The following is a 57,671-nucleotide window of genomic DNA, read 5'->3' as shown; positions in this document are numbered from 1 at the left end:
GACTAAGCGAATCAAGTCAGAGACAATAAAGGGCATCACCCCCTTGAACATATCGGACAGCTTAATATGTGGTGCCATTGCCTTAATCACAAAGATATTCATACCCATAGGCGGTGTAATGAGTCCGAGCTCTACGGTTAATACTGCAATAATACCAAACCAAACCGGATCATAACCTAACGCAACAATGATTGGGAACACTACCGGAATCGTAATCACCAGCATCGCTAGGGCATCCATAAACAAGCCTAACAGAAAGTACATAATCAAAATGCAGATCAATACTATCATTGGGCTAACTGCCAATGTACCAATCCACGTCGCCAAACTATAAGACAAGCGCGATACTGAGATAAAGTAGCCGAGTGCTTCAGCACCAAGTAACATAAAGAAGACCACCGCAGAGAGGGCAAGCGTCTCAATTAATGATTGCTTAAGCCCCGTCATTCGCATGCCTTTGGCAAAAGCATAAGCCCACGATACAAACGCCCCAACTGCAGCGCCTTCTGTCGGGGTAAATAGCCCAAAGAAAATACCCGCGATAATTACGATGAAGATAAAGCTAAAGGGAATAAGACCTGTCAAAGAAATGAGCTTTTGTTTCCAAGAAGTAGGCTCCCCACGTTGTGCTAAATGTGGCTTCCAGCGCACCATGATCATGACAGTGATCGAGTACATCACCATGCCAAGCATACCCGGTAAGAAACCAGCGATAAACATATCACCAACTGACTGCTGGGTTAAGATGGCATAGACCAGCAGTGCAATACTGGGCGGAATCATGATTCCCAAAGTACCACCAGCAGCTAAAATACCGCAGGCAAAACCTGGCTGATAACCGTATTTCTCCATTTGTGGCAATGCTACTTTGGTCATGGTAGACGCTGTCGCCAATGATGACCCTGAAATGGATGCAAAGATACCGGATGAACCAATACCAGCAATACCTAGACTACCCCTAACACCACCAAAGATAGTTCGAGTAGCATCAAATAACTTCCCCGCCATACCAGAATGAGAAGCAAAGACACCCATAAGTATGAACAATGGAATAGCACTAAAATCATATTTCGCTAAAACATCAACAGGTAAGTCTTTGAGCATCTGCACAGCACCAATCGGTGCTGTCACCGCACCAAAGCCAACCAAACCAACACCAAGCATCGCAAGTGCAACAGGAACACGCAGCATGACCATCGCAATCATACATAACAAACCAATGGCACCAATAATTTCTGGACTCATGCGCCTGTCTCCTCAGCGTCAAAGAACTCGCCTGTTTTAAAGATGTTGATTGATTCGATCAATGAGCGAATGGCAAGTAAAATGCTTAAGAAGGCACTAATAGCGTAAATGGGCATCATAGATATTCGAAGGTCTTGGGTGACTTTGCCGTACTCTATTGCATCAAAAGCGCTTTCATAGAGACCCCATGCGAACACGATACCAATGATAAAGAACCCCATCATAAAGGTGCCCATCATGTAACCTTTCAAAGCTTTTGACATCTTTTGTGTGAATACATCGACAATAATTTGTGAGCGTTCAACAAAAGCAGCAAAAGCACCAAGTAAAGCAAAGAGCATGAAGTAAGAGACAATCTCAACACTGCCTTTGACCGTAAATCCAAACTCACCACCGGTGAGCTTAAATACATAGCGGGCAATAACATCTAGCATGGTGGTCAGTACAATGATAATGAGACTGATACCACCAATGAATTGACATAACCTTGAAATGAGGATGCTCAGTTTAACTAAAAATACCATGCGAAACTCCTTTAGGTTAGACCTTACAGGCTGCACTGGCGGCTTTTGCTTTAGCATAAACGCCATCTGCATCTAGACCTAGCGCTTTAACATCAGCAAGATATTTATTGGTACCTTTCTCAAGCGGTCCTTTCCAGTTAGGATCATTCAATGGATCAGGGATTTCAACGATTTCATCACCTTTTTTCCTAGCTGCTTCTATTGCCATATCATCATGTTTATCAAATACTTCACCAACCTTATTGGCAAGCGCCATACCTGAATTTTTATCCAGTACCTTTTTCAAATCATCCGGTAAACTCTCATATTTATCTTTATTCATAGTCACCATAAGCGCTGAACTATAAAAAGGAATATTGGTATGGTATTTGGTAATTTCGTCAATTTTAAAGGCGGTCACAGCTTCCCATGGAAAACTCAAACCATCAACGACGCCACGTTGTAAAGAGGTATACATGTCATTGGCAGGCAAACCTACTGGTGAGGCACCCGCACTTTCAATAATGTCGCCAGCGACGGCAGAAGGACGGCGAATACGCATACCCTTCATATCTTCAGGTGTGCGAATTAATTTGTTCGTTGTATGCAATGCACCCGGTCCAGCACCATACATAAACAACATATGGGTATCTTCATATTCACCCGCTAAAGTACCATCTTCGTATAGAGTTTGGAGCATACAACCCATCTGAGTCGCTGAGTTTGATAAACCGGGAAGCTCAGTAATCTGAGTTAAAGGGAATCGACCATTGGTATAGCCGTGTGCTTGTGAGCCAATATCTATCGTGCCTTTGGCAGTAGATTCATAAGTAACGTCTGCTTTAGCAAGACCTGCTGAAGGATATAACTCTACTTTTAAACGACCATTAGAATCTGCTTCTATTTGCTTAGCCCAAGGTTCAAAGACCTCTGTACTAATAGAGGAGGTTGCTGGCCAAAAATGAGAAAAGCGCAATGTGGTTGTTTCTTGAGAAGTTGCTGCAGAAGCATCAGTACTATCAGAAGCTTGATTAGAACAACCTAGAAAGCTAATAGCTGCTAAGGCACCTATTGAAAAAAGAGGAGCTAACTTCATTATCAATTCCTTTTGATAACCATGGATAGGGTATAAGTCTTTACTAATAAGTTAATTATAAGGTCAATTTCCGTATAGACTCTATAAATGCTTTTAATTAACTAAAGTTGAAATACTCTTTAAAATTAGCAGCTATAACGATATAAGTCAAATCATTTTAAATGAATAACAAGTAATATATTGAATATAAGATATAGCGATTTTCATAACAGAAAAAGCTTATTTGAGCCTTTCAACTGCAAATAAACTCACCCCAACCAAACTCCAGCCAAAAGAAAACCCCCAACGAATTAACGTTGGGGGTTTATCTAGGAATAGAGAGCTGACGATGACCTACTCTCACATGGGCGAACCACACTACCATTGGCGCGACGATGTTTCACTTCTGAGTTCGGGAAGGGATCAGGTGGTTCCATCGTGCTATTGTCGTCAGCAAAGGGGGTTAGATATGAGTCTGTTATTATTGTTTTGACGTCAAGATATTATCTATTGGTCGACCAACTTGTAACCTAACTGAATCAAGGTTAAAGGTGATATCGAAATTATATATATTCTATAGCCTAGGCTATACAAGATAGATTAATTAGAGCTTTCATACAAACCACTTGGGTGTTGTATGGTCAAGCCAAACGAGCAATTAGTACAGGTTAGCTACACACATCGCTGTGCTTCCACACCCTGCCTATCAACGTCGTAGTCTTCAACGGCTCTTTAGGGAAATCTAATCTTGAGGTGGGCTTCTCGCTTAGATGCTTTCAGCGATTATCCCATCCGAACGTAGCTACCGGGCAATGCCACTGGCGTGACAACCCGAACACCAGAGGTTCGTCCACTCTGGTCCTCTCGTACTAGGAGCAGATCCTCTCAAATTTCCAACGCCCACGGTAGATAGGGACCGAACTGTCTCACGACGTTCTAAACCCAGCTCGCGTACCTCTTTAAATGGCGAACAGCCATACCCTTAGGACCTGCTTCAGCCCTAGGATGAGATGAGCCGACATCGAGGTGCCAAACACCGCCGTCGATATGAACTCTTGGGCGGTATCAGCCTGTTATCCCCAGAGTACCTTTTATCCGTTGAGCGATGGCCCTTCCATACAGAACCACCGGATCACTAAGACCTACTTTCGTACCTGCTCGACTTGTGGGTCTCGCAGTTAAGCGCGCTTTTGCCTTTATACTCTACGACCGATTTCCGACCGGTCTGAGCGCACCTTCGTACTCCTCCGTTACTCTTTAGGAGGAGACCGCCCCAGTCAAACTACCCACCATACATTGTCCTCGGTATTGTTATACCTGAGTTAGAACCCCAACATGACCAGGGTGGTATTTCAAGATTGGCTCCACAAACACTAGCGTGTCTGCTTCAAAGCCTCCCACCTATCCTGCACAAGTCAGGTCAAAGTTCAATGTAAAGCTGTAGTAAAGGTTCACGGGGTCTTTCCGTCTAGCCGCGGGTACACAGCATCTTCACTGCGATTTCGATTTCACTGAGTCTCTGCTGGAGACAGCGCTGCCATCATTATGTCATTCGTGCAGGTCGGAACTTACCCGACAAGGAATTTCGCTACCTTAGGACCGTTATAGTTACGGCCGCCGTTTACTGGGGCTTCGATCAAGAGCTTCGCTTACGCTAACCCCATCAATTAACCTTCCAGCACCGGGCAGACATCACACCCTATACGTCCACTTTCGTGTTTGCAGAGTGCTGTGTTTTTAATAAACAGTTGCAGCAGCCTGGTATCTGCGACTGCCAACAGCTCAAGGAGCAAGTCCTATCACCATCGGCAGCGTACCTTCTCCCGAAGTTACGGTACCATTTTGCCTAGTTCCTTCAGCAGAGTTCTCTCAAGCGCCTTGGTATTCTCTACCTGATCACCTGTGTCGGTTTAGGGTACGATTCGTTTATAACTATTGCTTAGAAGCTTTTCCTGGAAGCATGGTATTTGCCACTTCGCTGTACAAGTACAGCTTGCTATCAGATCTCAGCATAATGACAGTCCGGATTTGCCTAAACTGTCTGCCTACATCCTTTCACCTGGACAACCAACGCCAGGCTGACATAACCTACTCCGTCCCTCCATCGCATTATAAACAAGTATCGGAATATTAACCGATTTCCCATCGACTACGCCTTTCGGCCTCGCCTTAGGGGTCGACTCACCCAGCCCCGATTAACGTTGGACTGGAACCCTTGATCTTCCGGCGTGCGAGCTTTTCACTCGCATTATCGTTACTCACGTCAGCATTCGCTCTTGTGATACCTCCAGCATGCCTTACGACACACCTTCACAGGCTTACACAACGCTCCCCTACCACTTGAAAACAAATTCAAATCCGCAGCTTCGGCTCCTAGTTTGAGCCCCGTTACATCTTCCGCGCGGGCCGACTCGACTAGTGAGCTATTACGCTTTCTTTAAAGGATGGCTGCTTCTAAGCCAACCTCCTAGCTGTCTATGCCTTCCCACCTCGTTTCCCACTTAACTAGGAATTTGGGGCCTTAGCTGGCGGTCTGGGTTGTTTCCCTCTCCACAATGGACGTTAGCACCCACTGTGTGTCTCCCGGATATCACTCATCGGTATTCGGAGTTTGCATCGGTTTGGTAAGTCGGTATGACCCCCTAGCCGAAACAGTGCTCTACCCCCAATGGTGTTCGTCCGAGGCGCTACCTAAATAGCTTTCGGGGAGAACCAGCTATCACCGAGTTTGATTAGCCTTTCACCCCTATCCACAAGTCATCCCCTAGCTTTTCAACGATAGTGGGTTCGGTCCTCCGGTGCCTGTTACGGCACTTTCAACCTGCTCATGGATAGATCACTCGGTTTCGGGTCTATGCCCTGCAACTAAACGCCCTATTAAGACTCGGTTTCCCTACGGCTCCCCTAAACGGTTAACCTTGCTACAGAACATAAGTCGCTGACCCATTATACAAAAGGTACGCGGTCACCCTAATAAATTAAGGCTCCCACTGCTTGTACGCACACGGTTTCAGGTTCTATTTCACTCCCCTCACAGGGGTTCTTTTCGCCTTTCCCTCACGGTACTGGTTCACTATCGGTCAGTCAGGAGTATTTAGCCTTGGAGGATGGTCCCCCCATCTTCAAACAGGATTTCTCGTGTCCCGCCCTACTTAATATGTTAACGCTAATGTTTCGAATACAGGACTATCACCTACTACGGTCAGCTTTCCCACGCTGTTCTTCTACATTAGCATTAATCGGCTTCTCCCCGTTCGCTCGCCGCTACTTGGGGAATCTCATTTGATGTCTTTTCCTAAGGGTACTGAGATGTTTCACTTCCCCTCGTTTGCCTCTTGTACAAGTACAAGATACCTACCTTATGGTAGGTGGGTTTCCCCATTCAGAAATCTCCGGATCACAGGATATTGCCGCCTCCCCGAAGCTTATCGCAGGCTGTCACGTCTTTCATCGCCTCTGACTGCCAAGGCATCCACCATGTGCGCTTCATTACTTGACCATACAACCCCAAGTAGTCTCTCGACCGCTAAGTGTTGTAAAGCCTAATTATGATAACGATATCACCTAATTTTATACGCTTGATTCAGTTCTCTTTACTTTTTTAATAACTCACCACTGGGATAACAACTGATGTCGTTAAGTAGTGAGTTATTAAGGTTAGAAACAACGCGTGAACACGTGTTCCTAACCCAGACTCATATCTATGTTTTTAAATAGTCTCTGTGCTCTCGTCGAGTCACAGATTCTGTATAAAACAGAAAGAAGTAATCTTGTCTTTGTTAAGACGAATCACTTGTTTCTATTTGATACCTATTTATTTATTAGCATCTAAAGAATAGTTTATTATGTGGTGGAGCCAAACGGAGTCGAACCGTTGACCTCCTGCGTGCAAGGCAGGCGCTCTACCAACTGAGCTATGGCCCCTAATAATGGTAGGCCTGGGCAGACTTGAACTGCCGACCCCCGCGTTATCAACACGGTGCTCTAACCAGCTGAGCTACAGGCCTGTGCGAGGCATATACCTCTAGCTAATAAACTAGCTTAAACTAAAGAACAACTTGTTGTGAATTCTTGCTGACCGAATGCCATCTATAAGGAGGTGATCCAGCCGCAGGTTCCCCTACGGCTACCTTGTTACGACTTCACCCCAGTCATCAACCACACCGTGGTGAACGCTCCCCCGAAGGTTAAGCTATCCACTTCTGGTGCAATCAACTCCCATGGTGTGACGGGCGGTGTGTACAAGGCCCGGGAACGTATTCACCGCGGCATTCTGATCCGCGATTACTAGCGATTCCTACTTCATGGAGTCGAGTTGCAGACTCCAATCTGGACTACGATAGGCTTTTTGAGATTCGCATCACATCGCTGTGTAGCTGCCCTCTGTACCTACCATTGTAGCACGTGTGTAGCCCTGGTCGTAAGGGCCATGATGACTTGACGTCGTCCCCGCCTTCCTCCAGTTTGTCACTGGCAGTATCCTTAGAGTTCCCGGCTTAACCCGCTGGTAACTAAGGACAAGGGTTGCGCTCGTTGCGGGACTTAACCCAACATCTCACGACACGAGCTGACGACAGCCATGCAGCACCTGTATTCTAATTCCCGAAGGCACTCCCGCATCTCTGCAGGATTCTAGATATGTCAAGACCAGGTAAGGTTCTTCGCGTTGCATCGAATTAAACCACATGCTCCACCGCTTGTGCGGGCCCCCGTCAATTCATTTGAGTTTTAACCTTGCGGCCGTACTCCCCAGGCGGTCTACTTATTGCGTTAGCTGCGTCACTAAGTCCTCAAGGGACCCAACGACTAGTAGACATCGTTTACGGCGTGGACTACCAGGGTATCTAATCCTGTTTGCTACCCACGCTTTCGAGCCTCAGTGTCAGTATTATGCCAGAAGGCTGCCTTCGCCATCGGTATTCCTCCAGATCTCTACGCATTTCACCGCTACACCTGGAATTCTACCTTCCTCTCACATACTCTAGCTCAACAGTATCAGATGCAGTTCCCAGGTTGAGCCCGGGGATTTCACATCTGACTTATCGAGCCACCTACGCTCCCTTTACGCCCAGTAATTCCGATTAACGCTTGCACCCTCTGTATTACCGCGGCTGCTGGCACAGAGTTAGCCGGTGCTTATTCTGCAGCTAATGTCATCGTCCGTGGGTATTAACCACGGAGTCTTCTTCACTGCTTAAAGTGCTTTACAACCAAAAGGCCTTCTTCACACACGCGGCATGGCTGGATCAGGGTTTCCCCCATTGTCCAATATTCCCCACTGCTGCCTCCCGTAGGAGTCCGGGCCGTGTCTCAGTCCCGGTGTGGCTGATCATCCTCTCAGACCAGCTACAGATCGTCGCCATGGTAGGCCTTTACCCCACCATCTAGCTAATCCGACTTAGGCTCATCTAATAGCGAGAGCAGTAAACTGCCCCCTTTCTCCCGTAGGTCGTATGCGGTATTAATACGAGTTTCCCCGTGCTATCCCCCACTACTAGGTAGATTCCTAAGTATTACTCACCCGTCCGCCGCTCGACGCCTGATAGCAAGCTATCATCGTTTCCGCTCGACTTGCATGTGTTAAGCCTGCCGCCAGCGTTCAATCTGAGCCATGATCAAACTCTTCAGTTTAATCTTGCTATGAAGTCCTTTAAAGAGACTTCTAAACTTGGCTCATCTAATCTGGCAAAATCGCTAAAAATTATGTTCGTAATGAATTAACTTTGAGTTTTTTTACTGTCTTAAATGATAATTTTTATAGTTAGAATCCTATCGAAAAGATAGTCAACCAACTTTATTTTTTAGCATTCTGAATCAGCAAAAATCCACACAAGTTGTTCTTTAGTTATGCTTTTAAATAATGTCTCTAACTGTCGTCCAGTAAGAGTATTCTTACTAAATATGCTAAACCAATCTGGCTTATCCTATTTAGCGAGCTGACCATCATATCATGTTTTAATAGTCTGTCAACTTCTTTTCTTAATTTGTTTCTTTAAGTTAACTGGTTAGTTATTGTGTAATCACACAGTAGCTGATTCCGGTTCGTCTTAATGAGGTGCGTATTATAGACGCTTTAATTAGTAAGTCAAGAAGTAAATTATTTTAATTTGAGTTAAGTTAAAAGTAATTTTTTCGGTTGGCTAAATTGTCTAAGCGGTAAACCACTCCAACCCGCCTTCCTCTCCGACTGGGTGGCAGTATACGCTGTTTTAGTAGAGGGTCAAGGGGCTTTGCCCGATATTTTGGCGATTATCTACCCTTATCATCAATACCATCTATTTATCAGTCAGTTAGGGTTGAAAGTGGTTTTACCTTTACCAAAATCAATTCTTGTCCTTAGTTAGTGCTTATATATAGCCTCATAGCTTCTTCTATATATAACACTTTTATAGCTTACTTATCTTTTTGAAGAAGTCTTTATAAGCAGAGACTTTTTTATCTAATGCTAAAGGATAGGCGCGCGAGGTAGAAGGCAGTCTATATAAGGTTAAACTATTAACATCAGCTTTTTTATTATCTTTATCCTGCCACTTATAAGGATAGTCCATACTCTGATTGGTCTTAGGATGCTTTGACTTGGCAGGTGGTTCAGCTAATAAGTTCAGTAAGACCTCTGTTGCCTTACCACCAGTGGTGAATAGTGCCTGTACTTTCGGTACTTGCGGCAAAATTGTGTCTAGATCGACGGTGGTCACGACCGTAAGGTCTTTATCAGACGCATTGCCTGTTTCACGAATCGCTTGTACTACCGTGGGACAAGAGGCTATACCACGCTCAAACATAAAGGCTCGAATACGTTCAGGATCAAATCGTTTTTCGTCCCCTACTCTAAAATAATCCGCATCATCAAAAAATACGCGTCCATAAATGCGCCACATGTCATTTTGAAAATTGGGATAATGGAACCTCATTGCCCATTTATCGGCAGTGGGCGGAAAACTGCCCATCATCATGACAGTGGCATCAGGTGGTAGGACAGGACCAAAAGGATGGGTTTCGATATTTGCGCTATCGGTCTTTAATTTCTGTGTCCACACAAAGTCGTTAGCAGCTTTTTGTGGATGGATAGGATTATTCGGTGAGGTTTTGGTCATAAGATTCTTCATCAGAAAAGCGGTTTTTTTGCTATCATAGCAAGCCTAAACACTACTTCATTTGTTATAGCGCTATATAGTCAAACATAGTCGGCTTAAATAAAACCGATCTTGTTGTAAATGCCTTTGGCTTACTTTTTATTAAAGGATTAAGCTTACTATTGATAGGCTAAATATAGGGTTGAAGTGCAGTAAGTGTTTGTAGCTTTTATACTAATCAAGCATCAGACCAAAAAACCAAGAGAATACTTATGAGCGACTTAAAAATCACTGTTATCGATCACCCGTTAGTCCGTCATAAACTCAGCCTTATGCGCGAAAAAGACTGTAGCACTTATAAATTTCGCACGTTGACCAAAGAGCTTGCACGCTTGATGGCGTATGAAGCTAGCCGCGATTTTGAAATTGAAACCTTTCCGATGGAAGGCTGGTGTGGTGAAATCATTGGAGAGCAGATCATCGGTAAGACGGCAACTATCGTACCGATTTTACGCGCGGGTATTGGTATGCTTGATGGGGTGCTCGATTTGATTCCTACGGCAAAAATCTCTGTCGTTGGTTTACAGCGCGATGAAGAAACCTTACAACCAGTGCCGTTCTTTGAAAAGTTTGTTAGCCATATGGATAAACGCCCAGCCCTTATCATTGACCCAATGTTAGCCACTGGCGGCTCGATGGTTGCAACTATCGAAATGCTTAAGAAAAATGGCTGTACTAATATTAAAGCATTAGTGTTAGTTGCGGCACCTGAAGGGGTCCGTGTAGTCAATGAAGCACATCCTGACGTGACCATTTATACTGCTGCATTAGATAGTCATTTGGATGAGCACGGTTATATCATTCCGGGTCTGGGCGATGCTGGTGATAAAATCTTTGGTAAGCAATTATTTAATAAGTAAGCCAAAGCAGATAAACTAAGACAAGCTGTCGTCTCAAACAACATGACATATGTACAAAACATCAATGATAAGGATATAAGATGAACGTATTGATTACAGGCGCAAGCGCGGGTTTCGGTAAAGCGCTGGCTGAGCGTTTGATTGCCAATGGTCATCGCGTGATTGGCTGTGCCAGACGCTTAGACAAACTCAATGCTTTGGCAGAAAATTTGAGCGAAGCGTTTTTACCTGTGGTCATGGATGTGAGTGATACAGCGTCTATCCCGCAAATCATTGCGGATTTGCCTGCTGATTTTAAACAAATCGATGTCTTGGTCAATAATGCGGGACTGGCGCTTGGTACAGAGCCTGCGCACAAGGCTAGTCTTGATGATTGGATGCGTATGACCGATACCAATATTAAAGGGTTGATGGCGCTGACTCACGCGGTCTTGCCAGCGATGGTCGCACGCGATAGCGGTTATATCATTAATGTCGGCTCAATTGCCGGAAGTTGGCCTTATTTTGGTGGTAACGTTTATGGTGCGACCAAAGCGTTTGTCAAACAGTTTAGCCTAAATCTGCGTGCGGATTTAATCGGTACGCAAGTGCGCGTGACCAACCTTGAACCGGGTAATGTCGCGGGTACTGAGTTTTCAAACGTGCGTTACCACGGCGATGACGATAAAGCCGCCAAGGTTTACGACGGCTTTAAAACCATGACCGGCGATGATATCGGCGATATCTTATTATGGTTGATTGAATCGCCTGCCCATATTAATGTCAATCGCTTGGAAGTCATGCCTGTCGCGCAAACTTATAACGGACTAACGATTGCTAAGCAAGACTCTTAAAATTTTAGCTGACTGTTTGGCCTATTAACGTAATTCATAAGACCGAAGCAATATAGATTCCTCTATGTTGCTTCTTTTTTTGCTACTGACATTCTCTTCATTGACCAAGCGCAACTCTTGAAAATCTAAAATCAGTACTTCATTACGCAAGCGCTCGCTAGTGCGTTTATTGTGCCGTATCGGAAATCCTAAGACTTGCTTACCTTTAATCACTATCTGATTGATAATCGTGGTCGAATTACTGATGGTAGCTTTTTCACTTAGCTTCTGAGCATTAATGGTGGCGGTAACAGGATTAACAGTTGTAATTAACACCTTTGTCTGACGTACACTTTTTGGTAAATCCCCTGCAAAAAACAATACCTGCTCTAATGGTAAATACTGCGCGTGACGCATTAGTTCCTGACGAAACAGCGAAGGCATATCAATATTGAAACTGTCTTCTGTTTGCTGAGAAAACGCCGTAAAATTACGATGTAAATAACGTCCAAACACGCTGCTATTAATCCAGTCTTGATAAATATCATTGGCTAGCAATTGCTTGGTGAAAGCATCGGCGTCTAGTGTGGTATCTGCTGTTAACATCTCCATCAATAATGTCTGTGGACTAGCAAAGTTCTGCTGCTGCCAGATTTGCGGATATAGGCTACTATCAAGCAATGGCAAATTTGACTTGTTCATACCTTAATATCCTTATATTTTACTTGCTGACGTTTGATTCGATTGGTCACAGTCTATGACAAGTCGCTACTTTTACCGCTCAACTGCTTTTAACCCTAAACAGCTTTTATGTTATGTTCAGTTACCTATTTTAATATAGCAGTCTTTTAGAAATGAGATAAAGACTTTTGCTACGATACATTTTGGCTAAATCGACTTGGTAAAACCGCTTAATGAAAACAAGATGCATTGCCTTATGAAGAGAAACTTAATCAAACTTCCTGCTAACTATCAATTGAAGACGATTGATATTGCTTTAACTGACGGTACATTACTACCAGTGTCAGTGATAGGAAATGGTAAACCCATGCTGCTCTTGCATGCCTATGGTATGGATGCGCGTGAGTTTTTGCCGTTTATTTTACCTTTAGTTGGTAAGTATGCGTTTTATCTACCGCATCTGCGAGGGTTTGGAGCGGCAAAAGATATCAAGCTGACCCAGTTTGATTTTGTGCGTCAGTATGCAGATGATATTAGTGTCGTTATTGAGCAAATTTGCTTGGCGCGCAATATAGAATCCTTGCCAGTTGCCGCCATCTCGATGGGTGCGCAAGTGATGTGGGCGTATTTTGAGCGTTATGGTAGCGCAAGAGTCAGCCGCTATTTGAATATTGACCAAAGTCCTGCTATTCATAATCAACCTGATTGGCAAGGTGGCTTGTTTGGCACGCGCCAGCAAGAAGTATTCGATATCTTTCATGAGGTGATTGATAAGACTTTGCCTTATGCTGACATCAAAAGCTTTACCCATCTGCCTTTTGCTCTTAAACGTCGTGCAACGGATGTCGAACGACTGTTTTCGTTATTATCCGTCAATCGCACGCGCTCAAAAGCTTTTATACAAGTGATGACTTATAAAAATGACCCTAAACTTGCGCTTTATGACCACAGTATTTGGCATCATAAAATGCGCTGCTTACAAGCCTATTTGACCTTACCCTATGACTTTCGCGGCGCGATAGAGCGTGTCAATATTCCAGTTGTTAACCTCATCGGTGGTCGCTCCAAACTTTACGATGCTAAGTGGCAGCAAAAAGTCACCCAGATGCTACCCAATGCAACTGAGGTCGTGTTGCCGCGCTCAGGTCATGCAGTACCGATGGATGAACCTGTTGGGTTTTATAAAGTGTTAAAGAGTTGTTTGGAAACTTAAGCATAACATTACGATGTCACTTAAAAACTCTATAATCGACACTATAACTTTACAACACGTCATAGTAATTACTCAAACCTACTTTTATACTAAAAAGCTGACGTTCGCCTTCATTAACCAAAAAACCAAATCAAAAAAGTGCGTCATTATAAAAACTTTATAATAATATAAAAAGGATCTGAACATGCCATATGTAAAAGTTGCAACACAAAACGAGCAACCTGTCGAACTGTATTACGAAATCCAAGGTACCGGCAAACCTGTCGTGTTAATTCATGGTTGGCCATTAAGCGGACGGGCATGGGAGTCACAACTTCCTGCGCTGGTTGAGGCTGGTTATCAAGTGATTACGTATGATAGACGTGGTTTCGGGAAATCCTCCCAGCCATGGAATGGTTATGATTACGATACTTTGGCACAAGATTTAAAAGCCTTGATGGATGAGCTAGATTTAACAAATGCTACTATCGTCGGCTTCTCTATGGGCGGCGGCGAAGTGGCGCGTTATCTTGGGAAATATGGTTCTGAACGTGTCAGTAAAGCAGTGTTAGCCTCTGCTGTGCCGCCTTATTTATATAAAACAGATGACAATCCTGAAGGTGGTCTAGAAAAGCAAGATATTCAGCAATTCTTAGATGGTGTCAGCGGTGACCGTATTGCCTTCCTAAATGATTTTACTAAGCAGTTTTTTACCCCAAAAGACGGCACGTTATTAGTTAGTAAACCATTACGCTTATATAACCGTGATATTGCTGCATTTGCCTCCGCCAAAGCTAGCTATGATTGTGTCAAAGCTTTTAGCTATACCGATTTCCGTGATGACCTAAAAGCATTTGATGTACCAACTTTGGTCATTCATGGCGATGCAGATCAAATCGTACCGTTAGAGGTCAGTGGTCAGCGTTCGCACGAAATGATTGCAGATAGTCAACTTCATATCGTTGAAGGCGGCCCGCACGGTATCAATGTGACGCATGCTAAAGAATTTAATGAAGCTTTAATTGCTTTTTTAAACAGCTAATGAATTTTGTATATAAACAAGAAAGCGACCTTGAATGGTCGCTTTTTTTGATTATAAGTTATCAGAAAATTCTTAGGTTTAATCAGCCAATTCTTTTATAAGCTCAAATCGAGGTAACTGCTTACCATCTACCGTGACAGTTTCAGAAAACATCGCTAACGGTCTTACCCAAACGCCATACTCACCGTAGAGACAGCGATAAACCACCAGCAACTCTTCCGTTTCTGAATGCTGCGCGGTATGCAAAACTTGGTAAAGGCTGCCCTTGTAATGGCGGTAGATACCTTGGGGGATAGGTTTTGTCATGATTGAACCCTAATTTTTATTATAAATGCACGAATTAAATACTTTCTCATTATATTTACATCGCAAAAATAGATAAGGTAGACCATCATGTCGACCTTATTCTTACTCTCAATAGCTTATCTCAATAAATTATTAAGCTACTGTCACTTTCGCATAGGCCTTTTTGCCTGCTTGGATAACGACTGTCTGACCAGACGTTAAGCTAAAGCCCGCGTCGACGACTTCGCCATCTACTTTCACCGCGCCGCGTTTAATCATGTCTTTAGCAGATGAGCTGTTTTTAGCTAGTCCAGCTTGGTTCAGTACTTGAGTAATAAATAACGCTTCAGCACCTTCTAAATCTAAGGTCACTTCTGGTAAATCGACTGGCAATTCGCCATCAGCAAGCACGTTACCCGCTGACTTGTGTGCATTGGCAGCAGCGTCAGCATCATGGAAACGCTCAATCAATTCTTCAGCAAGAATGCGTTTGATTTCTTGTGGATTGCGACCGTTTTCCATCTCTGCCATTAACCCTTCGACTTCTTCCATCGGCTTAAAGCTTAAAAATTCAAAGTAGCGACGGATTAAGGTATCAGGCATCGAAAGCAGTTTTTGGTACATGGTGCCCGGCGCATCATAAATACCGACATAGTTGCCAAGTGACTTGGACATTTTATTAACGCCGTCTAGCCCTTCTAAGATTGGCACGGTGATACACACTTGTGGCTCTTGACCATAACGACCTTGCAGGGTACGTCCCATTAGGATGTTAAAGGTTTGGTCAGTACCGCCCAGCTCGACATCGGCTTTTAGTGCGATAGAATCATAACCTTGCACCAATGGGTATAAAAACTCATGGATGGCAATTGGCGTTTGCGCCGCGTAGCGTTTAGAGAAATCATCGCGCTCAAGCATACGTGAGACAGTCAATTGGCTAGAAAGCTGAATCATATCGCCTGCTGACATATCCTTGAACCATTCAGAGTTAAAGACAATGCGGGTTTTTTCTTTATCTAGAATTTTAAATACTTGCTCAGCATAAGTCTGCGCGTTGACTTTGATTTGCTCATCGGTCAATGGCGGACGCGTGCTGTTTTTGCCAGAAGGATCACCTATCTTGGCGGTATAATCACCGATTAAAAAGTAAATCTCATGACCCAAATCTTGAAAATGCTTCAGCTTATTAATCAATACGGTATGACCCAAATGTAGGTCAGGCGCGGTGGGATCAAAGCCTGCTTTGATACGTAGCGGGCGATTCAGTTTCAACTTCTTAACCAAATCCTCTTCAGATAGGATTTCCTGTGTACCGCGTTGGATTATTGCTAGTTGTTCTTCTAGGGTATAAGTTTGGGTGGTCATGATGCTCTCTTTATTGTCTTTATTTAAAGGGTAAAGCGTTTGGGCTATTTAGAATCTCGTAGCCATCAAAAAATGTTAGAATTTGACAGATATACTAGCGTTTTTTAAGGTAAATTGCCATGACCAACCCTGCATCGATTGCTGATAGTCAGCATAATAATTTTTCAAATCTGAGTTTAGATGATGATTTTGATAGCCGTCTAGATAATATGGACGATTTAAACTATGCCACCTTGACCGATGCGCTCGAACAAACGGTGTTTGAAAACTTCGATGATGGCTTATATATAGGTATGATGTCGGGCACTAGCTTAGATGGTATGGACGCGGTTCTTTGTCAATTCAGTGAGAAAGATAATACCCAACAACCGATGCACGTGTTAGCGACTCATAGCCAAGATTTCCCACCGCGTCTGCGTGAAGTGCTACTAGCATTGTGTCAGCCTAATGGGATTCAAGCATTAACGCCATCCGATGATGAACCAAATAGCGAACTAGACTGGTTTGGCTGGGCAAGTAAAGAATATGCAGAATTTTCAAGCGACGTGGTTAATACATTATTGCAGCAATCAAATACTGATAGTGAATCTGTACTAGCGATTGGCTGTCATGGTCAAACGGTACGCCATCGTCCGCAACTGGGCTTTAGCTTGCAATTGGTCGATGCCAATATCATTGCTGAACGTACGGGTATTAGCGTCGTCAGTGATTTCCGTCGCCGTGATATGGCAGTTGGTGGTCAAGGTGCGCCTTTGGTTCCAGCTTTTCATCAAGCATTGTTTGCGGTGCCTGATAGCACGCGTGTATTATTAAACTTGGGCGGTATTGCTAATATCGCTGTCTTGCCAGCGATTTCTAATGACCTTGTAGATTCTAATGAACACTCAGAAAATCAGCCATCTGATAGCGTGGTTGGTTATGATACCGGTCCTGCCAATCTATTATTGGATGCGTGGACAACATTGCACACGGACAAGGATTATGATGCGGGCGGTACATGGGCACAGTCAGGTCAAGTCGTTGAGCCTTTACTGAATCAGCTATTAGAGCATCCATTTTTTAAGAAAAACTACCCAAAAAGTACGGGGCGTGAAGATTTTAACTTAGCATGGCTACAAGATGAGTTACAAAAATTCGACCAGGCTTCTGCTGATGTTCGCTACTCATCCGCCGATGTACAAGCAACGCTTACTGAGCTGACCGCCATCAGTGCCAGTGCGCAAATCAATCTATTTATCAATGCTAGTAGCAATAATGCTGTTTATGTCTGCGGCGGCGGGGCGTTAAATAATTATTTAATGACTCGCTTACAAGTACATCTGCCACGATGCAAAGTAGAAACGACAGCCGGCTTGGGACTTGAGCCAACTTGGGTAGAAGCCGTTGCCTTTGCTTGGTTAGCAAGACAAACGCTTATGGGTGAAACCGGTAACTTGCCTGCCGTGACAGGCGCAAGTAAAGGCGTGGTATTGGGACAAGTATGTTTTGCCTGAGCGGTCAAATTTTAGTTTACATGCGTACACCTATGTGTTTTATAATGGCTTTAGAAATACACTCCTCTTAGGATCTGTCAGTATAGGATATAGCGAATGAGCCAGCACAGCAGTTTACCGAACGACTCACTTATCGACCAAGCTACGAATAGTACTGTTAATAACCCTATTGCCATCGCTCAGACAAAAAAACGTCATAAGCCGCCACATTTTGAACGCACTGATGAGATGCGCGTTGTCGTGACAGGTATGGGCGCGGTCACGCCATTGGGATTAGATGTCGAAAGCTCGTGGGCAAAACTACTCAAAGGTGAAAGCGGCATCACCGCTATTAGTCATTTTGACGCATCGGGTTATCGTGCGCAAATCGCAGGCGTGGTCAAAGACTTCGATCCAAAGCAATATATGAATGCTAAAGACGCACGCCGTTATGATGATTTTATGCATTATGCGGTTGCTGCTTCCTCTATGGCGCTACAGCAAGCAGGTTTTATCAATGAAGTAAGCGCTGCTGACGCTCCGGTACAAGGTGTTGATCAAGAGCGCTTTGGTGTCATTATAGGCTCAGGTATCGGAGGTATTCAAAACATCGAAAATAGCCGTGATACTTTACGTGAAAAAGGTGCCAGTAAAGTCTCTCCCTTTATCATTCCAGGCTCTATCGTCAATATGGCAGCAGGGCTGGTGGCGATCAAACATACTTTAAAAGGTCCAAACCTTGCAACGTCCACTGCTTGTACTACAGCAACTCATGCAATTGGTCTGGCAGCGCGCTTGATTGCTTATGGCGACGCCGATGTAATCCTAGCAGGCGGTAGTGAAAAAGGCTCAAGCCCACTTGGTATCTCAGGTTTTGGTGCCATGCACGCCCTTTCAACTCGCAATGACGAGCCAACTCGAGCTTCACGCCCATTTGATAAAGACCGCGATGGTTTTGTACTTGGTGATGGCGCAGGGGTCATGGTACTAGAAAGTCTTGCTCACGCAAAAGCACGCGGTGCGACGATACTGGCTGAATTGGTTGGTTTTGGTATGAGTGATGATGCCAGTCACATTACCGCACCGCCAGAAGACGGTAGTGGTGCAGCACGAGCGATGCGTAATGCTTTAAATGATGCCGGCATTGAGCCGTCAGTCGTTGGTTACGTTAATGCCCATGGCACTAGCACGCCTGCCGGTGATGTCGCTGAGTCCATCGCCATTGAAACGGTATTTGCACCGGTGAAAGATAGCATCTTGGTCAGCTCCACCAAATCAATGACCGGTCATCTACTTGGCGCTGCGGGCGGCGTTGAAGCCATCTTTACTGTTCTTGCTTTGCAACATCAACAAGTACCGCCAACGATTAATTTGGACAATGTTGAGGATAACTGTAATCTGGATTATGTTGCCAACCAATCGCGCAAAGTTGAAAACTTACAGTATGCCGTATCCAATAGCTTTGGTTTTGGTGGCACCAATGGTTCATTAATATTTTCTCGCTGGCCACTCAATCATTAAGGCGTCAAGCTTATGAGTGAGACCTTGTAACCTTTGTGGCAGATTTACTACGATTGTCTACTTGCAGCCCCTTATCATCCTTGCGTATGATAAGGGGTAATTTTTGCAACATTTATGGACGATACCATGTCAAGCTATTCATTTTCTCATCAGTTTTATCAGCGCTGGACGTGTGCACCAGAGCCTATCCGTGCCTCAATCATCCAAGAACTCACCGATATCACAACTTTATTGAAAGCTGAAACGCCATTTGAAACTTTTGTTTTTAGCACCCATGACCTAGATGCACACCTTGATGATCTCTATGAGAATCACGAAGCTGAGCAAGCTATCGCCAAGGCAATCGCTGATAAACAAGCGGCAGAACAGCTAATTTTTGAACAACAGCGTTTAGAAGAAGAACAAAAAATCAAAGCAGCAGAAGAGATTAAACGTCAAGAAGAAGCTCACTTAACAAAGGAAAGTAGGTTAAAAGAACAAGCTTTAGAAGAAAAAAACAAGCATAAAGAAGCTGAAAATACTCAAATAGAAGCAGAAAAAGAGACACTGTTTGCTGATGATAAAAATCATTTAGAAGCAGCTATAAAACTAAAAACAGCTGATGCAGATGAAACAGAAATCGACGATAAAGTTGATACTATCATCAATGATGAGTCTGATAATGAGAAACATATTGTTAGTAGTAAAACCATTAGCGAACATGCTAATGCAACTGATGATGACAGCATCAAAAATGATAGCACTATTAACGCCATCAACAATAAAGCCAGTTTAGCGATCAGCTTAGCCGTTAAAGATGCCAAACTCAGCGTCACTCATAAAGACTTAATTCATGAGCTTGAAATGCAGATTGACGATTATTTGAGCGATCAGATGATGCTGATGTCTGAAAACCTAAAATCTTGGCTACGTGCTGAGATGACTCAACATTTAAGCGAGCAAGACAAAACTCTTTCTAACGGTAATCCTCCAAAAAACTAAACGCATTCTCTGAACAGAAAAAGCCCCATAAATATTTACGGGGCTTTTTTATATTTACCTAAAAACGAGCTACTTCCTCTTATATGGCTTGCGTACGCTCCGTTAGCCAGTCAAGTGCTGCGCCATCGACGCGATTTTTTAGCTCTGCATATACTTGGCGATGATAGTCATTCAGCCAATCGACCTCTACTTGACTTAATAATGATGGCTCAATCAAACGCGTATCAATTGGGCAGTAAGTAACAGTCTCAAAATTAAGGAAATTACCAAATTCCGTCTCTACTGGCTGAGCAATACGTTTATTAACCATCAAGTTTTCGATACGAATACCCCATTTGCCTTCGCGGTATAGACCCGGCTCATTACTAGATATCATACCTTCCTTCATCGCACGCTCTTTCGGTATGCTGGCACTATAAGCAATAACTTGTGGACCTTCATGGACATTGAGGAAGTAACCAACGCCATGACCCGTACCGTGACCATAATCCATTTGAGCTTGCCATAGTGGCGCACGGCAAATCGCATCAATCAGTGGTGAGGCAATACCATCAGGAAAATGTGCTTTTGCTAAAGCAATATGTGCTTTAAGTACGGTGGTAAAGTCGCGTTTGTGTTCCGTGCTTACTTGACCGATGCCAACTACGCGCGTGATATCTGTGGTGCCGTTTTGATATTGAGCACCTGAATCAATCAGTAGCAGTCCGCCTTCGCCTTCATTTACCTCTAAATAGCTGAATTTTTCTGGTGTTGCGCGGTAATGCGGCAAAGCACCATTTTCATTGAAACCTGCGATAGTCGGGAAACTTGGCGACACATAATGTGGCTGCTGACTACGTACCTCAATCAGCATACTATCAACATCCAGCTCGCTTAAACGCTCACCGTCTGCTAAACGCTGCTCAAAGGTGGCAAAAAACTCACATAATGCTGCGCCATCTTGACGCATCGCTTCACGTACATGATCGATGTCAGCGTCAGATTTAACCGATTTTAGCAAAGTACTTGGCGCCATTTGCTCAATAAAACCTACGCCATCGGCCATTTTAGATAGCGTACCCACTGCCACTTTACTTGGGTCTAATAGCAATAAGTCATTGGCTGTGAGCGTACCCAATGCGTCTTGCACTGCCTCATAATCAGCAATTGCGATACCGCTATCTTTCAAGCTTTGTGCTATCTCGCTACTGACTTTATTATTATCAATAAACAATGTCGCGTTGTTTTCGCCAATGAGCATATGTGCCAAAAACACAGGATTATAATCAACATCAGCGCCGCGTAAGTTGGTCAGCCAAGCAATATCATCTAAGCTCGAGAGCAAATGATGCGTCGCCCCTGCCTCTGCCATACCCGCACGGACTGCGGCAAGTTTGTCGATAGCAGACTGCGCTAAAAACTGTGCATCATGTACATATAAACTGGCTGCTGGCAATGCTGGACGGTCAGTCCATACTTCCGTCAATAGATCACGCTCAGTAATTAAGGTAATATCATTGGCTTCAAAGGCATCAAGCAAGCGATCTTGCTCAGCGATAGACAGTACATTGCCATCGACTGCCACGCTATCACCTTCCGCCAGGTGCGCAGCGAGCCAATCGATATGGTTTGGCTGGCCCGGTGCTAGCTTCTCTAAAGTAATACCCGTGCCATCCAACTGCTCAGCTGCATGTACCCAGTAGCGGCTGTCGGTCCACAGACCAGCAAAGTCAGCGGTAACGACCAATGTACCGACCGAACCGGTAAATCCTGACAACCAAAGCCTCGCCTGCCAATATTCTGGTAAATACTCAGACAGATGCGGATCAGCAGAAGGGACAATAATCGCTGTCAGGTCTTGTGCTGCTAGGGTTTGACGTAAGCTCTCGATACGATCATGAATGGCTTGTTTATTCATTAGGTAATTCCTTATGAGTGTTTAAAAATTAGTATTTAAAACAGTTTTTAAAAAATAACGTGAGGCGACTATGGATAGCCGTCTTATTTGAGAAATTGCTTTGGTTCTTCATGTGAATTAAAAAATAACAAAGATTAGGTAAATGATATTAGGCAAAGTCATTTTGCATAGTAATCAGACAAGGTTGATGAAGCGTAAGAGTAAAAACAATACCCTTAGATGTTTGGGCAGACAGTCAGCTTTCAATGGCCTTAGGTAAATATCTTACCAAATTAAAAAATAAGACGTGCTACCCATAATGGTAATACGTCTTATCATCAGTCACTGACTTGGACCACTCCTCTAATCAATAACTGGTTATCTAGCTTGCTTGATCCGCATGCTCGCTTTGTTTGAGCATATTATTGATAGGTTTTGCCAATAATAGCAAGATAACTGCCGTTACTACCAAAAAGACAGTCATAGTGGTAAACAATCCGGGTAATCCTTCAATCTTATCTGCTGATACATGACCACCAAAGAATGCCGCAACTAAGTTGCCAAGTGCAACAGAAGCAAAGAACAGTCCCATCATCTGCCCTTGCATACCTTTTGGCGCAAGCTTCGTCATAGCAGACAACCCAACAGGGCTCAGTGCCAACTCACCAAGCGTCAGTAGTAATAAACTACCAACCAACCATAAAGGTGATGCCAAGCCGCCATCAGCGGTTAAGATGCTTTTTGATGCAAATATCATCAAGGCAAAACCGGCCGCCGCAAGTAACATACCAAGCGCAAACTTCGTCATACTACTTGGCTCAAGACCTCGATTGCCAAGCTTGACCCATAAAATACTAGCTATAGGCGCTAATATTAAGATAAACAACGGATTCAATGATTGAAACCAGATACTGGGTACTTCAAACCCTAAAACATTTAGATCTGTATAGCGATCGGCGAACAAGTTAAAAGACGTTGGTTGCTGCTCAAAACTTGACCAAAATAGCGTCGAGCCAATAATCAAAATAAAGCAAATCAACAAGCGCAGCTTATCTGTTTTATCCAGTCTTGGTGAAATAGCCATTACTGCAAAATATAAGATGACCACTGCAGCAATGACATAAGTCATATATTCTGCGACCATTTCAGGGTTAAATGGCATGATACCAGTGGATACTAAAATCACAATGGCAACTAGCAAAGCTAAGAATCCTGCAACCCACTGACCGACGTTTTTAAACAGTCCTGTCGATTGCTCCCATTCAGGGGTGATGTTTTTGGCACTGGCATAACGATTTAACGTCTTTTTAGCAGAAAAGCGGTAAATGATTAGCGAAGCCAACATACCAAGTCCACCAACGCCAAAACCTATATGCCACATCCCTTTTTCTTTAAATACACCCACAATCAGTGCTGCCAATAGCGCGCCAATATTGATACCCATATAAAATAAAGTAAATCCACCATCGCGGCGCGAATCGCCCTTAGGGTATAAGGCACCAACCATCACTGAGATACAGGTTTTAAACAAGCCTGAACCCAAGACGATACAGATGAGACCCATAAAGAACAGCGTCATACCGAACATAGCAGAAAGCGCGATACACAAATGACCCAAGGCAATAATAATACTGCCCCACCATAGCGCACGCTCTTGACCCAGCCAATTGTCAGCCAGCCAACCGCCCGGTACAGCTGCTAAATACAACGAACCGGCAAAAATACCATAAATGGCAGAGGCAGTCACTTCATCAAAGCCAAAACCCCCACTACCGACAGTCGCTACCATAAACAATACCAGTAGCGGACGGATACTATAGTAAGAAAAACGCTCCCACATTTCAGTGAAAAATAACGGGCGTAGCGGCTTAGGATGTCCCATAAAGCCGTTTTCTAGCGATGCCAATTCGGCAGCACTCACCTCTGATTTTGATTCTATATTCATAAATCTATTCCCTTAAATTCCACTTAGATAATGCCCCAATTCCTAATTCTTTTAGTCAGTGGTTTTATAGGCGCAATATTGTTTCACCTGCTCGGAAGCAAGTAAAGAGAGAATTGGTCAATAATTACACAAACAACCATAAAAAAACCCCGCTCTCCATGATTGAGATGAACCGACCCCCATAAGTTGGACACACCTTATGGGGGTATTTTTATGCGTTACGATCTAGACTTTAAGATGCAAGTCATCGCATACTATCGGCAAGGACATACCGGACTTGCCACAAGTGAGAAGTTTAAAGTAGATTCGAAACTTGTACAAAAATGGGTTAAGCAATATCAAAGCGGTGGTATAGACGCGATCAAGCCAAAGACAAGTAAGGCCAAATACAGCAGTGGGTTTAAATACAAAGTGATTACGACCATGCTGACGCAAGGATTAAGTCAATCCGAGGTCGCTTTAACATTTAATATCAGCTCACCTGCTTTAATTAGCCACTGGCACAAAGCATATCGACAACAAGGCATGTCTGGACTAATAACCAAACCCAAAGGTAGAACCGCCATGAGTAAACCCTTTATCACAGACAAACCAGATGATGAGAAAACCTTAGCAGAGCTTAAGCGTGAGAATGAGTACCTACGTGCAGAGAACGCCTACCTAAAAAAGCTCGATGCCTTGCTCAAAGCGGAGGAACAAGCAGGCAAAAAGCAAGGCTCATCGAAGCACTAAGACAAGCGCACCCTTTATCTGCTTTGCTAAACATCGCTAAGATGGCTAAGAGTGTCTTTTACTACCATAGGTGCCAGTTTGACGTTAAAGACAAATATGCAGACTTAAAACAGCGTATTGCTAAGCTGTATCATAAGCACAAAGGCAGGTATGGCTATCGCAGAATAACGGCCGCGCTAAAGCAGTTAGATTGTCATCATAACCATAAGCTCATCGCTAAGCTTATGCATGACATGACCCTTAGCGCAAAGATAAGACGTCAGAAGTATCGCTCCTATAAAGGACAACAAGGTAAGATTGCGAAGAACTATTTAAAACGCCAGTTTCATGCAGATAGACCGAACAAGCGCTGGCTCACCGATATTACCGAGTTTAAGGTCGGTGATGATAAGCTGTATTTGTCGCCCATACTAGATTGTTATAACAATGAGATTGTCAGTTATACACTCTCAAAGAGACCGACTTATGACTTAGTTGGCAAGATGCTAGAGGATGCTTTGGCAAAGACGAAAGCGTGTCGTGATAAGACGCTCATGCTACATTCTGATCAAGGATGGCATTATCAAATGAGACTGTTTGGACAGGTGCTGAAACAGCATGGGATTAAGCAAAGTATGAGCAGAAAAGGCAACTGTTTGGATAATGCGCTCATGGAGGGGTTCTTCGGTACCCTAAAGTGTGAGACGATTTATATTGAAAAGCCTAATTCGATTGAAGGTTTAGAGAAACAGATTCATGAGTATATTCACTACTATAATCATGAAAGAATTCAACTCAAACTAAAAGGACTGAGTCCTGTTAAGTACAGAACTCAGTCCTTGATATAAACTAAACCGTCCAACATTTGGGGGTCAGTTCAAGAACGGGGTTTTTATGGTTGTGCTGAGTCGTAATCATAGCAGCAATGGCAGTGTCACTAAGTAGAGACTGAACGCTACATTGAGAGACTTAATTATAGACAACTTGCTCATCGCTATATTTATGCTATCACTCTAAAACAGCAAAATTACTGTGCAGTAGGCGCTTTTTCAGTAGTTTCCGCTGCTACTCCATCAGCAGGTTCTGCTGTTAAATCAGCATCGGCAACTGCCGCTTGACTTACCGTACCTTCAGCAGTAGCTGTACCTGCTTCTGCGCTAACAACGGCACTATCAGTGTCAGTTGCTGGGGTCACTGTCGCATCTGCGGGAGTAGCAGTCGCCACTGCGGTATTATCTGCTGCTGGTGCAGTAGCAGTTGCTGCCTCTTCGGTTGCGGTTGCAGGGGCTTCTGCTTCAACTGCTGGCATAGTTTCAGCAGTGATATGCTCTCCCGCTGGGCGCAAGAAACCAGAAATACCAATCAATAAGACGATACCTAAAAATAAGGCGACACCGCCTAAAGTCAACAATAGCTCTTTTTTAGGGTTGTTTTCGACAATATGTTCTGACATACCTTATCCACCTTGCACAAAATATTTAAAATATTGGGCTATTATATCGCAATTTATGTCGATTTGTTAAAACCCTCAACTAATTAAAGGTTTTATTATCGAAAAACACGATAGCCACCATATATTTACAGTGTAATTACTCAATCGTACGTGTTTGAGGCGTCGATCGTTTGCCAAGATAGCTCAATAACAATAGCAGCGCAATCACGATTAAAATAGGATAATTACCAAAGCGCATAAAAGGGGTATTACCGACACGCGCCTGAACATCGCCACGTAATACGGTACGCTCAAACTGCGGGGCACGTTTAACGATACGCCCTTTGTGGTCAATAATAGCGGTCACACCCGTATTGGTCGCACGCATAAACCAGCGTCCGTTCTCTAATGCGCGCATCTGTACCATTTGTAGATGTTGCAGCGGACCCGCTGAAGTGCCAAACCAGGCATCGTTTGAGATGGTCAATAAAAAGTCAGTATCGATAGCGTTTTTGCGCGTGGTATCAGGATAAGCGACTTCATAGCATACTGCCGCGCCCAAATTATGCCCACGAACACGCAGTGGTGATTGGCTATCACTACCACGACTATAGCTCATGATATCTTGGCTACCGGCAAGATTTGGCAAGATATCTAGCATACCCTCAAAAGGAATATATTCACCAAATGGGACCAAACGCTGCTTTTTATACATCCCTTCCGCATCACTACCAAGCGCAATCACACTATTATAAAACGGCGGGTACTTATCCATTTTTGGATCAAAGTCTGCTTGATCTCGATAAGGAATACCTGTGACCCATGTGGTATCGGTTTCTTTTGCCATCTTTACCATTTCATTGATGAAACCAACCGCTTCATCTTGAAACATAGGAATAGAAGATTCTGGCCATACGACAATATCACGTTCCCATTCTGTACTGGTCAAAGTTGCATATATTTTTAGCGTCTCTACTTGGTATTCAGTCAGCCACTTTAAGTCTTGGGGGATATTGCCCTGAATTAACGACACCGACAAATCAGGTGTGCCCTTTGGCTTCGTCCATTGTGGATTGATGAGCCACAAAGAAGTACTAATGATTAATAGCGCAAACGTGGCAATCAGATAACCACCACGACGGCGAAATTGCTCCACGATACTGGCTGCTAATAATACTGCCACAAACGATACAGCAAACACGCCCGCGACCGGTGCCAATGACGACAGCCAATACTGCTCAGTAAACGCATAACCGACAAACAGCCACGGAAAGCCTGTAAACAGCCAAGTCTTCATCCACTCTTGCAATATCCATAGCGCAGCAAATGATAACGGCTGCTTGCCAACCAGCCGATTAAAAGTCAGCGCCAAAAAGCCATGGAATAACCCCATGCCCAGACCCATTAGCGCAATCATAATCAGCGCAAGCCATACTGGCGTATCACCATACACATGAATGGACGTATATAACCAAAATGCCCCCACACACCAAAGCCCTGTGCCATAAGCCTGACCAATAAAAAATGCTCGCTTACCACTCATCTGTGGCAATAATAAAGCGTATAAAATCGCCGGAGAGACCAGAGCCACAGGCCAAAAGCCATAAGGCGCGAGTGCAAAGATAAATATTGCGCCTGCCAGCCACGCAATCAATATCGTCAGCACCAGAGGTAAGCCCTTTGGCTTCTCAGGGTTTAGACGTTTTTGCAAATCAACAGTAGACAGACGCATAGCAGTTATCCAAAACTTTATTATTCAGTAATTTCAAATCTTGATGATTCAATCGACGTTTCATATAAAAACAGGCATATTATGCTCAATACAGCCGTCAAAAATCAAACTTGCTCATAATACCAGCCTGTCCAAAATAATGGGTAAATTTGCGTGTTTTATCGACCAAAGAGTGATTACAAATGCTAAAAAACAAAAAACACGATCGCAATCGTGTTTTTTGTATGGTTATGACCTTTATTAAGCGTATCTTTAATAGCTCTAATCAATAGGCTTAACTTATTCAACAAAGTGTTTAATGGCTGCCAATCAATATCTGTTGTTCAGGATTAATTTTAGTCAGCTCAAGATTTTGAATAAAACGCCCTTCGACATCAGTGATAGTGATTTGCCAATCGTCTATGACCACACTCTCACCTTCTAAATCTCCGACATGACCAAGGGTCTGCATGACCAAGCCACCCATGGTATCGACATCAGTATCATCAAAATGACAGCCAAGCTCATCATTACAGTCTTCAATCACGGTAGAAGCTTGCACACGCCAAGTATTGGGCTTTTCAGGGTCAGCGACGATATTATTAATGTCACTGTCTTCATCAAAATCATCATGCTCATCGACGATGTCACCGACGATTTCCTCAAGCAAATCCTCCATCGTGACCACACCACCAAAATTGCCAAATTCATCGACAACAATCGCCATATGAACTTGGGTACGCTGTAATGAGCGCAGCAAAGTATCAGAGCGTGCACTTTCACTGATATAGAGTGGCTGACGCACCAAATCTCTTAAGCGCTTGCTACTGATTTTCTCTTCTTCATCGCGCACCATGTGCACCAACAGAGGAATCAAATCTTTTGCCAACAGAATACCAATGACCGCATCGTCATCTTGGCTATCAAAAACTGGATAGCGCGAATGGGTGGTTTCAAGGATGATGTCCATGACTTCAGCAAGGCTGGCGCTTTCGTGTAGCCCAACCACCTGCGGGCGCGGCGTCATGATTTCACGCACTTGTGTTGCAGGCAAATCAAGCACACCTTCTAACATATCCACGGTGTCAGGTTCTAGAAATTGGCGCGAGTCTTGCACCAAACGTATCAGTTCATCTCGGGTTTCGGGGGCGGTCGATAGCCAGCGTTTTAAGCCGCGCATCGACCAACTACTCGGGCTTGGAGCATCTTCAGACATGATGGTGTGAGTTAACCTCTTTAATTAATGTAATGGCAATTAGAATCATAAAAATGATAGATGGGGATAAAAAGGCTAAATAAAACAGTCAGCTTATCATTAAGAGGATATTAAAGCACAAATCATCCATCTTAATCAGGTTTACTTTATCGCAAGGCTTGGCGACATTCAACGTCAAATTCACTCAAATTGTATTGTCAGTGTGTTGCAATTTTTGCTATGGTCAAAGCCTGTTTCTTTCTTAATAAAAGCCAACACAAAGGCAAAATAAACCTTATGTCGCTACGTGCCTTTTTTTCTCGCCTATTTTCGTCGCACTCAACTGGTCATCGTTCAGACAATGGCTTAGGCAATCATCAGTTAAATAATGACAAGGCAAATAGCACATTGAATAAACCATCAAATCGCAAGCCACTAAAAACTAAGCCGACCAAACCCAAGTGGCGATATTATTTGCTGCAATTTTTTATTGCGCTAACGCTGTTACTGTCAGCGGTTTGGCTATTGCTAGCGATTTGGTATCAATTCGGTGGTCAATCAGTTATCACGTGGTTCACAACCATTACTGTCATTGGGCTGCTGGCAGCACTGCTTGCTATTCGCTTGCGGACAAGCATGGCGGAAAAACTAATGAGCAGGCTCACTGGCACAAGGAAAGTGAATAGTAAACGTATTTCTGCAAAGACTGTTGTTAAAAGCCTTATAGCCGCTTATACGGCATTTTGGCTAATCGGTCTTGGCTGGTTTTTCTCTATTGAAGCAGAGCAATCACGTGACTGGATGCCAGAAGTCTCTGAAAGAGTCACTTATAGGCGCGATCCTAGCAATCCTGATCTGATTACACTCACCAATGTACGAAATTTTGATTGGCATACCGACACAGAAGCGACAGAGCGCTGGGAGACGCGCACGATTGATATGTCTAAACTATCGGGTATCGATGTGAGTAATTCGTATTGGATGGGACCACTGATTGCTCATACTTTGGTGAGCTTTCGGTTCGAAGATGAGCGACCGCTTGCCTTTTCATTTGAGATTCGTAAAGAGAATGGCGAATCGTTTTCGGCATTGGCAGGATTTTTTAGACGTTTTGAATTGAGCCTGATTGCCGCTGAAGAGCGCGATATTATCTACACACGTACTAACGCACGCGGCGAGCAAGTCTATTTATTCCCCATTAGCCATCTACAGCAGCATGAAGTCAAAGCATTGTTTGAGTCGTATTTGACAGCCGCTGATGAGCTTAATGCCAAGCCTGCGTGGTACAACACTTTAACCAGCAACTGTACCAATATTATCTTTTATATGGCGCGTCTGGTCAGTGATGATCGTCTGCCATGGGACTACAGGATTTGGGTCTCTGGTTGGTTGCCCAATTATCTTTATGATGCTGGTATGCTAGATACCAATCCCGAAAATAGAGGACAACCTTGGTCGATGGATACCTGGTATGAACGTACCCATATCAATCCAAAGGTTAAAGGATTTCAGAATAGTAGTGATATTCATGGCAGCGAATTTTCACGGCAAATTCGACAAAGCATTCCTATTCCGCCATTGGCTGACTCGCAAAATATTGCCGAAGCAAATGCTAAATCTGCCGCTCAGGCTTCACATTGATATCACTGCTACAAGAGATTAAAGATTTCAACAATAAAAAGATCAGAGCTTATTAAGGCTTTACCCAATTTACCACGCGCGTTTCCATCTCTTCATCATCCATACCGATCTCAGTCACGCAGCGCCCTGCTACGCCGACATTGGCAGCGCGCATTTGTTGCTTGGTTGCCACTGCATCTTGGGTCAATAATAAATGCCAATTTGGCAAGCTTTGCCCTTTATATAAGCGTTTATAAGCACAGTGCGACGGTAGCCACATCATATTCGGTAGATTATCAATCGTCAGCTGAATGCAATCTGGCACATGCTCTTGGCGTGTCGCATAATGCCTGCAATATCCAGTCGCACAGTCCATTAGCTGGCAAGTTACATCAGTATATTCGACAAAATCTTCATCAACATTACCCTGCTCGTCCTCATCAATATATTTAATCAAGCAGCAACTGCCGCAGCCATCACACAAGGCTTCCCATTCGCTAGGGTTTAATTCTGCTAGCGTATAGCGTGACCAAAACTGCGGGCGCAGTGATTCAGTCGAGCCACCTTCAAATAATAAAGGCGTGTCCGTAGCAGCTCTTAAGTGGGATTTATCGTTATTTAACAAATTTAGGGTCATAAAACTGCCGTATCATTTTGACAAAGAGCGTTACAGTATTATAGCTGTTTTTGACTAAGTTGGGCGTTATGGTAGTAAAGGTCAGCAAATAGATCACTCAAAAAATACAGATATCTGATACTTATAACGTAAATTTCATTACCTAAAAAAGGACAACACTATGTCAATTAAGACGTTTGAATTAATCAGTACCACTGAAAATGGTATTCAATTGATTAGCTATGTCGCATTGCCAGAAAATGCGACAGATGATAATCCTGTCACTGGCATTTTGGTCGCACCAGAGTGGTGGGGCGTAGTCGAGCATCCAAAGAATGTCACTGAACGCTTAGCAAAAGCAGGCTACGCCGCGGTCGCTATGGACGTATACGGTGAAGGTAAGCTAACCTCAGATGCTGCACAAGCAAATATGTGGATGGAGCAAGTATTAGCCGATCAAGATATGCTAATGGCACGCTGCCGGTTGATTCTCAATGACTTTAGTGATCAGCTAGCCGTTGATAGCGACAACTTAGGTGCGATTGGCTATTGCTTTGGTGGCAAAATCGTCCTTGATATGGCGCGCGAAGGTATGCCCTTAAAAGCAGTCGCTACCTTCCACGGCAATCCATCACCGAAGCAGCCTGCCGATGAGCAGTTCACTGCTAAAGTATTGGTTGCTCATGGTCGTGATGACTCTATGGTATCTATGGATGCGATAGAAGGTCTCAAATCAGAGCTAGATGCGGCGAACGTTGATTACACTATTGATGTTTATGATGGTGCTAAGCATGGCTTTACCAACCCACATGCCGATGAGCGTGCAGCGAAAAATGAAGTAGATCTTGGTTACAACGAGACGGCGGCCAAACAGAGCTGGGACAATATGCTAAAGTTTATGAAAGACAATTTGGCATAATAGCTTTTTATACTACTTTGACATTCAATAAGCTTATTTAAGCCCTTTAAATTTCTTTGAATAAGCTCAGTTGTGGCGTGTTGGGTACGTCACTCTTGTGCTTATAATCAAATAGCGTCATTATCACTCAATGACAGACAGATTGAGTGGGAATGATGCTATATTTTTTGATGGGTTCTTTAGGCTGGCTGGTTGTAATTACTTTAATAGTAATTATGATTGCCCTTTATATTAGGCTGCATCAGCAATTGGCACAACTGCGTCAAGACATGGCGCAGCTAAAGAGCGAGCTTGAGCAGCAAAAGAATACTACCACTGCTATAGAAGATGCTGCTGTAAAAAGTATATTTGACATCGAATTACCTAGTGATAATGCATTGTCATCAACAGAAAAATCAATGCCGCCCCCGTTACCACTTAGTGCTTTATCCTCTAATCCTCTATCAAATAACTTTGTATCAACATCTGCAAAACAATCATCAGTTTCCAATAGTCAGCCTTTGACCGATAAATCCGCTAATGCGCCGATAGAACCTGACGAGCGCTCATTTCCTATTGTTACCTCACTTCTTTATTCGATTCAAAACTGGTTTTTGGGTGGCAACCTAGTAGTGCGTGTTGGAGTATTGGTTTTACTAATCGGCGTGGTTTTACTTCTGCGCTTACTAAGTGACTTAATCCAATTGCCTATTAGCGTCAAGCTAACAACCATTATTATCATAGGATTAGGGCTGGCAGGATTAGGCTTAAAGCTGGCGGCAAAACGCTTTGCGTATGGTATAAGCTTACAAGGTACTGGCTTAGCCATCGCTTATCTGACCACATTTTTTGCCTATAGCGTCTATCAGGTGATTGGTAGTCTGCCAAGCTTTATAGCGCTTGGCATATTATCAGCAGTCACGGTCGCTTTAGCCGTGCGTCAAAACGCCTTTCCTTTGGCATTATTAGCATTATCCGGTGGATTTTTTGCACCGATTTTGACCAGTCAAGATACTGGCAGCTTAACAATACTCTTTAGCTATTACTTGTTATTAAATATCACCATTGCCATTATTGCCCATTATCGCCCATGGAAAGTGCTCAATTTATTTGGCGCGAGTGTGACATTTGGTCTGGCATACTACTGGGGATTGACTGAAAATTTAGCGATAGTTATAGAAAATCAACGCTGGGCATTGGTATTACTCGTCGCGCTACATGTACTGCTGTATCTATTCGTCGTCATTCGCTATGCACAGCAAATCATTGCTTACAATGATACTATTTCTCATGACGATAGTGACGCCGCTACCGTTATGGCTACTGATACCGACCAGACTGATAATATTAAGAGTCAGCATGCCAGCTATGTGTTTCCTATTGATATTGGGCTACTGTTCTCTGTACCGCTAATGGCGTTTGGTTTATTTTCAGCGTTACTGTACGATATCAATCACGCTTTAACCCTCACTAGCGCAGTTTTAGCAGTAATTTATTTGGGGCTTGGCTGGACGTTTATTCAGCGCAGTCAGCGTTATGCATTGATTACGGAAGGGATGCTGGCATTAGGTTTTGGCTTTTTGGCATTAGTGATTCCGCTGGCATTAAATGCAGAATGGATTGCCTTCGGTTGGTCGGTGCAGGGCTTAGCGCTGGTATGGTTTGGCAGGCGTTCTCTTCGTGCATGGTCAGTATTATTGGGTTTAGGATTGCAGCTAATTAGCATTGGCATGTTATCAAATACCTTTGTCATTACCCTTGATTACTATCCAACACTCGCATTAACGATTTCTGCCATCAGTGCAATTGCCAGCGTCTTTATCTTACGTGTCAGCAATTCGCCTATTTCATTACCTATTTCATCGCCTATGACAGCGACGCAAGGCTCAATGCCATCTGTCCACGATTCTAAAAATCAGCTTAACGCCAATAATACGCTGTCCGAATACGGCAAAGCGTTAGGCCTTAGCGAGACAGCAACTCAGCAATGGTTTGACAGTATCAATAGCCAAAGTATGGCGTTTAAAATCATTTGGCAACGTCCAGCGTTAATACGCTTGTTGACGCTCACCGCGATGAGCTGGCTGCTCTATGTATTAGTACTCGATTTTGATCAATGGTTTGCCAGCTGGGAGTTGGCAACATCGACACTTATTGCCTTAGCAAGTGTCGTTAGCATGATTGTTTATTATGTCATCAATCAATATCGTCCGTGGCGAGCAATCAGACAATTTAGCCATGGTTTGCTGCTGTTATTTTATGCCATGCTGATATTACAATTGCCACAAAAGTATGAATTTGACTATCAATGGACAGCCTTTGATTGGTCGATATTTATAACATTGTTCATCGGCTGGCTAGTGTTTGGGCAGTTATGGTTAAAAACCTGGCATGACAATACCAATATCAATAAAGACCATCATAACAATGCAGAGTTACAGGGCTACGATAGCGCCAGCTGGCTTGGTACTGGCATCATCATTTTGGCAGAAGCAGTACATTATGGTGTGCCCGATTCAAAAGGCGTGATGACTATCCTTGTTCCGGTTGCCCTTATACTGGCTGGACTCTGGTTGACGCATCGTCAGCAGAATAATAATCAGACGAAAAATTCATCTTCACCGCTCTCTATGTATTGGTTTGACTGGCAACGTGCACTGTTAGGTTGCGCCAAAATATTCGTGCCATTAACACTATGCTGGGTCATTTTTACCAATTTCACCTATGATGGCGTGATTTGGGGACTGCCCTATTTTCCACTACTTAACTTGTATGATGTGACGTTGTGGCTAGTGCTGCTTTACGGATTGGGCGTTTATTTATTGCGTCAACGTGGCGCGCACTCGCAAAATTTATTTAGCGCCATTCGTAAGAGTGACACGTTGTTGATCGTACTAGCGCTGATTAGCTTTTGGATACTCTCTAGTATGCTGGTTAGAACGCTGCACGCCTTTATTCATACGCCGCTATGGATAGCTGACTCATACGATCATACTGGCGGCGCATGGCGTAGCGAGCAAGTACAGACAGGACTGACGATTTTATGGACGCTACTGGCATTGGTCGCCACCATTATTGCCAGTCGCTATTGGCAGCGCGCGCTATGGTTTATGGGCATTGGCTTATTGGGTATTGTGGTCTTAAAATTGGTCTTAGTTGATTTGTCACAGACTGAGGCAATTTGGCGAGTCATTTCTTTCATTGGTGCGGGTAGCCTGATTTTATTGATTGGTTATTTGGCACCGTTGCCGCCGGCGCGTGATGGAACAGCAGAACAGGTCGAATCATAGTTTCTTATTAGAGTAAATTGAAATTATAGCGTGAGCACTATTAGCATTATTACTTTTTAGCATCCGTACGTGGCTTATGTAGTAAACTGAACACCATGAAAAGTAAATGACGATCGTCTTACTTTGAGCATTTTTTATAAAAGGTTATGAAAGCAGATGGATAAGAGAGTAAGTATTCAGTGGTTCCCTGGACACATGAACAAAGCCCGCAATGAAATCAAAGAAATTATGCCGCAGATGGATGTGGTTATCGAAGTGATTGATGCACGTATTCCTTATAGCAGCGAAAACCCAATGGTCGCTGCATTACGCGGTGAAAAACCAGTCATCAAAATCTTAAATAAAGCTGATCTTGCTGATCCTGAGCTGACCCAAGCATGGATGAACTATCTTGAGCAGCAAAATGGTGTTAAAGCCATTGCTTGTGATACCGATAAAGCCAATGATGTCAAACGTATCATTGCTATCTGTAAACAACTCGTCCCCAATAAAGTTGGTACGGGTCGCCAAATCAAAGCCATGATTATGGGTATTCCAAACGTCGGTAAATCGACTTTGATTAATACTTTGGCTGGGCGCGCCGTGGCTAGAACAGGTGATGAGCCGGCTGTTACCAAGTCTCAGCAATTGATTAAACTTGATGACGATATTATGCTTTATGACACGCCTGGTATGCTGTGGCCAAAAGTCGAAAACGAAAACTCTGGCTATCGCTTGGCAGCAACAGGCGGCATTCGTGATACGGCGTTTGATTTTGCAGATGTTGCCAGTTATACCGCTGAGTATTTATTAACCGCCTATCCTGAGCTGCTAAAAACCCGCTATAAAATTGAAGAACTGCCTAAGACCGATTGGGAGTTCTTTGAAATAGCTGGTCGCAATCGCGGCTGCGTGCGCGCGGGTAATAAAGTCGATACGTACCGGATGTCTGAAATCCTAGTGAATGAGCTGCGTAGCGGTAAGATTGGGCGTATCACTTTGGAGACGCCTGCTATGACTGAGGCTGAAGAAGTTGTCGTCGCTGAACAACGTATCGCGTCAGAAGAAAAAAGAATCGCTAAAGAAGAAGAGAAACGCTTGCGTCGCCTTAAAACGCGGAAGAATCGTAAATAAACGCTCACTAATATAGCTCGTAGGGTGCGCCTAGCGCACCTGTTTTATCTTTATAATTCACCTTTAACTTATCTGAAAATCCTCACAATCTCACTTTGCAAACAATACAGTTAATTGCCATTTTATTCAATGATCCTCACAACTAAGCTCACCTACTGTTGTCTTGTATCAATCGTATTACACCCCATAAATAACTGTAATCCCAAATTTTATATATCCCTGTTAAATTTACAAGGAATACTCTTGCATACTCAATTTTCTCACTCATTAACTTCTTTAGACTCATTTGCCCCACGCCTACTAGATTGGTTCACCGAAAACGGTCGCCATGACCTGCCTTGGCAACAACACCAAACCGATACGCCCAATCCTTATATCGTTTGGTTATCTGAAGTCATGCTGCAACAGACGCAAGTAACGACAGTGCTACCCTACTTTGCCCGTTTTATGGACTCCTTTCCGACCGTGCAAGATTTAGCAGCAGCAGAATGGGACACCATCGCGGAGCATTGGGCGGGGCTAGGTTACTATGCGCGTGCACGTAATTTGCATAAAGGTGCGAAGCAATTGGTCGCTGTGATTGATGAATCTGGCGACTTTCCGCAAACCTTGGCAGGTTGGGAAGCGATATCAGGTGTTGGTCCTTCGACCGCTGGGGCGATTATGTCAATGGGCTTGCATCGTTATGGCGTCATTTGTGACGGTAATGTCAAACGGGTACTGACACGCTGGGCAGCAATTGATGGTGACATCACTAAGTCCGCGACGACTAAAGAGCTGTGGGTATTGGCAGAGCGTTTAACGCCTAGAGAACAATCAGGATTGTTTGCGCAAGCGATGATGGATATGGGTGCAACTTTATGCACGCGTAGTAAGCCTGCTTGTCTACTATGTCCACTACAGGACGACTGTTTGGCACATGCGCAAGGTCGTGAGACGGACTATCCAGTCAAGGCTAAGAAACAGCCTAAACCGAGTAAATTTAGTAATGCACTGCTTATTGAAAACGAAAATGGCGAAATACTTTGGTTACAGCGCCCTGATAATGGCATTTGGGGAGGACTGTGGAGTTTACCGCTAGCATTTATAGAAAAAATTAGTGGAAAAGCTGCTGTGAAGGATGCTGACAAGAATAAAAATAAGAAACCAATTGCAGCTGATGATAATCAGCTTTTAGAAGTAGCTAGTAATGAAAAAATATACGAGTCAGAATTTACTACTGCTGAGCAAATTATTAATGAGTGGTTAGATAAGAATCAATTGGTCACAAAATCAATCAGCAACACATTACTCGATGATTCGCCTATCAAACATTCATTGACCCATTTTCATTGGTATTTAACCCCGCAATCAGTAACTTTAAACAATAAACAGGTGACTGAGATAACCAAGGCATTACAAGCAGCTGAAATTAATATTAACTGGTTAAACGCTGATGATGCACAGGCAACGCTAGGATTGCCAAGAGCGATGGTGAAAATTTTAGAATAGGATTACATATATAATCACTAAAAAATCCGCTTAAAATAACGATTGTATACGCCATAAAAAAGCGACTCAGAATAATTCTAAGTCGCTTTTTTTATTTATAGCAATATAAAAACTTAAGACTTTGGCACTCGCAAACGCATCAAGCCTTCTTGCTGTACGGTCGCCACCAGCTTACCATCTTGCCAAAATTGACCGTGATTGAGTCCCATCGCATTAGATGTCGTATCACTCCACATGTCATATAGCAGCCAATCATTTAGGTCAAAGTGACGATGAAAATGCATTGAATGATCGATACTAGCAGCTTGCAAGCCGCTGGTCATAAAGCTAATACCATGTGACATCAGCCCCGTGCCAACCAAATAAAAATCAGAGGAAAATGCCAATAATGCTTGCTGAATCGCGACGGGTTGATTGCCAAGCTCGCGGATACGCAGCCAGTTCGCTTGCTTAGGTTTCATTGGTTCCGGATGGATCGGGTCACGCGGTTTCACTGGTTTAATCTCGATATGACGACGGCGCATAAAACGAGATTTTAATGCCTCTGGGACTTTACCAACATAGTCTTCTTTTAGATCCTGCTCCGCAAGTAAGTCTTCAGGCGGTGGATAGACAGGCATATCTTCTTGATACTCTAAGCCCTCTTCCATCGGTGAAAAAGAGGCAATCATAGAAAATATCACTTGCTCAACCGGCGGCTTACCACGTACTTGCTTATACTGAATCGCCGTTACTTCGCGCGCGGACAAACTACGCCCATCACGTAAGCGGCGCACTTGATAAATCACCGGCTGGTTGATATCACCGCCGCGCAAAAAATACCCATGCAAGGAGTGACAAGGCTTGTCTTCATCAAGCGTATGCGCTGCTGCCATGATCGCTTGTGCGAGCACTTGCCCACCAAAGATACGGGCACCGACATAGTCATGGCTTTTACCTTCAAATACATCAGGGCTGACTTCGATGAGCGCGACGGTAGCCAATAGCTCATCTATTAGTTGTGAATAATCAGACATGACGATTACTTTCCTTATTTTTATCAATAACGCCAAGCATCTAGATATAAGCGCCAAAGAATATCAAGACGATATGGCTTGAGCCGATATGGCGTTTTAATTTAAATAATATGAAATCAATAGCAGTAATATACAAGATAAATCTTTAGATGAGCAATAAATGGATTATCGAAAACTCATGATAAAAAGTCATAAATAAAAACGAGATGCTTAAATACACCTCGTTTTTACTATTGTATTAAATTTATGGTTTTACTGCCACCAATACACGGATAGAATCTGGCACCAATGACAAGCCCGCCAATGCTTGCTCGCCTTGTAATTTTAGCTGCTCTAAACGCTCAATCTCTGCTGGACGTACGTTTGGATTGATAGTTTGTAGATGCTTAAGACGTTTGATCTCACGCGACCACTGCTGGCTAAAGCGGGCACTTGCTTGTTCACCAATCTCAGTCAACTGCTGACGAGCAATATCTTCCGCTTCATAATAACGCTGCTCGATGACATCGCCGCGTACTTTAATCACTTGGCGGGCACGGTTTTTATCTAGGCGCTCAATGTGCGGCATGATCATATCGGCACTGATACGCGCTGACAAATCGCTGCCCTGCTCACTGATAAAGACGCGGATATTTTGCGTGCTCAAGGTTGCAGGCAAGTTAAGCAGTTTTGGCGCAATGGCTTCAACGCGGAAATTCACTTCTAACATCACCATGCCCTGTGGTACCGCAGCACTTTTTAGCATTGCAACCGTGGTATTACCAAAGGTGCTGGTACTTGCTAGCTCATAAATCGCCTGCATCAATGGATGTTCATGCGTAATAAAGGCAATATCCTCACGTTGCAGCGCTTGCTCACGCTCAAAAGTCAACGTCATACCATCTTCATCACCGAGTGGCAAACCATCGATATAATCACTAATCTCAGTGCTGTCAATCGGTGAAATCACCCACGAGCCATCGCGTTGGATATTGTGCTCGATATTGGCTGAGGCAAAAAAGCGCTCGATAAACTGCGGCAATAGATTGTGCCCATCAAAATCGCGCATGGCATCAGCGATACGTCCAGCGACGCGCGGACGGCATGAGTTGTATTCTAATAGACGATCACGACCAGCTTGCAATTGTGTTTCAAGTCCCTGTCGTGTCTGCGCTGCTTCTGCGATAATATCTGCCAATATTGCACGATTGACGTCGTTATCGGCACCCTCAAGCATCGGTTTTAGCTCTTGGATATACTGCTCTTGTACGCTCTGCGCTGTTGGTGAGATCTGATTGAACATATTTAGCGCATTGTTATACCACTGATACAGACGCTCTTGCGCGGTACCTTGCACATAAGGTACATGTAGCATGATTTGCTGCGTCTGCCCGATACGATCTAGGCGACCGATACGCTGCTCCAAGGTATCTGGATTGGCAGGTAAATCCCATAATATCAGCTGGCTTGCAAACTGGAAGTTACGTCCTTCCGAGCCAATCTCTGAGCATAATAATATTTGTGCGCCTTCACTATCAGCAAAGAACGCCGCGGCTTGGTCACGCTCAAGCAAGGTCATCTGCTCGGTAAAGATAGCAGTCTTAATACCCGCATGTAGACGCAATACCGCTTCCAAGCTCTCAACGGTCGCACCACTACGGGCAATTAACAGTACTTTTTTGTGCTTAAGCTCACCCTTTAAGATATCAATCAGCCAAGGCACACGTGGGTCGTCTTCCAACCAGCCACCATCAGGTTGATTTTCTTCGCTCCATAGCTGTTCACGCAATTTACCATTGGTTTGATAGCTGTCGACCCATGCTTCAGGTAATGGCAGTGGATAAGGCTGGCTACTACGACCATAAAAACCTTTTACACTCTCACGGGTATTACGGAATAAAATACGTCCCGTACCATGGCGATCTAGCAATTCATTTAGGGCGTAAGTACGGAGTTTTTCGTCTTCGTTAATCGTTGCTAATTCATCGATACTAATCGTCAGTAAACTGCTCAGTGCGGCAATTTGACCATCACTTAAAGGTTTATCTTCTATTAATAGGCTGGCGACGGCTGCCGTTTCTGCAAAGGCATCTTGACCATCGATAAACTCATCCAAATCATCAAAGCGATCTGGGTCTAATAGACGCAAACGGGCAAAGTGACTTTGCGCCCCAAGCTGCTCAGGTGTCGCCGTCAGTAGCATGACTCCTGCCGTCTCTTCAGCAAAATCTGCAATGAGGTCGTACTTATCATTGCCGCCTTGAGCTTCATCCCAATGCAGGTGATGCGCTTCATCGACGACCAATAAATCAAACCCTGCTTCCATCGCCTGATCATACAAGTCAGGATGGTCAAGGAGTAAGTCCATACCAGCGATGACACATTGCTCAGTCATAAAGACATTTTGCTCAGGGTCATGCTCTTTAATCGCTGCGGTACGCACCAAATCAAACAAGGCAAAGTTGAGATTAAAGCGGCGGCGCAGCTCAATCATCCACTGGTATTGCAGACTGTCTGGTACAAGAATCAATACCCGCTCAGCTTTGCCAGTCAGTAGCTGCTGATGAATAATCAAACCTGCCTCAATGGTTTTACCCAAACCGACTTCATCAGCCAGCAAAACTCGCGGCGCAATACGTTTGCCGACTTCATGAGCGATATATAACTGATGCTCAATGATATCAACGCGCGCCCCCATTAAGCCCTTGAGCGGGTGACCTGCAAGCGCTGATTGCATACGCAAAATATCTTGACGCAAATCGTACCAATCACTGCGCTCAATACGACCTGCTAGCAAACGCTCAAGTGGTTTCGCCAAAGTAATATTAGCAGCCAGACGAGTTTCCATGATGGCTTTCTCGTGCTCATTTACACTGTACTTGAGCACGCCCATTACTTCTTCAACAGCATTTACTGTATAGCTCTTACCTGCCTGATCAGAGATACTATCGCCGACTTTAAACACCACACGAGATAAAGGCGCAGAGTTTTTTGCATAAACGCGCGTCTCTTCACTTTGCGGAAATAAAATGTGCACACATCGGTCGTCTACATCGATGACCACACCTAAGCCCAGCTCGGACTCCGTATCAGATAAATAGCGTTGACCAACGGCGAATTCGGTGCTGTGCAATGAAGCGATAGAGATAGTCATAGGGCGATGTCTTTTTGTACTCAGATGATAAGAAAATAGGTAGTTTACGATGCAAGCCATGCTTGCTGGCTCAGTCAAATGGACGAACTGATAATTATTGGATATACGTTTATTCAATATACGGTCATTCAGTATATTGTCACGAGATATATCAGGCACATCAGCTTGTAAGCCAAATCCGTCGATAAAACAGATCATTATATAACGTTAGCGCTTAGATGAGTGCGTTAAGTTCACTTTTCAAGAGCAGATTTCTGCAAGATAAAGTCAAGGCTAAGCATAAGTTGGGCTTATAAACCAATAAGATAACGACTCGCAAGTAAACAAAAAATATTGTTATCGTAAAATTGTTACTGTATTGTTAAAAAATGCAATAGAACATCTCTCTTAATACCAAAGCTATTCAATTTAACTAAGTCATTAGACTTTTAGCTAACTACTACTTATATAAAAAATAGCATAGACCTCATAACCGTTATCGATGCTTTATCAGCGATTATGAGTATGCTATTGTCCGTAATAGTCCATTAAGTTATAAGTTAAGTTTATTATCATAATTTTAAGTTATGTTAACACTATTTTCAGTTGACGTTTATGACTAGTGTTAACAAGCTATTTTGATGAAAATTAACCATATATTTCGTTGTAGCCAATCCATCCCATTGGCAATTCTTTTTGTGCTCCCTACTCCCAAGGACAAATCCCGTCATGAGTGCCTCTAAAAAAGTTGGCTTTTTTAATCAAGTCAGTACCCAAGTTACCACTATTTTGTTCATTGCTTTTGCGGTCGTACTTGCGGTCGTTGTCTATGTCGTTGATAAAGAAGGCCATGATAAAATCCGTCTTGAGTCAGCAAAGCTGGTCGCTGAACGTGGTAATACCGCGGTTAATAGTATCTCAGCCGACATCAATCGTGTCATGCGTAGTGCCTTGCTGTTACAGCAAAGCGCGCAAACGCTGCCACCGCAAGAGAATATTTTGCAAGTCAGTACCGCCAATGCATTCGATAAACGCGACTATAACTTATTGGGTAGTGGCGGCATTTGGCCAGAAAAAGGCGCTCTTGGTGCCAATACTGCAACCCATCCGTTTTTGATGGTACGCCAAAACGGTGATTATCAAGCGGTACTAAGCGATCCAAACCCAACCAATCCTTATTATCAAGAAGATTGGTTTAGCGTCTTAAAACTACTCAAACCTGACAGCTGTATCTGGAACCATGTTCGCGCCAGCCAAACCAAAGGCGAGCTTGCCATGAGCTGCGGTGTCGCAATTGAGCGTGACAATCAGTTTTGGGGTGCCAGTACGGTCAACTTTACCCTAAACCAGTTGCAAGAGAACATCGTCAAGTTGAGTGAGAGCTCTGGTTCAGGCTACATTTTATTATTAGATAACAGTGATAAGGTAATCGCCTCATCTAACCCTGAACGCTTAAGCTATATTGATGAAGCAACCGGTACACCACTTGATATCAAACAAGTTATCAACTCTGACCCTGCTTGGAATCCAGTATTAAACTTCTTGGAAGCTCAGCGTAACGAGATTATCGAGCAAGTTGCAGCTAGCGTGTCACCGCAAGTTCAGCAAGTATTGAATACAATTGATAAAGCAGAAACAGGTGATTCCAAAGGTTATTATTTGGTCAACTATGCTGCTTACCTAAATAACGGTGAAAACAAGCAAAATGCTATGGATAGTCGCTTGCTACAAAGCTTTGAGCTGACCAATGATGACTTTTATAACGGCAGTCAAGCCTATGTCTTTGAGATTCCTGAAACCTATTGGAAACTTATCGTTGTCCAACCTGATGCTGAGATTAACGCCATTGCCGACAATTTAAGTGAAAACTTGATTAACTGGATTGCATTAGCGCTCCTTATCACCGCTGGTATTATCTACTTTATGCTAACTTTCTTAGCATTCAAGCCATTGAAAGAAACCACTGATAAAATTTCTTTGGCAGAAAACATCATTAATAACAAGCAGTACAACAAGCTAAGCTCAGTTAAATTCAAGACAGGTCGCAACGAGATTGGACTGGTAAACGGCTCTATTAACGACCTATTAGATCGTATCCAATCTAACGAAGGTAAGCTTGCCAATATTAACCAACAGCTAGAGATTAAAGTAGAAGAACGTACTGCTGAGCTGCAAGACACACTAAAAGAGCTGAAAAGCTCGCAGCTACAATTGATCCGTTCAGAAAAAATGGCAACGTTGGGGCAAATGGTTGCTGGTGTTGCCCATGAAGTAAACACGCCATTATCTTATGTACAGAATAACCTCGAGATTATCGGTCAGTTGACTGAGCAATACGAAGAGCTGATTGAACTGGTACAAGGTTTAAAAGGCGTTAAAACTGACGCGGCTTCCGATGGCAAAATTGATAAGTTATTAGCAGATATCGTCCGTGCTTCCGATGAAATTCAAGAAGATGATTTGTCCGCTGAGCTAAAAGAGCTGATTAAAGACTCGCTATTTGGCGTCGAGCAAATCACTGAGATGGTATTAAACCTACGTAACTTTGCCCGTCTTGATGAGTCAAAAGTGAAGACCATTGATGTGCGCGAATGTATCGAAGCCTCGCTGAAAATCGCCGGTAACTCTATCAGACATCAAGAGATTGTCACTGATTTTGCGCCGACACCTGAAATTAAATGCTCACCGTCACAGATTAACCAAGTCTTGGTCAATCTGCTCAATAACGCCGCGCAAGCCATGGGCGAAAAATCTGATGGCAAAATCGAAGTGCGTACCCGTGCCGATGACAGCAATGTTTATGTTGATGTCATTGATAACGGTAAAGGCATGAGCTCAGAAGTGCTCAGTCAGATATTTGAGCCGTTCTTTACCACTAAAGGCGCAGGCGAAGGTACTGGTCTTGGTATGGCAATCAGTCAGCAGATTATGGAGCAGCATAATGGCGACATTAAAGCCGTATCGACTGTAGGCGTTGGCACCACCTTTACCTTAACGCTACCCATTAATAATGATCTGACAGAAAAAAGCCTAGCGGCATAATCGCTAGGTTCTGCTGTTATTTTAATGATTATATAAAGCTATATCACTGTTATTCATCATAAGGATACCATCATGAATGAATTAGAAAATGACACCAACAATAACATAAGTACCGCCGAGTTAGGGGTTGAAGCGAAACCGAAGCTGGCTTTTATTGACGATGAACAACGCATTTTACGTTCTATGAAGCTGTTATTTCGTAAAACGCATGACGTTTTTATTACCACTGACCCGACTGAATACATCGACTATATCAAAAACAACCATGTACACGTTGCAGTCAGTGACCAACGTATGCCTGAGCGGGTTGGCGTTGATATCTTGCGCGAAGTAAAAGACGTATCACCTTCTACCATGCGTATATTATTAACTGGCTATGCCGATTTGAACGCGATTATTGGCTCTATTAATGATGGTGAAATTTACCGTTATTTAACCAAGCCATGTAAATCTGAAGAACTGCTCGCTGTCGTCGGACGCGCCACTGAAATCGCTTTGACTTATAACCCAGACGAAGACGCCGAGCAATTCGACAGTTCAGGCAATAAGCAGACTTTATTGGTCATTGATGAGACCAATGAGTTGATTGAGCAAATACGTAAGCAATTCTCTAATAACTATAAAGTGCTGCACGCCCAAGGTTTAGAGGAAGCTTACGATTATTTGGCGAACGAAGATATCGGTGTTTGTATTACCGACATCAATGTCAGCGGCGAGAATATTGCGCCGATTATCTTTACCCTAAAGCAAGATGCGCCGCATTTAGTCGTATTGGTACAGACCGAATTCCAAGATGCAGGACTGCTGATTGATTTGATTAATAAAGGTCAGGTCTATCGCTGCCTACCGAAGCCAATGCGCGCAAGCCTCCTTGAAATTAGTGTCAATCGTGCATTCCAGCACCATGCAAAACTAAAAGCCAGCCCTGAATTGGTCAAACGTTATGAAGTCGAGCACGATCCTGAAAACGATGTGCGCATTGACTTGAGCAGTCGTGTGCGTAGTCTGATCGGTAAATTGCGTAAGCGTTTTTCTTTATAAGCGCAAAAAAATAAGTAAGCGCAAGAAACTGGTGTCTCAATAAATAAAACCTCTATTTCAGCTCGAAGTAGAGGTTTTTTGCTTTGTGCTTTTTGACATGTTTTTTGACTAAATGCCGCAACGTGCTACATTAAGCTGATAATAAACCAAACCCATTTACGATAACAACGAGATAAGGAATCATCATGCAAGCGGTTTTTTTAGATAAAGGGACTTTTTCTGATAACGTCGACTTGCCAGCACCCGCTGGCGTTACTGATTATATTACTTACGATGATACGCCTCAAACACTGATCATTGAGCGCTGCAAAGACGCCGATATTATTTTTACTAATAAAGTGCAAATCAATGCCGAAGCGATTGCTAAGTTGCCAAAGCTAAAACTTATTCAACTGACCGCTACGGGTATGAATAACGTTGACCAAGATGCTTGTACTGAGCGTAATATCGCGCTCTATAACGTCGCCGGTTACGCAGTCAAAAGCGTGCCTGAGCATACCTTTATGCTGATGCTAAATGCCATGCGTGCCGGTCTGCATTATCATAATAAAGTCACCGATGGCACGTGGGCAGATAATGGGAATTTTTGCCTACTTGATATCCCGCTTATAGATTTGGAAAATAAAACGCTGGGTATTATTGGCATTGGTACCATTGGCAAACGCGTCACTGATATTGCGCGCGCTTTTGGCATGACGGTATTGTGGGCGGAGCATCAAGGGCGTATGCCACGTAATGATGACTATACAGCGTTTGACGAAGTACTTGCTCGTGCTGATGTAATTAGCTTACATTGCCCGTTAAATGAGAAAACTCAGCACCTTATCAATGCAGACACCTTGGCCAAAATGACTAAAAAACCTCTACTTGTCAACGTCGCTCGTGGTGGTATTGTGGATAGCCAAGCGCTTGCTGATGCCATTAACAATGAGCAAATTTTAGGGTATGGCAGCGACGTTTTTGAGCAAGAACCTATAGCTGCCAATGATCCCTTACTGGCTCTTGGCGAGCATCCACGCGTGATATTTAGTCCGCACAATGCTTGGGGCAGCAAAAGCGCGCAAGAAACCTTGTGGCAAATGCTTAGTAAACAAGTCAGTGATTTTATCAATCAAGCTCAGTAATATTAATAATTAGCAAATTCTAACGACTAAACTGTAGCCACTCATCTTTGATTTTACGGTATTTGAGCATGATGCGATCGGTGACATAGTTATTGTTCACCCGCCAAGGATAGCGATCACCTTGTTTTGGCAGCTCATCCTTGGCACGGCTGACATACCCTGCCGATAGTGCCCCAAGTACCGTATCTGCCTGCATTTTCACTTGTTCGTGCTCAGTCTCAGCCTGCGCACATACTGTTTTGTATCCTTCTTTATTCATATAACTCAGTAAACGCAGCACATAATGACAAGCCAAATCAATCTTCAATGTCCAAGACGCGTTGGTATAGCCGAACATGATTGCCATATTTGGTACATTCTCAAGCATCACTGCTTTGTAGGTCATTCGTGCGCCCACATCGATCGGCTCCCCGTCGACATATAAAGCTGCACCGCCTAGCATCTGTAATTTTAGACCCGTCGCAGTAATGATGATATCTGCGTCCAAATGCTTGCCTGATGCTAATGCAATACCAGTTGAGGTAAACTGGCTGATGCTATCGGTTACCACTTCAGCGCGCTTGCTATGCAAAGCTTGAAACAAATCGCTATCAGGTACCGCACACAAACGCTCTTCCCAAGGATTATAAGCCGGCTTAAAATGGGCAACATCCACGCCACTACCTTTGAGCTCTTTTCTGACTTTATGGTTTAATAGCGCTTTCATCACCTTTGGCGCATAAATCGCCACCCGATAAACACCTTGTTGAAACATCACATTGCGCGTACGCAACAAGGTGTACGCCTGTGATTTTGATAAAGGTGAGAATTTACCTGATAGCAAGTCAAGCGCATGATCATCGCCCGGTACGCTTGCAACATACGTCGGTGAGCGTTGCAGCATGGTGACATGACGGGCACATTGTTTACTACTTTCATCGACCAATGCCGGTATCAGTGTCATCGCCGTCGCGCCACTACCAATGACGACGACCTTTTTATCGTCGTATTGTGTATTTTGCCAATGCTGCGGGTGGACTATTTCACCTTTGAAATTTTCTTCATTTTTAAAATGTGGTCTATAACCAGTTTCATAGTCATAATAACCGGTCGCTCCAACGACAAAGTTTGCCGTTAAGCTCAATACTTCACCGGTAGCATGATTTTTAATCATCGCCGTCCATTGCTGACTGTCGCTTGACCATGATAACTGCTGTACTTCATGCTGATAGCGAATATGCTCTACCACCTTAAACTCGCGTGCTGTATCAGCAATATAGCTTTTAATGTCTGCACCTTTTGCAAGCATCTTATGATCCAACCACGGACGGAAACTATAGCCAAAAGTCAGCGCATCCGAGTCAGAACGAATACCGGGATAGGTAAACAAATCCCACGTACCGCCCAAATCCTCACGTTTTTCTACGATTAAAAATCGTTGGCTATTAAGTTTGAGGCGTTTTTTCTGCTTAATGCTTTTACTATCAAAAAGACTTTTTTGCGAGCTCTGCTGCTGCAAATGGCAAGCCATGCTGATGCCTGCGATACCCGCACCAATAATCAGCACCTCATAATCTGCAGGAACATCTGATGAATAAGGTTTAGCTTTTAAGCGCTTTTTAAACGCCTGCTTGGCAGTAGTCATATTAAGCATAATACAATCCTTGTTTTTGCAAATTGGCTGACCTATCAGAGCGCAGGATGCCCTACTAATTTTCCATAGCAGCTTTACCTAGTAACTTTATCTAGTAATTTGCAACAATGCTAGATTTTAGTTTGTTTTAAAAACACTAAAAAGGCGTTGGACTTTCCCAGTCCATCCACGCTCCAAGCGTTGGATGTTTTAGGCGCAGTTGCTGCGCATGTAGATTTAGTCTTGGCGCAATATCTAATGCAATACCTTCTGCATAAATCGGGTCACCAATCATCACATGTCCGATATGTACCATATGGACGCGCAGCTGATGACTACGACCAGTGACTGGTTTTAATAGGACGCGAGTTACTATTTGACCATCACATTCTTCATGCGCCAATATTTCATATAAAGTCAGCGCATGTTTTGTCCAGTTAGGATCGACGATATGACGCGGTTTGGTTGCAGGCTCATAGCGTACTGGTACCGATATCTTGCCAGTAGCGCCAACGCTGTCCCATTGACCAAACACTCGTGCTTGATAATTTTTTTGCGGTAGTCGGTCGATGAACTGCTTACTAATATTGGTTTGTGCCGCTGCATTTTTGGCGAAAATAAGCAGGCCAGAGGTATCCATATCGAGGCGATGAATCAGTTTGACGGCAGGATTGGCACGTTCAAGGCGAGCTAGCAAGCTTACTTTTAAGCTCTTACCGTCGACACTCAATAGTCCTGCTGGCTTATCGACTACCCAGATATCTTCATCTTCATAGACGGTAACTTTTTTTGCAAATGTTTGAAAAAACTCAGGCGAACGGGTTTTTTCTTCAGCATTAAGGGCATCGATTTTTTCATCTGTAAAGGGCATAAATGTGGGCTACTTATATGAATGGACTTATATTAATCAGTTCGGATATAAAAATCAGAATCCGTTATAGAATCAAAATGCAAGTAATCTTAACGAGCAGTTAAAAGCAGAAATAAATACAGTAGGTAACAGATAAAAGCCAACCCTGTATCCTTATGTGTCGATTTATTGTGCTAATCGTAATTGTTAAACAATTTAACCAGTCTACGTCTGTCAACTTTAGGCAAACATGTTAATATAATGGCAGATTTATACACATTCTTAACATTCTTTAGCTGGTCATCATTTTGGTATAACATTTATTGTTTTATCGATAAATGGTGACACATATAATAAAACAAGAGAGAAAAATTATGTCAGACCTTATTGTTAATACCACTGATGCCAACTTTGACCAAGACGTCTTACAATCTGACGTGCCAGTATTAGTGGATTTTTGGGCAACATGGTGTGGTCCTTGTAAAGCCATCGCACCTATTTTAGAAGATTTAGCAACTGAGTACCAAGGTAAAGTTAAAATCGTTAAAGTTGACGTTGATAACAACCCACAAGCGGCAAGCCGTTTTGGTATCCGCAACATTCCTACCCTATTCGTATTTAAAGGTGGCGAAAAAGTGGATTCAGTCATGGGCTTACAGCCAAAAGCTGAATTGGCAAAAGTATTAGATAAGCATCTATAAATTAACGCATGCTTGCTTTGGTCATTCTTAGTAAAAGCGCTGAAAACATCGTAAACATCAAAGCCATTATCTGATACAGATAGTGGCTTTTTTGTTGATTTTATGAGCAAAAAGCTAGATTACTTTACTTTTTTGGCAAAAATTATTGACAATACTATCTTTAAGGCCGTATAGTCTGCTGATAAGAGAACACTAATGGCTCTCCTAAATATCTTGTCGCTATTCTCCTCGTGTTTATCAACAAAAACACCATCGTCATTATTAAATACCACTACTGACTGAATGACTAAACACAATGACTGATATTGAGTTTTTGGCGCAGACTCTTATGTAGACTTTTTTATTTTCACCTTTTATAACTTGTCTGCCTCTCTTGCGACAAGCTCGTAAACTGACACATAAAATCAAAACTACATAAATTTTAACTCTGTATATACACCCTCTATCGCCCTAATAACATTATTTTAATCACTGTCGTGATTTGTGAATAATGGCATCTCTCATCTTATCAACTGCTAACGACCTATCTATGAATCTTACTGAATTAAAGAAAAAATCAATCGCTGAGCTACTGGCCATCGCTAAAGAGATGGGTCTTGATAATATGGCACGTAGCCGTAAGCAAGACATTATCTTTGCCATTCTAAAAACTCATGCCCGTAACGGTGAGGCCATCTATGGTGATGGTGTACTTGAAGTGCTCCCTGACGGTTTTGGTTTTTTGCGCTCATCTGAAGGCTCTTATTTAGCAGGTCCTGATGATATCTATGTCAGCCCAAGCCAAATTCGCCGTTTTAGTCTAAAAACTGGTGACAGTATCGCAGGCACGATTCGTCCACCAAAAGACTCTGAGCGTTATTTTGCACTGTTAAAAGTCGGTGAAATCAACTTTGATACGCCAGACCGCTCACGTCATAAGCTTATCTTTGAAAACTTAACGCCATTATTTCCAACTGAGCAGCTAAAGCTTGAGCTAGGTAACGGTACGACTGAAGATTTGACTGGTCGTATTATCGACCTGATTGCACCGATTGGTAAAGGTCAGCGCTCTATTATTGTGGCACCGCCCAAAGCGGGTAAAACGATGCTGCTACAGTCAATAGCACAATCGATCACTCGTAATAATCCTGAATGCTACCTCATTGTACTGCTGATTGATGAGCGTCCAGAAGAAGTCACCGAGATGGAACGTACTGTACGCGGTGAAGTAGTTGCATCAACTTTCGATGAGCCGCCACAACGCCATGTACAAGTGGCTGAGATGGTCATTGAAAAAGCCAAGCGCTTGGTTGAGCACAAGCAAGATGTGGTCATTTTGCTTGACTCGATTACCCGTCTTGCCCGCGCCTATAACACCGTTATTCCTTCATCAGGTAAAGTGTTGACCGGTGGTTTGGATGCCAATGCGTTAGAGCGCCCAAAACGCTTCTTTGGTGCTGCTCGTAATATTGAAGAAGGCGGCAGCTTGACCATTATCGCCAGTGCCCTTATTGATACTGGTAGTAAAATGGACAGCGTTATCTTCGAAGAATTCAAAGGTACCGGTAACCAAGAGATTACCCTCGAGCGTGATTTGGCAGAAAAGCGTGTCTTCCCTGCCATTAATATCAAAAAATCGGGTACACGCCGTGAAGAACGTTTGCTTGATGAAGATAAGCTGCGTAAAGTTTGGATCCTGCGTAAATTGCTACAGCCGATGGATGGTGTACAAGCAACTGAGTTCTTATTGGACCGCTTAAAAGAAGCCAAAACCAATGATGAATTTTTTGAGCAAATGAAGCGTAAATCACAAAATTGATTTTAAATCTTTTACGACAATAAAGTTATATAAATAATTGACGTTTTACTCATAAAGGCTGCCTATAAGGCGGTCTTTTGTTTTTATTACTATTGGCTCTCTCATTAGAAATAATTCGCGTCGAAAACAGTTAGCTTACTATCAGGATAAATACAATAACCCTAAGCAAAGGCACTACCAATGACACAGTGAGGCAACATAATTTACAGCTTACTTGCAAAGCTTAGCGTTTTTACTACGACCAGATTTATATATAAGGGCTACTATAAGGGTTAAGAACATACTGAAATATATACTGTATACTTAGTATTTTAAACTTGACGATTTAATAGGTGATATTATGAAACTTGCTAAAACTATCGCAATGACGGCTCTAACTAGTTCTGCTCTTATCATGGGTGGCTGTGCTACTAACGGATATAGCACTGGTCTAAGTAATACAGCTAAAGCTGCCACTGCTGGCGCTGCTGCCGGTGCACTGATTAAAAGTAAAGGCGATAGCAAAGATATCGCTCGTGGTGCAATCGCTGGTGCTGCTATTGGCGGCGCTGGTGGTTATATCTATGATCAAACCAGATAATCAGTTTTAAGCAGCTCTTTTGGCGCATATATTTTAATGAAAGATATTACCTAGCCAACTAGCTGACAAAAAAAGCCTGCAATTGATTGCAGGCTTTTTTGTGTCTAACCATTACTATAGTCAGGGAAAAGTAATATCAATACATCAAGTGCTGCTGATATTAATTTTTCTTGCTTGCTGTGCCTATGCAGACAGAGGCTGCAAAAAATTTATACCAGCAGCACTGTAACGTTTTTGAGATATTTTAACTATACCAATCAATATAACTGGTTTTATAATAGTCAGTGCTATAAAGCACCGCTAAACGTATCACAAGTTTGCACATTACCGCTCTCTAGACCGCGCGTAAACCACTCTACACGCTGTTGGCTAGTACCATGAGTAAAGTTATCAGGTACTACCGCCCCGCCTCCTGCACGCGCTAAGCGATCATCACCAATCTGACCAGCAGCATTGATAGCTTCATCGATATCACCTGCTTCTAAAAACTGTACGCGCTCTTGATTGCGCTGCGCCCAAACACCAGCAAAGCAATCAGCTTGTAGCTCTTGTAGTACAGACAATTTATTTGCTTGTGCCCGAGTCACTTGACGGCTGGCTTCATTTACTTGCTGAGTAATACCAAGCAAAGTCTGTACATGGTGACCTACTTCATGGGAGATCACATAGGCTTGGGCAAAATCGCCCGCTTTGTTCTGATTGTCACTATCCCCTGAGTTTTGGATATCACCAGAGATACCAAGCTTTTGACGCATCTCTACGAAAAACGACGTATCTAAATAGACCGTTTGATCACCTGGGCAATAAAAAGGACCAGTCGCTGAGCTGGCACTACCACAAGCAGAACTGACTTGCCCATTAAACAAAATCAGTGACGGCTCTTTATATGTACTACCACCCTCATTGAATATTTGATGCCAAACCTCTTCAGTGTCCGCCAAGACAACTTTGACAAACTGTGTATCCCGATCGTCACTGGTAGCTGGTTCAGTAGATGTATTACCACCGCCTGCGACCTCTTGACCTGTTTGCAATGCGGTCATGGGATTTACCCCAAATACTAGCCATAAAATACCAGCAATAATGATACCGCCGATACCGCCGCCCATTAGCTTACCGCTACCACTACTAGTACGCACATTAGTACTGCCACGTCTGCCTTGCCATTTCATAATCCTTCTCCCAAAAAATACGATATCTTATGCCACTCATATCGATCATGATTCATGTTATATAGTTTTTAGCTCAATCCTTTGATGTCATGTCATATCTTGATAACCTTTGCTAATTTCATCTGCCACAGACTACAAACTGCTTTAAAACACTTAGCACTTTTTTATATTTACAGCCAGTTGTTATGACTACCATTGAGCATTACTTATGTATCCGCTATCTTCTTTATTATGCTGTCATAAATAGCGCAAACAGATACAAAGTACCAGACATAAGAAATTTCTCTGCAATAAGCAGATGTCGTTGATTATACGTCGATTAATTTGACTTTTTGTATGGATAATTATGTAAAATAAGTAAAATAAAACCCTATTTACAATTTTATTGTAACTTAATTGTACAACCTCTTTCTATGCAGAAAGAAATCATATAGAATGCGTGAAAGCTGAGTAGCTGTGACTAAGACTAGTTGAATATCTGAGACATCTCGGATGTTCAACCTTTTTTGCTGCTACTGCTCATTTAATTATCCCGGAGAAAACCTTATGAACTTAAAATTACTTGCTCTAGCTGGTATCATGACTGCAACTATGGGCTTAACTGCCTGTGATAGCAACAAAGAAAACGCTGCTGAAGATTTATCTGACGCTCAAGAAGAAGTAACTGATGCTTCTGAGCAATTAGACGAAGCTGCTGCTGCTGGCGAAGCTGTTCCTGCTGAAGCAGAAGCTGCTGTTGCTGGCGCTGAAGCTGATATCGCTGATGCACAACTTGCTACTGCTACTGACGAAATTGATGCTGAAGTACCTGTAGACGGTACTACTACTAGCGTTGACGTAGCTAGCGAAACTCCAGCTGTAGACGCAGCTGACGAAGTTGTAGTTGAGCAACCAGCTCAGTAATTTTTATTTTTATAAATAAAAATACTGTACTAAAAAAAAGAGAGCTTATGCTCTCTTTTTTTATGCCTGCAATTTATGTTTTATATAACTGAGACAATGTCGCATAAAAAAATGATGGCTATAACAGTCGATTTAATAGACAACTGCGAACCATCACTTTTAATCTTACTCACTACTATTATTGGTCAAATAGGCGCTCATCGACCTGTTGACGGAATTTTTGTCCTGTTTTAAAGGTCACAACGCGGCGCGCTGATACGGCGACGGGCTCCCCTGTCTTAGGGTTGCGTCCTGGGCGACTATTTTTGTCTTTAAGCTCAAAGTTGCCAAAGCCTGAAAGCTTGACCTCTTTGCCATCAATCAAACTCTCTGACAGTTCGTCAAAAAAATTCTCTACCAAACAGCGACCTTCTTGGCGCGTTAGGTTTAGATGATTCATCAAATGCTCGATCATGTCAGATTTGGTTAAGGTGCTCACAGTACGACTCCTATGCTATGTCGTGATGTCGAATATCATGGTTTAGCGGTATGAGAATTAGTGTTAGCTATTATAAAGGTTTTTGTGCGTCTTTTTAATAAAGTCTGCATTAAAATCCTTTATTAATAACTACTTAACTTACTCTATGAATAAAATCTTCTATTATTTAATAATTTTTATAAATAGCAAAAATCCATAGCCTCATTTATATTGAGGCTATAGATTATTTGTCTTTTTCGATTAGAGGTTAGCTGTCACGTAGCTGTGCTGAATGCTCAACCGTTAATGCTTGTACCACTTTATCAGTGGCCGTTTTTACAGCGTCATCCGATAAGGTTTGCATTTTATCTTGCCATATCAGCGCAAAAGCTAATGAGCGTTGACCCGCTGGCACTTTATCACCTTGATACACATCAAATAGCCACATATCTGTCAATAGCTCACCGGCTGCCGCGCGTATCGTCGCCTCTAACGTCTGTAAGCTAATATCGCTATCGACTAAGATGGCAATATCACGGCGTACTTGCGGGAATTTGCTTGGCGTGGTGATGGCATGCTGTTCACGAGCAAGCGTTAGTAACGGTGCCAATGACAACTGCGCAACCCAAGTAGCAGACAGGTCCAGTTGCTTAGATGTATTCGGATGTAATTGCCCCAACCAACCGACATACTGATCATCGATATAAAGCTTGGCACTTTGACCCGGATGCAAGAAAGCTAGCTCACTACGCTCATAGCGGATACGCGCACCATCCACTTGCGCAGGTAATAATTGCTCAATATCATGCTTAAGATCATAAAAGTCTAACGCACGGTTTTGATACGCTTGCTCGTCCCAAACATCTCCGACTGCTACTAATGCAATACTTGGCGTTTGTACTAACTCGCTAATACTTTGACCAACAAAGCTAAGCCCAGTTTCAAAGAACCGAACGCGCGGCTGCTGACGATTGAGATTGTACTGCACGCAAGGCAATAAGCTTGATAGCAAAGTACGGCGCATCACGGCTAAGTCACTAGAGATAGGATTGGCCAGTGCCAGTACTTCTCCTAGGGCTTTATCATCGAGCAAGGCTTCTATTTTTGCGTCACTAAAGCTAAAGCTGATCGCTTCCATATAGCCATTATCGACTAGCGAAAGCTTCATCTCGTGTGTCAAATCTGCCGTATCGTCATAATCCATACTGACTTGCAGGTGTGGCAAGACGCTTGGAATATTGTCATAGCCATAGATACGAGCAATCTCTTCGATCAAATCTTCTTTAATGCTCATATCAAAGCGATATGATGGCGGCGTACAAATTAGGCTATCTACTTGCTGCTCTACCTTAAAGCCCAATTGGGTTAAGATACGCACCATGACTGCAGGGTCAATCTCAATACCAATGACATCACGAACTTTAGCAATTGGTAAAGTGATCGGTGCGCGTGCTGGTAAATGCTTACTGCTTTCCGCTTTTACTATTTGTCCGGCTTGCCCACCAGTAACGCTAGTAATCAAATCAACAGCGCGCGCTAAAGCAAGCACTGGCAATTCAAAATCAACACCACGCTCAAAGCGCTGTGAGGCATCAGTATGCAGGCCAAAACGGCGTGCACGTGCAGCGATAGCCAATGGATTAAAGAAGGCACTCTCTAACACAATATTGGTGGTACTATCAGTCACACTACTGCGTTGACCGCCCATGATTCCAGCAAGTGCAAGTGCGCCTTTATCATCAGCAATGACCAATTCATCACCGGTTAAGGTAATGGTTTGCTCATTTAGTAAGGTAATGGTTTCTTCAGGCTGTGCCAAACGCACAACGATATCGCCCTCGATAGTATCGGCATCAAAAGCATGTAGCGGCTGACCCAATTCCATCAAGACATAGTTGGTCACATCAACCAAAAAGTTGTGCGAGCGTAGTCCTGACTGAACCAGCGCATCTTGCATCCACTTTGGCGTATCGATACTACGATCGATATTGCTTATCGACTGTAAAAGGTAGCGTGGACAAGCTTCTACAGCACTGACTGTTACAGCTGGCATCACTTCGTTTTGAGTGAAATCGATATTATCAGGGATATTTGGCATTTGTAACGGCAAATCGTTAATCACTGATATCTCGCGCGCAATACCACGTACGCTAAAGCAATCACCGCGATTTGGCGTAATAGAGATATCTAGGATTTGA

41 protein-coding genes, 2 tRNA genes and 3 rRNA genes (2 of these 46 only partly in view) are annotated in these 57,671 nt (G+C 43.3%); 21 read left to right on the top strand and 25 right to left on the bottom strand.

Annotation, left to right across the window (positions count from 1 at the left end):
• The 9 genes from OEG80_RS01245 to OEG80_RS01205 form a co-directional block, all read right to left on the bottom strand.
• Positions 1-1,245, bottom strand: the 5' portion of a protein-coding gene (locus tag OEG80_RS01245) for a TRAP transporter large permease (protein WP_133104870.1). The gene continues 45 nt to the left of window position 1, outside the view; only the first 1,245 of its 1,290 coding nucleotides appear in the window; it begins with the start codon at positions 1,243-1,245; its stop codon lies off the left edge, out of view.
• A complete protein-coding gene (locus OEG80_RS01240; RefSeq protein ID WP_149409958.1) occupies positions 1,242-1,769 on the bottom strand; it encodes a TRAP transporter small permease in 528 nt (175 codons plus the stop codon). The genes OEG80_RS01245 and OEG80_RS01240 overlap by 4 nt, the downstream gene beginning before the upstream one ends.
• A gap of 16 nt (positions 1,770-1,785) precedes the next feature.
• Entirely contained in the window at positions 1,786-2,844 is a 1,059-nt protein-coding gene (locus tag OEG80_RS01235) for a TRAP transporter substrate-binding protein (protein ID WP_263241365.1), read from the bottom strand.
• Positions 2,845-3,164: 320 nt separating this feature from the next.
• Positions 3,165-3,278 (bottom strand): 5S ribosomal RNA (gene rrf / locus OEG80_RS01230).
• A 182-nt stretch (positions 3,279-3,460) separates the two neighbouring features.
• Positions 3,461-6,322, bottom strand: a 23S ribosomal RNA gene (locus OEG80_RS01225).
• 349 nt (positions 6,323-6,671) lie between these two features.
• Positions 6,672-6,747, bottom strand: a tRNA-Ala gene (locus OEG80_RS01220).
• A gap of 6 nt (positions 6,748-6,753) precedes the next feature.
• Positions 6,754-6,830: transfer RNA gene (locus tag OEG80_RS01215), tRNA-Ile, on the bottom strand.
• Between the two features lie 85 nt (positions 6,831-6,915).
• Positions 6,916-8,454, bottom strand: a 16S ribosomal RNA gene (locus OEG80_RS01210).
• The 16S, 23S and 5S rRNA genes sit together here with 2 tRNA genes alongside, the layout of an rRNA operon.
• A gap of 755 nt (positions 8,455-9,209) precedes the next feature.
• Positions 9,210-9,917: a DNA glycosylase gene (locus OEG80_RS01205; RefSeq protein ID WP_263241363.1), complete on the bottom strand. Its 708-nt coding sequence runs from the start codon at positions 9,915-9,917 to the stop codon at positions 9,210-9,212.
• Between the two features lie 251 nt (positions 9,918-10,168).
• On the opposite strand from OEG80_RS01205, the gene upp reads away from it, so the two are divergent.
• Complete coding sequence (upp, locus tag OEG80_RS01200; RefSeq protein ID WP_011281223.1) at positions 10,169-10,816, top strand: uracil phosphoribosyltransferase; 648 nt, start codon at positions 10,169-10,171, stop codon at positions 10,814-10,816.
• Between the two features lie 80 nt (positions 10,817-10,896).
• Complete coding sequence (locus OEG80_RS01195; RefSeq protein WP_263241361.1) at positions 10,897-11,649, top strand: SDR family NAD(P)-dependent oxidoreductase; 753 nt, start codon at positions 10,897-10,899, stop codon at positions 11,647-11,649.
• A 24-nt stretch (positions 11,650-11,673) separates the two neighbouring features.
• On the opposite strand, the gene OEG80_RS01190 is transcribed toward OEG80_RS01195, so the two are convergent.
• The gene (locus tag OEG80_RS01190) at positions 11,674-12,330 is read right to left on the bottom strand and encodes a hypothetical protein (protein ID WP_263241360.1); all 657 of its coding nucleotides are present in this window, start codon (positions 12,328-12,330) and stop codon (positions 11,674-11,676) included.
• 235 nt (positions 12,331-12,565) lie between these two features.
• Here OEG80_RS01190 and OEG80_RS01185 point away from each other — a divergent pair, with 235 nt between their 5' ends.
• Together OEG80_RS01185 and OEG80_RS01180 are read left to right on the top strand one after the other, a co-directional pair.
• On the top strand, positions 12,566-13,522 hold the full coding sequence (locus OEG80_RS01185) for an alpha/beta fold hydrolase (RefSeq protein ID WP_263241359.1): 957 nt from the start codon (positions 12,566-12,568) through the stop codon (positions 13,520-13,522).
• Positions 13,523-13,706: 184 nt separating this feature from the next.
• Positions 13,707-14,543: an alpha/beta fold hydrolase gene (locus OEG80_RS01180; protein ID WP_263241358.1), complete on the top strand. Its 837-nt coding sequence runs from the start codon at positions 13,707-13,709 to the stop codon at positions 14,541-14,543.
• A gap of 78 nt (positions 14,544-14,621) precedes the next feature.
• On the opposite strand, the gene OEG80_RS01175 is transcribed toward OEG80_RS01180, so the two are convergent.
• A complete protein-coding gene (locus OEG80_RS01175) occupies positions 14,622-14,849 on the bottom strand; it encodes a DUF1653 domain-containing protein (protein ID WP_263241357.1) in 228 nt (75 codons plus the stop codon).
• Positions 14,850-14,981: 132 nt separating this feature from the next.
• A complete protein-coding gene (tyrS, locus tag OEG80_RS01170; RefSeq protein ID WP_263241355.1) occupies positions 14,982-16,193 on the bottom strand; it encodes a tyrosine--tRNA ligase in 1,212 nt (403 codons plus the stop codon).
• A 119-nt stretch (positions 16,194-16,312) separates the two neighbouring features.
• Between tyrS and OEG80_RS01165 the strand changes: the two genes are divergently transcribed.
• The 3 genes from OEG80_RS01165 to OEG80_RS01155 all read left to right on the top strand — a co-directional run bounded on the left by OEG80_RS01165 (position 16,313) and on the right by OEG80_RS01155 (position 20,167).
• On the top strand, positions 16,313-17,686 hold the full coding sequence (locus OEG80_RS01165) for an anhydro-N-acetylmuramic acid kinase (protein WP_263241354.1): 1,374 nt from the start codon (positions 16,313-16,315) through the stop codon (positions 17,684-17,686).
• A 96-nt stretch (positions 17,687-17,782) separates the two neighbouring features.
• Positions 17,783-19,186, top strand: coding sequence for a beta-ketoacyl-ACP synthase II (fabF, locus tag OEG80_RS01160; protein ID WP_442792442.1), 1,404 nt, complete (start codon positions 17,783-17,785; stop codon positions 19,184-19,186).
• Positions 19,187-19,312: 126 nt separating this feature from the next.
• Positions 19,313-20,167, top strand: a complete 855-nt coding sequence (locus OEG80_RS01155; RefSeq protein ID WP_263241353.1) for a hypothetical protein — start codon at positions 19,313-19,315, stop codon at positions 20,165-20,167.
• Between the two features lie 79 nt (positions 20,168-20,246).
• Here OEG80_RS01155 and OEG80_RS01150 read toward each other — a convergent pair whose 3' ends face one another.
• Together OEG80_RS01150 and OEG80_RS01145 are read right to left on the bottom strand one after the other, a co-directional pair.
• The gene (locus OEG80_RS01150; protein ID WP_263241351.1) at positions 20,247-22,064 is read right to left on the bottom strand and encodes an aminopeptidase P family protein; all 1,818 of its coding nucleotides are present in this window, start codon (positions 22,062-22,064) and stop codon (positions 20,247-20,249) included.
• 361 nt (positions 22,065-22,425) lie between these two features.
• Positions 22,426-23,988, bottom strand: a complete 1,563-nt coding sequence (locus tag OEG80_RS01145; protein WP_011514583.1) for a peptide MFS transporter — start codon at positions 23,986-23,988, stop codon at positions 22,426-22,428.
• 213 nt (positions 23,989-24,201) lie between these two features.
• Here OEG80_RS01145 and OEG80_RS01140 point away from each other — a divergent pair, with 213 nt between their 5' ends.
• Both OEG80_RS01140 and OEG80_RS01135 read left to right on the top strand, forming a co-directional pair.
• Positions 24,202-24,720 (top strand): helix-turn-helix domain-containing protein, encoded by a 519-nt coding sequence (locus OEG80_RS01140; protein WP_263240073.1) that lies wholly within the window; start codon positions 24,202-24,204, stop codon positions 24,718-24,720.
• Positions 24,708-25,547: an IS3 family transposase gene (locus OEG80_RS01135; protein WP_263242443.1), complete on the top strand. Its 840-nt coding sequence runs from the start codon at positions 24,708-24,710 to the stop codon at positions 25,545-25,547. The genes OEG80_RS01140 and OEG80_RS01135 overlap by 13 nt, the downstream gene beginning before the upstream one ends.
• 179 nt (positions 25,548-25,726) lie before the next feature.
• Here the strand turns inward: OEG80_RS01135 and OEG80_RS01130 are convergent, their stop codons facing one another.
• The 3 genes from OEG80_RS01130 to OEG80_RS01120 all read right to left on the bottom strand — a co-directional run bounded on the left by OEG80_RS01130 (position 25,727) and on the right by OEG80_RS01120 (position 29,058).
• Positions 25,727-26,152 carry a hypothetical protein gene (locus tag OEG80_RS01130; RefSeq protein WP_263241350.1) on the bottom strand — a complete coding sequence of 142 codons (426 nt, stop codon included), beginning with the start codon at positions 26,150-26,152 and terminating at the stop codon, positions 25,727-25,729.
• Between the two features lie 136 nt (positions 26,153-26,288).
• Complete coding sequence (gene lnt / locus OEG80_RS01125; RefSeq protein ID WP_263241349.1) at positions 26,289-27,863, bottom strand: apolipoprotein N-acyltransferase; 1,575 nt, start codon at positions 27,861-27,863, stop codon at positions 26,289-26,291.
• 295 nt (positions 27,864-28,158) lie between these two features.
• A complete protein-coding gene (locus tag OEG80_RS01120; RefSeq protein ID WP_011514586.1) occupies positions 28,159-29,058 on the bottom strand; it encodes an HlyC/CorC family transporter in 900 nt (299 codons plus the stop codon).
• A 276-nt stretch (positions 29,059-29,334) separates the two neighbouring features.
• On the opposite strand from OEG80_RS01120, the gene OEG80_RS01115 reads away from it, so the two are divergent.
• Positions 29,335-30,678 (top strand): Lnb N-terminal periplasmic domain-containing protein, encoded by a 1,344-nt coding sequence (locus OEG80_RS01115; RefSeq protein WP_263241347.1) that lies wholly within the window; start codon positions 29,335-29,337, stop codon positions 30,676-30,678.
• A 52-nt stretch (positions 30,679-30,730) separates the two neighbouring features.
• Here OEG80_RS01115 and OEG80_RS01110 read toward each other — a convergent pair whose 3' ends face one another.
• Positions 30,731-31,294: a YcgN family cysteine cluster protein gene (locus OEG80_RS01110; RefSeq protein ID WP_263241346.1), complete on the bottom strand. Its 564-nt coding sequence runs from the start codon at positions 31,292-31,294 to the stop codon at positions 30,731-30,733.
• A 160-nt stretch (positions 31,295-31,454) separates the two neighbouring features.
• Between OEG80_RS01110 and OEG80_RS01105 the strand changes: the two genes are divergently transcribed.
• The 4 genes from OEG80_RS01105 (at position 31,455) to mutY (ending at position 38,065) form a co-directional block, all read left to right on the top strand.
• Entirely contained in the window at positions 31,455-32,192 is a 738-nt protein-coding gene (locus OEG80_RS01105; protein WP_263241345.1) for a dienelactone hydrolase family protein, read from the top strand.
• A gap of 152 nt (positions 32,193-32,344) precedes the next feature.
• Entirely contained in the window at positions 32,345-35,461 is a 3,117-nt protein-coding gene (locus OEG80_RS01100) for a DUF2339 domain-containing protein (RefSeq protein WP_263241343.1), read from the top strand.
• A 156-nt stretch (positions 35,462-35,617) separates the two neighbouring features.
• Complete coding sequence (gene ylqF / locus OEG80_RS01095; RefSeq protein ID WP_263241342.1) at positions 35,618-36,574, top strand: ribosome biogenesis GTPase YlqF; 957 nt, start codon at positions 35,618-35,620, stop codon at positions 36,572-36,574.
• Between the two features lie 243 nt (positions 36,575-36,817).
• On the top strand, positions 36,818-38,065 hold the full coding sequence (mutY, locus tag OEG80_RS01090; RefSeq protein ID WP_263241341.1) for an A/G-specific adenine glycosylase: 1,248 nt from the start codon (positions 36,818-36,820) through the stop codon (positions 38,063-38,065).
• Positions 38,066-38,178: 113 nt separating this feature from the next.
• Here mutY and OEG80_RS01085 read toward each other — a convergent pair whose 3' ends face one another.
• Complete coding sequence (locus OEG80_RS01085; RefSeq protein WP_020444398.1) at positions 38,179-39,081, bottom strand: acyl-CoA thioesterase; 903 nt, start codon at positions 39,079-39,081, stop codon at positions 38,179-38,181.
• A gap of 244 nt (positions 39,082-39,325) precedes the next feature.
• The gene (gene rapA, locus OEG80_RS01080) at positions 39,326-42,214 is read right to left on the bottom strand and encodes an RNA polymerase-associated protein RapA (RefSeq protein WP_263241340.1); all 2,889 of its coding nucleotides are present in this window, start codon (positions 42,212-42,214) and stop codon (positions 39,326-39,328) included.
• A gap of 708 nt (positions 42,215-42,922) precedes the next feature.
• Here rapA and OEG80_RS01075 point away from each other — a divergent pair.
• The 3 genes from OEG80_RS01075 to OEG80_RS01065 all read left to right on the top strand — a co-directional run bounded on the left by OEG80_RS01075 (position 42,923) and on the right by OEG80_RS01065 (position 47,400).
• On the top strand, positions 42,923-45,235 hold the full coding sequence (locus OEG80_RS01075) for a sensor histidine kinase (RefSeq protein WP_201531909.1): 2,313 nt from the start codon (positions 42,923-42,925) through the stop codon (positions 45,233-45,235).
• Between the two features lie 72 nt (positions 45,236-45,307).
• Positions 45,308-46,276 carry a response regulator gene (locus OEG80_RS01070; RefSeq protein ID WP_263241338.1) on the top strand — a complete coding sequence of 323 codons (969 nt, stop codon included), beginning with the start codon at positions 45,308-45,310 and terminating at the stop codon, positions 46,274-46,276.
• Positions 46,277-46,461: 185 nt separating this feature from the next.
• Positions 46,462-47,400, top strand: a complete 939-nt coding sequence (locus OEG80_RS01065; protein WP_263241336.1) for a D-2-hydroxyacid dehydrogenase — start codon at positions 46,462-46,464, stop codon at positions 47,398-47,400.
• A gap of 19 nt (positions 47,401-47,419) precedes the next feature.
• Here the strand turns inward: OEG80_RS01065 and OEG80_RS01060 are convergent, their stop codons facing one another.
• Entirely contained in the window at positions 47,420-49,033 is a 1,614-nt protein-coding gene (locus OEG80_RS01060) for a flavin-containing monooxygenase (protein ID WP_263241334.1), read from the bottom strand.
• Between the two features lie 136 nt (positions 49,034-49,169).
• Positions 49,170-49,883, bottom strand: coding sequence for an RluA family pseudouridine synthase (locus tag OEG80_RS01055; RefSeq protein ID WP_263241333.1), 714 nt, complete (start codon positions 49,881-49,883; stop codon positions 49,170-49,172).
• A 353-nt stretch (positions 49,884-50,236) separates the two neighbouring features.
• On the opposite strand from OEG80_RS01055, the gene trxA reads away from it, so the two are divergent.
• From trxA to OEG80_RS01040, 3 genes are all read left to right on the top strand, one after another.
• The gene (gene trxA / locus OEG80_RS01050) at positions 50,237-50,563 is read left to right on the top strand and encodes a thioredoxin (RefSeq protein WP_020444406.1); all 327 of its coding nucleotides are present in this window, start codon (positions 50,237-50,239) and stop codon (positions 50,561-50,563) included.
• A 529-nt stretch (positions 50,564-51,092) separates the two neighbouring features.
• On the top strand, positions 51,093-52,361 hold the full coding sequence (gene rho, locus OEG80_RS01045) for a transcription termination factor Rho (RefSeq protein ID WP_020444407.1): 1,269 nt from the start codon (positions 51,093-51,095) through the stop codon (positions 52,359-52,361).
• 340 nt (positions 52,362-52,701) lie between these two features.
• Positions 52,702-52,941 carry a hypothetical protein gene (locus tag OEG80_RS01040; RefSeq protein ID WP_011514602.1) on the top strand — a complete coding sequence of 80 codons (240 nt, stop codon included), beginning with the start codon at positions 52,702-52,704 and terminating at the stop codon, positions 52,939-52,941.
• A 287-nt stretch (positions 52,942-53,228) separates the two neighbouring features.
• On the opposite strand, the gene ypfJ is transcribed toward OEG80_RS01040, so the two are convergent.
• Positions 53,229-54,113, bottom strand: a complete 885-nt coding sequence (gene ypfJ, locus OEG80_RS01035) for a KPN_02809 family neutral zinc metallopeptidase (protein ID WP_263241330.1) — start codon at positions 54,111-54,113, stop codon at positions 53,229-53,231.
• Positions 54,114-54,659: 546 nt separating this feature from the next.
• Here ypfJ and OEG80_RS01030 point away from each other — a divergent pair.
• Positions 54,660-55,016, top strand: coding sequence for a hypothetical protein (locus OEG80_RS01030; protein ID WP_020444409.1), 357 nt, complete (start codon positions 54,660-54,662; stop codon positions 55,014-55,016).
• Between the two features lie 178 nt (positions 55,017-55,194).
• Here OEG80_RS01030 and OEG80_RS01025 read toward each other — a convergent pair whose 3' ends face one another.
• Positions 55,195-55,494, bottom strand: a complete 300-nt coding sequence (locus tag OEG80_RS01025; protein WP_011514605.1) for an integration host factor subunit alpha — start codon at positions 55,492-55,494, stop codon at positions 55,195-55,197.
• 247 nt (positions 55,495-55,741) lie between these two features.
• A protein-coding gene (gene pheT, locus OEG80_RS01020) for a phenylalanine--tRNA ligase subunit beta (protein ID WP_263241329.1) crosses the window boundary here: on the bottom strand, positions 55,742-57,671 show its 3' portion. Its footprint extends 476 nt past the window's final position; only the last 1,930 of its 2,406 coding nucleotides appear in the window; the start codon falls outside the window, past its right edge; its stop codon occupies positions 55,742-55,744.

The sequence above is a fragment of the Psychrobacter sp. SC65A.3 genome, assembly GCF_025642195.1.
GTDB classification, from domain to species: domain Bacteria; phylum Pseudomonadota; class Gammaproteobacteria; order Pseudomonadales; family Moraxellaceae; genus Psychrobacter; species Psychrobacter cryohalolentis.
The sequence above is the reverse complement of the archived record's forward strand: the minus strand, read 5'-3'. Positions and strand labels throughout refer to the sequence as shown.

Coding starts and splice junctions, on each gene's coding strand:
- OEG80_RS01040 (WP_011514602.1), top strand. CDS start 52,702: ATGAAACTTGCTAAAACTATCGCAATGACGGCTCTAACTAGTTCTGCT.
- OEG80_RS01055 (WP_263241333.1), bottom strand. CDS start 49,883: ATGCCCTTTACAGATGAAAAAATCGATGCCCTTAATGCTGAAGAAAAA.
- OEG80_RS01115 (WP_263241347.1), top strand. CDS start 29,335: ATGTCGCTACGTGCCTTTTTTTCTCGCCTATTTTCGTCGCACTCAACT.
- OEG80_RS01085 (WP_020444398.1), bottom strand. CDS start 39,081: ATGTCTGATTATTCACAACTAATAGATGAGCTATTGGCTACCGTCGCG.
- trxA (WP_020444406.1), top strand. CDS start 50,237: ATGTCAGACCTTATTGTTAATACCACTGATGCCAACTTTGACCAAGAC.
- OEG80_RS01180 (WP_263241358.1), top strand. CDS start 13,707: ATGCCATATGTAAAAGTTGCAACACAAAACGAGCAACCTGTCGAACTG.
- OEG80_RS01145 (WP_011514583.1), bottom strand. CDS start 23,988: ATGAATATAGAATCAAAATCAGAGGTGAGTGCTGCCGAATTGGCATCG.
- OEG80_RS01065 (WP_263241336.1), top strand. CDS start 46,462: ATGCAAGCGGTTTTTTTAGATAAAGGGACTTTTTCTGATAACGTCGAC.
- OEG80_RS01030 (WP_020444409.1), top strand. CDS start 54,660: ATGAACTTAAAATTACTTGCTCTAGCTGGTATCATGACTGCAACTATG.
- OEG80_RS01185 (WP_263241359.1), top strand. CDS start 12,566: ATGAAGAGAAACTTAATCAAACTTCCTGCTAACTATCAATTGAAGACG.
- OEG80_RS01205 (WP_263241363.1), bottom strand. CDS start 9,917: ATGACCAAAACCTCACCGAATAATCCTATCCATCCACAAAAAGCTGCT.
- OEG80_RS01060 (WP_263241334.1), bottom strand. CDS start 49,033: ATGCTTAATATGACTACTGCCAAGCAGGCGTTTAAAAAGCGCTTAAAA.
- fabF (WP_442792442.1), top strand. CDS start 17,783: ATGAGCCAGCACAGCAGTTTACCGAACGACTCACTTATCGACCAAGCT.
- OEG80_RS01110 (WP_263241346.1), bottom strand. CDS start 31,294: ATGACCCTAAATTTGTTAAATAACGATAAATCCCACTTAAGAGCTGCT.
- OEG80_RS01235 (WP_263241365.1), bottom strand. CDS start 2,844: ATGAAGTTAGCTCCTCTTTTTTCAATAGGTGCCTTAGCAGCTATTAGC.
- OEG80_RS01190 (WP_263241360.1), bottom strand. CDS start 12,330: ATGAACAAGTCAAATTTGCCATTGCTTGATAGTAGCCTATATCCGCAA.
- rapA (WP_263241340.1), bottom strand. CDS start 42,214: ATGACTATCTCTATCGCTTCATTGCACAGCACCGAATTCGCCGTTGGT.
- OEG80_RS01175 (WP_263241357.1), bottom strand. CDS start 14,849: ATGACAAAACCTATCCCCCAAGGTATCTACCGCCATTACAAGGGCAGC.
- OEG80_RS01195 (WP_263241361.1), top strand. CDS start 10,897: ATGAACGTATTGATTACAGGCGCAAGCGCGGGTTTCGGTAAAGCGCTG.
- OEG80_RS01130 (WP_263241350.1), bottom strand. CDS start 26,152: ATGTCAGAACATATTGTCGAAAACAACCCTAAAAAAGAGCTATTGTTG.
- OEG80_RS01155 (WP_263241353.1), top strand. CDS start 19,313: ATGTCAAGCTATTCATTTTCTCATCAGTTTTATCAGCGCTGGACGTGT.
- OEG80_RS01075 (WP_201531909.1), top strand. CDS start 42,923: ATGAGTGCCTCTAAAAAAGTTGGCTTTTTTAATCAAGTCAGTACCCAA.
- OEG80_RS01140 (WP_263240073.1), top strand. CDS start 24,202: ATGCGTTACGATCTAGACTTTAAGATGCAAGTCATCGCATACTATCGG.
- OEG80_RS01100 (WP_263241343.1), top strand. CDS start 32,345: ATGATGCTATATTTTTTGATGGGTTCTTTAGGCTGGCTGGTTGTAATT.
- upp (WP_011281223.1), top strand. CDS start 10,169: ATGAGCGACTTAAAAATCACTGTTATCGATCACCCGTTAGTCCGTCAT.
- lnt (WP_263241349.1), bottom strand. CDS start 27,863: ATGCGTCTGTCTACTGTTGATTTGCAAAAACGTCTAAACCCTGAGAAG.
- tyrS (WP_263241355.1), bottom strand. CDS start 16,193: ATGACCACCCAAACTTATACCCTAGAAGAACAACTAGCAATAATCCAA.
- OEG80_RS01070 (WP_263241338.1), top strand. CDS start 45,308: ATGAATGAATTAGAAAATGACACCAACAATAACATAAGTACCGCCGAG.
- OEG80_RS01240 (WP_149409958.1), bottom strand. CDS start 1,769: ATGGTATTTTTAGTTAAACTGAGCATCCTCATTTCAAGGTTATGTCAA.
- rho (WP_020444407.1), top strand. CDS start 51,093: ATGAATCTTACTGAATTAAAGAAAAAATCAATCGCTGAGCTACTGGCC.
- OEG80_RS01150 (WP_263241351.1), bottom strand. CDS start 22,064: ATGAATAAACAAGCCATTCATGATCGTATCGAGAGCTTACGTCAAACC.
- ypfJ (WP_263241330.1), bottom strand. CDS start 54,113: ATGAAATGGCAAGGCAGACGTGGCAGTACTAATGTGCGTACTAGTAGT.
- OEG80_RS01105 (WP_263241345.1), top strand. CDS start 31,455: ATGTCAATTAAGACGTTTGAATTAATCAGTACCACTGAAAATGGTATT.
- OEG80_RS01120 (WP_011514586.1), bottom strand. CDS start 29,058: ATGTCTGAAGATGCTCCAAGCCCGAGTAGTTGGTCGATGCGCGGCTTA.
- ylqF (WP_263241342.1), top strand. CDS start 35,618: ATGGATAAGAGAGTAAGTATTCAGTGGTTCCCTGGACACATGAACAAA.
- OEG80_RS01165 (WP_263241354.1), top strand. CDS start 16,313: ATGACCAACCCTGCATCGATTGCTGATAGTCAGCATAATAATTTTTCA.